Origin of the sequence: Chitinophaga rhizophila (assembly GCF_019492185.1) — a bacterium.
GTDB lineage: Bacteria > Bacteroidota > Bacteroidia > Chitinophagales > Chitinophagaceae > Chitinophaga > Chitinophaga rhizophila.
On the sequence record NZ_JAICCF010000004.1, the window covers coordinates 922,741 to 980,411 of the forward strand.

Annotated in this window: 49 protein-coding genes and 2 tRNA genes (2 of these 51 only partly in view); 26 read left to right on the forward strand and 25 right to left on the reverse strand. The window is 45.6% G+C overall.

Annotated elements, in window-relative coordinates; genetic code table 11:
- The 4 genes in view from K1Y79_RS23210 to K1Y79_RS23225 are tightly spaced (at most 27 nt apart) and all read right to left on the reverse strand, a layout consistent with a single transcriptional unit that may run on beyond the window.
- Positions 1-767, reverse strand: the start of a protein-coding gene (locus K1Y79_RS23210; protein WP_220252585.1) for a DUF6443 domain-containing protein. 6,400 nt of this gene lie to the left of the window's left edge; the window shows 767 of its 7,167 coding nt (coding positions 1-767); its start codon is at positions 765-767; the stop codon falls past the left edge of the window.
- 13 nt (positions 768-780) lie between these two features.
- The gene (locus K1Y79_RS23215; RefSeq protein ID WP_220252586.1) at positions 781-4,032 is read right to left on the reverse strand and encodes a hypothetical protein; all 3,252 of its coding nucleotides are present in this window, start codon (positions 4,030-4,032) and stop codon (positions 781-783) included.
- A 24-nt stretch (positions 4,033-4,056) separates the two neighbouring features.
- On the reverse strand, positions 4,057-5,211 hold the full coding sequence (locus K1Y79_RS23220; protein ID WP_220252587.1) for a hypothetical protein: 1,155 nt from the start codon (positions 5,209-5,211) through the stop codon (positions 4,057-4,059).
- Positions 5,212-5,238: 27 nt separating this feature from the next.
- Entirely contained in the window at positions 5,239-6,660 is a 1,422-nt protein-coding gene (locus K1Y79_RS23225) for a hypothetical protein (RefSeq protein WP_220252588.1), read from the reverse strand.
- 525 nt (positions 6,661-7,185) lie between these two features.
- Between K1Y79_RS23225 and K1Y79_RS23230 the strand changes: the two genes are divergently transcribed.
- Positions 7,186-8,484 carry a hypothetical protein gene (locus K1Y79_RS23230; RefSeq protein ID WP_220252589.1) on the forward strand — a complete coding sequence of 433 codons (1,299 nt, stop codon included), beginning with the start codon at positions 7,186-7,188 and terminating at the stop codon, positions 8,482-8,484.
- A 287-nt stretch (positions 8,485-8,771) separates the two neighbouring features.
- Complete coding sequence (locus K1Y79_RS23235) at positions 8,772-9,113, forward strand: hypothetical protein (RefSeq protein WP_220252590.1); 342 nt, start codon at positions 8,772-8,774, stop codon at positions 9,111-9,113.
- A gap of 53 nt (positions 9,114-9,166) precedes the next feature.
- On the opposite strand, the gene K1Y79_RS23240 is transcribed toward K1Y79_RS23235, so the two are convergent.
- Entirely contained in the window at positions 9,167-9,589 is a 423-nt protein-coding gene (locus K1Y79_RS23240; protein WP_220252591.1) for a helix-turn-helix domain-containing protein, read from the reverse strand.
- 289 nt (positions 9,590-9,878) lie between these two features.
- Between K1Y79_RS23240 and K1Y79_RS23245 the strand changes: the two genes are divergently transcribed.
- On the forward strand, positions 9,879-10,295 hold the full coding sequence (locus tag K1Y79_RS23245) for an RNA polymerase sigma factor (protein ID WP_220252592.1): 417 nt from the start codon (positions 9,879-9,881) through the stop codon (positions 10,293-10,295).
- Positions 10,296-10,633: 338 nt separating this feature from the next.
- Positions 10,634-11,020 carry a hypothetical protein gene (locus K1Y79_RS23250; protein ID WP_220252593.1) on the forward strand — a complete coding sequence of 129 codons (387 nt, stop codon included), beginning with the start codon at positions 10,634-10,636 and terminating at the stop codon, positions 11,018-11,020.
- Positions 11,021-11,386: 366 nt separating this feature from the next.
- On the opposite strand, the gene K1Y79_RS23255 is transcribed toward K1Y79_RS23250, so the two are convergent.
- Complete coding sequence (locus K1Y79_RS23255; RefSeq protein ID WP_220252594.1) at positions 11,387-11,878, reverse strand: hypothetical protein; 492 nt, start codon at positions 11,876-11,878, stop codon at positions 11,387-11,389.
- 97 nt (positions 11,879-11,975) lie between these two features.
- On the opposite strand from K1Y79_RS23255, the gene K1Y79_RS23260 reads away from it, so the two are divergent.
- Positions 11,976-12,209 (forward strand): helix-turn-helix domain-containing protein, encoded by a 234-nt coding sequence (locus K1Y79_RS23260; RefSeq protein WP_220252595.1) that lies wholly within the window; start codon positions 11,976-11,978, stop codon positions 12,207-12,209.
- Positions 12,210-12,420: 211 nt separating this feature from the next.
- On the opposite strand, the gene K1Y79_RS23265 is transcribed toward K1Y79_RS23260, so the two are convergent.
- Positions 12,421-12,771: an SOS response-associated peptidase family protein gene (locus K1Y79_RS23265; protein ID WP_220252807.1), complete on the reverse strand. Its 351-nt coding sequence runs from the start codon at positions 12,769-12,771 to the stop codon at positions 12,421-12,423.
- Between the two features lie 77 nt (positions 12,772-12,848).
- Here K1Y79_RS23265 and K1Y79_RS23270 point away from each other — a divergent pair, with 77 nt between their 5' ends.
- The gene (locus tag K1Y79_RS23270; protein WP_220252596.1) at positions 12,849-13,049 is read left to right on the forward strand and encodes a hypothetical protein; all 201 of its coding nucleotides are present in this window, start codon (positions 12,849-12,851) and stop codon (positions 13,047-13,049) included.
- Between the two features lie 483 nt (positions 13,050-13,532).
- Here the strand turns inward: K1Y79_RS23270 and K1Y79_RS23275 are convergent, their stop codons facing one another.
- Together K1Y79_RS23275 and K1Y79_RS23280 are read right to left on the reverse strand one after the other, a co-directional pair.
- Positions 13,533-14,888, reverse strand: a complete 1,356-nt coding sequence (locus tag K1Y79_RS23275) for a site-specific integrase (protein ID WP_220252597.1) — start codon at positions 14,886-14,888, stop codon at positions 13,533-13,535.
- A gap of 292 nt (positions 14,889-15,180) precedes the next feature.
- Positions 15,181-15,253 (reverse strand) — tRNA-Lys (locus K1Y79_RS23280).
- Between the two features lie 157 nt (positions 15,254-15,410).
- On the opposite strand from K1Y79_RS23280, the gene K1Y79_RS23285 reads away from it, so the two are divergent.
- The 3 genes from K1Y79_RS23285 to K1Y79_RS23295 all read left to right on the forward strand — a co-directional run bounded on the left by K1Y79_RS23285 (position 15,411) and on the right by K1Y79_RS23295 (position 20,715).
- The gene (locus K1Y79_RS23285) at positions 15,411-16,211 is read left to right on the forward strand and encodes an SDR family oxidoreductase (RefSeq protein WP_220252598.1); all 801 of its coding nucleotides are present in this window, start codon (positions 15,411-15,413) and stop codon (positions 16,209-16,211) included.
- A 266-nt stretch (positions 16,212-16,477) separates the two neighbouring features.
- On the forward strand, positions 16,478-17,299 hold the full coding sequence (locus K1Y79_RS23290; RefSeq protein WP_220252599.1) for an SAM hydrolase/SAM-dependent halogenase family protein: 822 nt from the start codon (positions 16,478-16,480) through the stop codon (positions 17,297-17,299).
- A gap of 191 nt (positions 17,300-17,490) precedes the next feature.
- Positions 17,491-20,715, forward strand: a complete 3,225-nt coding sequence (locus tag K1Y79_RS23295; RefSeq protein ID WP_220252600.1) for a glycosyltransferase family 117 protein — start codon at positions 17,491-17,493, stop codon at positions 20,713-20,715.
- A 146-nt stretch (positions 20,716-20,861) separates the two neighbouring features.
- Here the strand turns inward: K1Y79_RS23295 and K1Y79_RS23300 are convergent, their stop codons facing one another.
- Entirely contained in the window at positions 20,862-21,617 is a 756-nt protein-coding gene (locus K1Y79_RS23300) for a DUF2310 family Zn-ribbon-containing protein (protein ID WP_220252601.1), read from the reverse strand.
- 165 nt (positions 21,618-21,782) lie between these two features.
- Between K1Y79_RS23300 and pgk the strand changes: the two genes are divergently transcribed.
- Positions 21,783-21,914 carry a phosphoglycerate kinase gene (gene pgk, locus K1Y79_RS23305; RefSeq protein WP_236059782.1) on the forward strand — a complete coding sequence of 44 codons (132 nt, stop codon included), beginning with the start codon at positions 21,783-21,785 and terminating at the stop codon, positions 21,912-21,914.
- 66 nt (positions 21,915-21,980) lie between these two features.
- Here pgk and K1Y79_RS23310 read toward each other — a convergent pair whose 3' ends face one another.
- Positions 21,981-22,832 (reverse strand): sugar phosphate isomerase/epimerase family protein, encoded by an 852-nt coding sequence (locus tag K1Y79_RS23310; protein ID WP_220252602.1) that lies wholly within the window; start codon positions 22,830-22,832, stop codon positions 21,981-21,983.
- Between the two features lie 896 nt (positions 22,833-23,728).
- Between K1Y79_RS23310 and K1Y79_RS23315 the strand changes: the two genes are divergently transcribed.
- The 3 genes from K1Y79_RS23315 (at position 23,729) to K1Y79_RS23325 (ending at position 27,838) form a co-directional block, all read left to right on the forward strand.
- Positions 23,729-24,829 carry a vWA domain-containing protein gene (locus tag K1Y79_RS23315; RefSeq protein WP_220252603.1) on the forward strand — a complete coding sequence of 367 codons (1,101 nt, stop codon included), beginning with the start codon at positions 23,729-23,731 and terminating at the stop codon, positions 24,827-24,829.
- A gap of 49 nt (positions 24,830-24,878) precedes the next feature.
- Positions 24,879-26,381, forward strand: a complete 1,503-nt coding sequence (locus K1Y79_RS23320) for a sigma 54-interacting transcriptional regulator (protein WP_220252604.1) — start codon at positions 24,879-24,881, stop codon at positions 26,379-26,381.
- Between the two features lie 152 nt (positions 26,382-26,533).
- Positions 26,534-27,838 (forward strand): Gfo/Idh/MocA family protein, encoded by a 1,305-nt coding sequence (locus K1Y79_RS23325; protein WP_220252605.1) that lies wholly within the window; start codon positions 26,534-26,536, stop codon positions 27,836-27,838.
- Between the two features lie 66 nt (positions 27,839-27,904).
- Here the strand turns inward: K1Y79_RS23325 and K1Y79_RS23330 are convergent, their stop codons facing one another.
- The 3 genes from K1Y79_RS23330 to K1Y79_RS23340 all read right to left on the reverse strand — a co-directional run bounded on the left by K1Y79_RS23330 (position 27,905) and on the right by K1Y79_RS23340 (position 30,567).
- Positions 27,905-28,393 carry an ankyrin repeat domain-containing protein gene (locus K1Y79_RS23330; RefSeq protein ID WP_220252606.1) on the reverse strand — a complete coding sequence of 163 codons (489 nt, stop codon included), beginning with the start codon at positions 28,391-28,393 and terminating at the stop codon, positions 27,905-27,907.
- A gap of 202 nt (positions 28,394-28,595) precedes the next feature.
- Positions 28,596-29,504, reverse strand: a complete 909-nt coding sequence (locus K1Y79_RS23335) for a metallophosphoesterase family protein (RefSeq protein WP_220252607.1) — start codon at positions 29,502-29,504, stop codon at positions 28,596-28,598.
- Between the two features lie 556 nt (positions 29,505-30,060).
- Positions 30,061-30,567 carry a GNAT family N-acetyltransferase gene (locus K1Y79_RS23340; RefSeq protein WP_220252608.1) on the reverse strand — a complete coding sequence of 169 codons (507 nt, stop codon included), beginning with the start codon at positions 30,565-30,567 and terminating at the stop codon, positions 30,061-30,063.
- 707 nt (positions 30,568-31,274) lie between these two features.
- Between K1Y79_RS23340 and K1Y79_RS23345 the strand changes: the two genes are divergently transcribed.
- From K1Y79_RS23345 to K1Y79_RS23360, 4 genes are all read left to right on the forward strand, one after another.
- Positions 31,275-31,988: an enhanced serine sensitivity protein SseB C-terminal domain-containing protein gene (locus K1Y79_RS23345; protein ID WP_220252609.1), complete on the forward strand. Its 714-nt coding sequence runs from the start codon at positions 31,275-31,277 to the stop codon at positions 31,986-31,988.
- A gap of 103 nt (positions 31,989-32,091) precedes the next feature.
- Positions 32,092-32,697: a DUF416 family protein gene (locus tag K1Y79_RS23350; RefSeq protein WP_220252610.1), complete on the forward strand. Its 606-nt coding sequence runs from the start codon at positions 32,092-32,094 to the stop codon at positions 32,695-32,697.
- A gap of 15 nt (positions 32,698-32,712) precedes the next feature.
- Positions 32,713-33,438, forward strand: a complete 726-nt coding sequence (locus K1Y79_RS23355) for a DUF92 domain-containing protein (RefSeq protein WP_220252611.1) — start codon at positions 32,713-32,715, stop codon at positions 33,436-33,438.
- Between the two features lie 83 nt (positions 33,439-33,521).
- Positions 33,522-34,097 carry a GNAT family N-acetyltransferase gene (locus K1Y79_RS23360; RefSeq protein ID WP_220252612.1) on the forward strand — a complete coding sequence of 192 codons (576 nt, stop codon included), beginning with the start codon at positions 33,522-33,524 and terminating at the stop codon, positions 34,095-34,097.
- Between the two features lie 68 nt (positions 34,098-34,165).
- Here K1Y79_RS23360 and K1Y79_RS23365 read toward each other — a convergent pair whose 3' ends face one another.
- Positions 34,166-36,730, reverse strand: a complete 2,565-nt coding sequence (locus K1Y79_RS23365; protein ID WP_220252613.1) for a BamA/TamA family outer membrane protein — start codon at positions 36,728-36,730, stop codon at positions 34,166-34,168.
- Positions 36,731-36,905: 175 nt separating this feature from the next.
- Positions 36,906-37,886, reverse strand: a complete 981-nt coding sequence (locus K1Y79_RS23370; RefSeq protein ID WP_220252614.1) for a purple acid phosphatase family protein — start codon at positions 37,884-37,886, stop codon at positions 36,906-36,908.
- Positions 37,887-38,460: 574 nt separating this feature from the next.
- On the opposite strand from K1Y79_RS23370, the gene K1Y79_RS23375 reads away from it, so the two are divergent.
- Positions 38,461-39,000 carry a hypothetical protein gene (locus K1Y79_RS23375; RefSeq protein WP_220252615.1) on the forward strand — a complete coding sequence of 180 codons (540 nt, stop codon included), beginning with the start codon at positions 38,461-38,463 and terminating at the stop codon, positions 38,998-39,000.
- Positions 39,001-39,167: 167 nt separating this feature from the next.
- Here K1Y79_RS23375 and K1Y79_RS23380 read toward each other — a convergent pair.
- Positions 39,168-39,238, reverse strand: a tRNA-Cys gene (locus K1Y79_RS23380).
- Between the two features lie 103 nt (positions 39,239-39,341).
- On the opposite strand from K1Y79_RS23380, the gene K1Y79_RS23385 reads away from it, so the two are divergent.
- From K1Y79_RS23385 to K1Y79_RS23400, 4 genes are all read left to right on the forward strand, one after another.
- Complete coding sequence (locus K1Y79_RS23385) at positions 39,342-40,217, forward strand: nucleoside phosphorylase (protein WP_220252616.1); 876 nt, start codon at positions 39,342-39,344, stop codon at positions 40,215-40,217.
- Between the two features lie 112 nt (positions 40,218-40,329).
- Entirely contained in the window at positions 40,330-41,115 is a 786-nt protein-coding gene (gene dapF, locus K1Y79_RS23390; RefSeq protein WP_220252617.1) for a diaminopimelate epimerase, read from the forward strand.
- A 27-nt stretch (positions 41,116-41,142) separates the two neighbouring features.
- Entirely contained in the window at positions 41,143-42,081 is a 939-nt protein-coding gene (locus tag K1Y79_RS23395; protein ID WP_220252618.1) for a magnesium transporter CorA family protein, read from the forward strand.
- 100 nt (positions 42,082-42,181) lie between these two features.
- Positions 42,182-42,631, forward strand: a complete 450-nt coding sequence (locus K1Y79_RS23400; RefSeq protein ID WP_220252619.1) for an NUDIX domain-containing protein — start codon at positions 42,182-42,184, stop codon at positions 42,629-42,631.
- Here the strand turns inward: K1Y79_RS23400 and K1Y79_RS23405 are convergent, their stop codons facing one another.
- Positions 42,632-43,429: a queuosine precursor transporter gene (locus K1Y79_RS23405; RefSeq protein WP_220252620.1), complete on the reverse strand. Its 798-nt coding sequence runs from the start codon at positions 43,427-43,429 to the stop codon at positions 42,632-42,634.
- Entirely contained in the window at positions 43,429-43,710 is a 282-nt protein-coding gene (locus tag K1Y79_RS23410) for a hypothetical protein (RefSeq protein ID WP_220252621.1), read from the reverse strand. Before K1Y79_RS23410 ends, K1Y79_RS23405 begins: the two co-directional genes overlap by 1 nt.
- A gap of 76 nt (positions 43,711-43,786) precedes the next feature.
- Here K1Y79_RS23410 and K1Y79_RS23415 point away from each other — a divergent pair, with 76 nt between their 5' ends.
- Positions 43,787-44,713, forward strand: coding sequence for a glycosyltransferase (locus tag K1Y79_RS23415; RefSeq protein WP_220252622.1), 927 nt, complete (start codon positions 43,787-43,789; stop codon positions 44,711-44,713).
- Positions 44,714-44,871: 158 nt separating this feature from the next.
- Here K1Y79_RS23415 and K1Y79_RS23420 read toward each other — a convergent pair whose 3' ends face one another.
- The gene (locus K1Y79_RS23420) at positions 44,872-45,876 is read right to left on the reverse strand and encodes a glycosyltransferase family 2 protein (protein ID WP_220252623.1); all 1,005 of its coding nucleotides are present in this window, start codon (positions 45,874-45,876) and stop codon (positions 44,872-44,874) included.
- A gap of 118 nt (positions 45,877-45,994) precedes the next feature.
- Here K1Y79_RS23420 and K1Y79_RS23425 point away from each other — a divergent pair, with 118 nt between their 5' ends.
- Positions 45,995-47,497, forward strand: coding sequence for a lipopolysaccharide biosynthesis protein (locus K1Y79_RS23425; RefSeq protein ID WP_220252624.1), 1,503 nt, complete (start codon positions 45,995-45,997; stop codon positions 47,495-47,497).
- Positions 47,498-47,676: 179 nt separating this feature from the next.
- On the opposite strand, the gene K1Y79_RS23430 is transcribed toward K1Y79_RS23425, so the two are convergent.
- Genes K1Y79_RS23430 through K1Y79_RS23445 form a run of 4 tightly spaced genes read right to left on the reverse strand, consistent with a single transcriptional unit; the run spans position 47,677 to position 51,584 of the window.
- Positions 47,677-48,618 carry a glycosyltransferase family 2 protein gene (locus K1Y79_RS23430; protein ID WP_220252625.1) on the reverse strand — a complete coding sequence of 314 codons (942 nt, stop codon included), beginning with the start codon at positions 48,616-48,618 and terminating at the stop codon, positions 47,677-47,679.
- A gap of 1 nt (position 48,619) precedes the next feature.
- Complete coding sequence (gene wecB, locus K1Y79_RS23435; protein ID WP_220252626.1) at positions 48,620-49,735, reverse strand: non-hydrolyzing UDP-N-acetylglucosamine 2-epimerase; 1,116 nt, start codon at positions 49,733-49,735, stop codon at positions 48,620-48,622.
- Positions 49,736-49,745: 10 nt separating this feature from the next.
- Positions 49,746-50,882, reverse strand: coding sequence for a glycosyltransferase (locus K1Y79_RS23440; protein ID WP_220252627.1), 1,137 nt, complete (start codon positions 50,880-50,882; stop codon positions 49,746-49,748).
- Between the two features lie 54 nt (positions 50,883-50,936).
- Complete coding sequence (locus K1Y79_RS23445) at positions 50,937-51,584, reverse strand: C40 family peptidase (RefSeq protein WP_220252628.1); 648 nt, start codon at positions 51,582-51,584, stop codon at positions 50,937-50,939.
- 206 nt (positions 51,585-51,790) lie between these two features.
- Here K1Y79_RS23445 and dnaE point away from each other — a divergent pair, with 206 nt between their 5' ends.
- Together dnaE and trxA are read left to right on the forward strand one after the other, a co-directional pair.
- Complete coding sequence (dnaE, locus tag K1Y79_RS23450; protein ID WP_317197501.1) at positions 51,791-55,453, forward strand: DNA polymerase III subunit alpha; 3,663 nt, start codon at positions 51,791-51,793, stop codon at positions 55,451-55,453.
- Positions 55,454-55,623: 170 nt separating this feature from the next.
- Complete coding sequence (gene trxA / locus K1Y79_RS23455; protein WP_220252629.1) at positions 55,624-55,941, forward strand: thioredoxin; 318 nt, start codon at positions 55,624-55,626, stop codon at positions 55,939-55,941.
- 1,512 nt (positions 55,942-57,453) lie between these two features.
- Here trxA and K1Y79_RS23460 read toward each other — a convergent pair.
- Positions 57,454-57,671, reverse strand: partial view of a T9SS type B sorting domain-containing protein gene (locus K1Y79_RS23460; protein ID WP_220252630.1) — the final stretch only. Its footprint extends 2,461 nt past the window's final position; only the last 218 of its 2,679 coding nucleotides appear in the window; its start codon lies beyond the right edge, outside the window; it ends in the stop codon at positions 57,454-57,456.

A 57,671-nucleotide genomic window follows, 5' to 3' on the forward strand; every position in this document is an offset into this window, starting at 1 on the left:
GCGCCACCTGTACCGCCACTTGCAGCGGAAACTGAGATGAGGGTACCAGGGCTGGCATTGTAGGCGATAGAACCACTCACAGGACTGCTGATGTCGCCCGCATCCAACGCTGCGGTAACTTGTACCGTGACTGGATCAGATAATAAGGAGTTGCCATTGGCGGATACCTCCCTGCGGTATTCTGTAGTCTCGGTTACGGCACCGGGGCTGTAGGATGCGCCGGTAGCGCCAGCGATGTCGGTCCAGCTGCCACTGGAAATCCTGCGCTGCCACTGATAGGTAAAACCGGAGCATTCAGGTGCGGTTTCAATAGGTGCCAAGGCAGCAGCTGTGCTGCCCTGCACGATCTGTTGTGTGCCACCAACGTTGATCTGATCGCTATTAAGCACCACAGGCGAAAACGTAGTATACGAACCACCGTTCACGGTAAGGGAGATCTGTGTAGAACTGGCATCCAATGTGTAGGTCACGATGATGTTCTGCACCGGGGTACCACTTTTGCAACTACTGCTGCTGCCCTGTATTTCGCCTCCGTTGACACACCATTGCGAAGCATCGGTGATGTAGGTGCCAGATGAATAAAAGGACACCGGAAAACCAGGCAATATGCAGGTAGGGCCTTCTATGCTGACCGCACGCATACCGATATGGCTGGTCAACGGAAAAGGAAAGTTAAATCCGGATGCAGGCGGTGCGGCATAGCCGGGCTGGATGATGAACTGGATGGCCACGATAAGCAGCAAGAGCCAGCGGTATATCTTGTTCATAGAAAGGCGTTAATTATTTTTTGTACTGGTACTCGATGGTCTTCAGAATGTTGTTGAACTCCCTGACCAGCTTGAACCTGTTGAAAAGATCGTATTCGTAGCGCATCAGGTTACCAGCATCATCTGCGGTCGCAGTAACGCCGATACCAGGAACGACCGAGCGGATACCCATGCGGGAACCGAATGGACACAAGCGCAACTCATCAATCCAACCAGTACCGGAAAGCGTGAGGCTGGCGATGCCAGTTACTTTATGTTCGTAATACGTCCATTGTCCAAAGCTCTGGCCTTTGAGCGGGTAGCCGCTTTGGGTGCCATTGAGGGTGTAAGGATTGCTATTCTTGGTCCAATAGGATATCCGGTAGACCTGTGAGGCACTGAGTGCCGGGAAGGTGATGTTACCGCTGGTCTGGCCCAAGTGGTAAGCCCTTTCGCCAGTAGGCGCGCTGGCATCTGCGGTGGTGGCACCGGTATAACTGAAATTGCCTTTGCTGCCCGTTTCAAAGGATGTGTAAGCCATCTCTGAAAGGTTGGCGTTGACAGCGATAGCCACGATCTCATCGTCTGCATGATCCCAAAGCTGGGCAGTCGGCCCGGCCTTCTTTTCGGTATACTGGGTCAATGCCCCAGTGGTACTGTAATTGTTGTATACCGTCTGATCCTGGTAACGGCTGTCGCTGATTAGGTTACCACCGGCTATAGCAGAAGCCGTAAAATTGGTAACCGGTCGGTCGATCGCCAGACGCTTCTCCGCATTTTTTACGATGTCTTTATTGCCGTTGACCAGTTTATACGTCGTTAGATCGGCCCCAGTGTACTTCTTCAGGGTAGTGCCTTTGTCTACACGGTATGCTGCCGTTTCGATGACCTCCGTTTGCATGTTGCGGGACAACATGCTGTCCAATGCAGCATTGCCGGTACTACTGCCAGACAGATAATCTGCCGCATACTTTTTAGTCTGAAACAGGGTATCACCCTCGCTGCTGATCTGGTAAGTCCGGGTAACCTGCATGTGTTTCTGATTGTTGTATTCGTAGGCCTCCACGGTACGATAGTACCTATTGGCATCGCCATCGTCATAGCTCAGGTTTACTTTACTGGTCAGCAGGTTATCACCGGAAAGGATGGAGTAGTACGCAACTCTGTAGGAATTAACATCATGATTGAGCAGCAGACTGCCCTGCAGAATGGGTCCACCATCATCTATCGCTCCTTCGTTGGTCACCGTCTTGGTAGCGACTATACCGGCATTTTGGTAGATTTTCTCATCAAATGCCTGATAGTACAATTGCTCCGCTTCTTTCAACACATAGCTGTTGCCTACGCGTTTATAGATCGTTTTGCTGAGTGGTTTGCCTCGTTTGAAAAAGTAGCTGGTCTTTACTGGTTTGGCGTAAGATGCCGCAACCAACGGATCTGCGATATCATCAAATACCACTACGGTCTTGCCAGAAGCGCCTAAGCTGTCGATGTATTCCGTGACCTCGGTGTAGACGACTATAGCGCCGTCCCAACCCACAATATCGGTACTTGGATTGGCTGTGATGGTACGGGATGTTTTCGTAGCGATAACCGGAAAGTCAAACGAAGTCGGCTGAAAATATCGATGGTTGCGGTAGGCGATGAAATAGGAATTGTTCAGTTGAAAGTTTTTGGTGCCAGCGCCATTTTCGTTCTTACCGTATTTGTAAAAGCGGGTCAGGCGCGTATTGCCAATGGGGTCATAGGCCTTGATGCTTTTGATCCTCAAGCCACCCGCGAGTTTCATTGCCCCATTTTCCAGGTAACGATTGGATTCGTATTCGTAATCGTTATACCCGCCTGTAGGCAGATACAGCCGTTTCAACACAGATGCCTGGGCTTTTACTGAATCCACTTCTCTGCCGACCGGATTGTCACTGCCCACGGTGATCTGGCTGCCACTTCCGCCTACGCCGGGCTGGTAATTTAAGAGCATTTGCGGGATTAGGCTGCTGTTGCTCCTCCCATTGAAATATCCCCACAGGTCTTTACTCTTTTCATTGCGTGCAGGCAGCATCTGTGGGTCGTACTGCATTTTATAGCTATACACCCTTTGCTCGTTTTTATCTCTGACCTGCACAGAGTCCAGTCTTAACCTTCGCGATGAAGAATCGTTACCTTTCATGAAGTAACTCTGATAGAGCTGGTAACTCTCCTGCAATTGATAAGCGCCCGTGCCGGGATTCCTGTTGTAAAATTTGATACTGGACAGCGATTTGGCGCTGTGCGTTCCACCAGGCCTAAAGTCTCTACGGCCAGCTGAAGATGGGCTGATGACCATCTTGCCATTTTTGAACAAAACCTCGCTCAATAAATATTCGGTAGTGACAGAGGAATGCCCGCTGCTGGTAAAAGATTTCTGCGGATTTGCTGAGTAAGGATTGCGGCTAGGTTCACCTGGTGTCATGATCACCCCTTTATTGTCCACATTGTCGTCAATGACCCATGTTTCTGCTATATCTTCCTGGGCTATGGAACTCTGCATCGTATAGTTAAAATAGATGGTGTCGCGCTTATCTGGCGAGATCATTTTTTCCAAAATCCAGGCTGTCGTATTCTCGAAGCTGACCCCACCATTGCTACCACTGCTTACCTCCCGATAGTTGTCGCCAAAGATGCAGGTGACGCCTTCGGCATTGACAATGCTGAACCATAATTTGTTGGTAAGCGGATCGAAATATTTATTGATCCTGACCGGAGCAAAAGGGATGGTCGCAGGCTGCATGTTGTTGCTGCGGTCAAAGAAAAACCGACCCGATTGGCCTGGAACTTCATAACTGAAGATATCTGGTTCGGCATCGAAAGTGCCTTTAGCAATATCATCAATCAACAACAGTTGCGAATCGACAGCCGAGTTTAGACTAGGTGGCAGGAATTGACGCAGGTAACCCGTACTGGTTTCATCGGCACGGTTGCCCACGATGGCACGGGTTATCTTATAAGTACATTTAAAATCCCAGCCCATGCCTACCCAACCAGGCACTTCGTTCAGCTTATTGCCCCCGGCATGATAGCTGAAGCTAAGGGGCATTTCCAAGTCACCGGATTTGATGGTTTTGACAGGGATACTAATATCTGGCACACCGGTATGATAGGCCACTTCAAAGGTGGTAAACTTTTGGAATTGGGTGGTGTTTGGCCCGGCGCTGATGGTTTTAGGTAGCAGGCTATTGTTGGTTTGCGTGTAGCTTTGCCGGGCAAAGATGCCCAGCATTCCCGCCAGCCAATATTGAAGCATTTTCATCGTAACATGTTTTGGGGTTTAACATTAAGGACGTGCTGCCTTCAGTTCCGCCACGGCTTTCTTCAGCACTTCTATCTCCGCGTTCAATTGCAGGATGTACAGGGCCTGTTCCTCCAGCGTTTTAACCAGGGCTTTTTGCGTTTCACCCAGGTTGATGCCACTGGCTGCTACTTCTGAAGCGGCGGGAATGTGCGGCAGGTGACGCTCCTTCTGAATATAGGCCTGTAGTTCAGCTAATGATGGCAATTGATAGTCGCTGCCAAATACATAATCCGGCCAATTGCCAAAGAGCTTCACAACAGCCTTGGTAAAAACCGCATCACCATTTACCGCTAGTTTATAACCCTTGGTGTCGGATGTGCCGATGCCCACATTACCGCCTAGAAAGCCATTGCCGGTGATGCGCAGGTTTCCAGGTTGATCAGCAGCCTGCTGATTCAATATGGTAGCCTCGCTGTAGTCACTCATATCGTAAGAAGAACAGGTAGCCAGCTGCCAGATGAGCGGATTCTCTGCTGTAGCTGCCGTGCCGCTCACGTAGATGTAGCCACCATTGGAAAAAGTTCCGCTAGATCCACAAGCAATTTCAACGGCGTAGTCTTCCCATCTACCCGTACCCTCATTATTGGTGAGCCAGACCCGGTTACCGCCGGTACCTACGGAGTTGGAGCCATGTTGGAAGGAATAACCAATGGGCAGCTTCGCCCGAAATACCTGTACAAAAGTTTTGTTGGACGCAAATGCGATGGGTTGCTGAAAGCCGCCTAAGCCGGGTGAGGCAGCACCCGTATGACTGACCTCTATGCAATAGCCAGAGCCGTTGGGCAGGTTGGCTTGCGTAATGCGCGAATGCGTTACCGCGCCATTGGCACTGTTGTTATAAACGGTGATGTTGTTGGTCCCTGTTTCAAATTGCTCATCAATGTGCAGTTTTCTACCCGTGCGGTATCCAGGTAAGGTCGTATTGTAACCACCACGTTCAATGGTCGTGTAACCCGGAATAAACCTGAGGCTTTTGCCTACCGAGATGTAATTGGCATTGAAGGTGCCATTCACATCGAGATTGAAGGTTGGTGTGCTGGTGTTGATACCCACGTTTCCAGAGGCAGGGAATGTGTTTTGGCCATAGGAAAGACCTGCACTCAGTGTGAGTGCTGTAAGCATTACTCTCGTTTTCATTGTATTGTTTATTTGTTGATGGGGATGTTATTTGGTGTAGCCGAAGCGAATGATGATGGGGTTTTGAACGGGCTGCTGCTGTTTGGCCATGAAGTCGTACAGGAGCTGCACATTGCCTTTCAGCTTGGCGTTGATCTTGTACTTCTTGCTTAAACCTAACAAGATGCTGGGCTTCCAGCGGTTCCAGCTCTTTAACTCCTCAGCATTGCGGATGGTGCTGATGTAATTGGCTTCAGCACCTCCATTGATGAAGAATGAACCTTTCAGCTTCATGTCTATAAAACTACGAATGCCAACCGACTGGTGCGAAAAGCGGATATGTTCCCAACCTGTTCCCATGCCGAAGGTATAGGCCAGGCCAAGGCCGGCACTGCTCTTGGGATTGAATTTATAGGCCGCTTGTAGGGCGACTTCAGTATTGGAAGGAAAATGTTGGGAGGTCTTGCGGAACTGCAAGTTGCCACCCAGTTCCAGGCGACGAAGGAATGTTTTCCGTTTCATCGGATTTGGCTTAAAATCTGGCATATCCGCACTGCTGTTCAGATCAGGGAGCTTGTTCTTATACTGGTCAAATTGTTGCTTCGCCTGATCCATCAGCTGCGACACCGCCTGCTTGGCCTGCGGGCTGTTGCCCATTTGCCGCCTGATGGTTTCTTCTACCGCGCTGCGCGTCTGCAAACCATCGATCTGTGCTTCGCCATTACTGTCCCGCATGCTAAATAAGCTGGCCAACTGTGAATGCCGTTGCAGAAATTGCTGGTAGGGCTTTGATTTTGAAAGGATCTCCAATGCTTTTCGTTCAGCTTTCTTTTTGTCACCGATCAGTGATTTGTACTCATTGAACTGCTGCGTGTAATAATACACCTCTTTATTCAATGGTTTCAGGTCGTCTGAAAGGCCTGCAAACTGCGATAACTGAGCTTTTAGAACCTCTTTCTGCTCGCTGATATAGCGCTCGATCTGTGTGGCATCCTGGATGGATTGTTGTAGGGAATGCACACTTCCGATGGCAGCTTGAAGCTGCTTTCCGCCCTGCGTCAGCAAGGCTTTGTTTTCTTCAAGAAACTTCAGCGAACTGCTGATGGTGTCTAGCGAAGGGATGAAGGGCTTCAGCCCAGCTGGCAGTTGAAGTTTACGCATCTTCAATGCTTGCTTGAGTGCCGTGAGGCTATCCAGATTGCTACGAAAAATGCGCTCTGCCTGCGCGGGATTGATACGCTGGACCTTTCGGTACAGTTGCTCTTGTTGCTTCAGTAATACAGACAGCGTTTTTTCTGTACTGCCATTGATACACGCAGATACTTTCGCAGACTTCTGTTCAATGCTGCTTAGGTACTTACGAGGTAATGGGGATAACAGGCTATCATTGGCACCGGGCGATAGTTTGCCCTGTGCGCTGACTGCAAAGGCAGGCACAATGCATAGCCAGATGAAGTAAAATTGCTTCATTTGCTATAGATTGAAATATGTTAGGAATTGATCGATTGACCTATATGAATCGACTAGGGAGACAGGTGGGGTGTTTTGCTTTCAGGTATTGAGATTTAATTGTTAAAACTGTAAGTCAGGCAGTTCTTACGCGATGAAGGTAATACAGCTTTTTGAAAAAGGGGTTAATGCGATGTTAATGAAATTAAATTTTTATTTTGATTGTTGCTGCAACTGATTTTGAGAATATACAAAAAGTAAAGAATCAAAATTTCCATCTTGTTAACCTCGTATTAACGGTTTTGTATTTTCAAATTGGGCTAACTTCGGCGCAAATTCTCAGCACAGCCAGCCTGGGAATTAGAGATTAAATTTTCGTATATGGGACAACGTTTTACCCTCATGTGGTGATGCCGCATGTAAGTTGAATTTTTTATATCTGGTCTGCTAAAGAAAGCTGAGGTTTTTTATTGCTAAAGACAAATTTGTGGGGCTTTTACGGGTTTACTTCGGCCTGTAGAATCGCTATACCCATAACCTTAAATGATGATGAAAGAACTTCCTGTAGTACAGAAAGGCGCATTGGTATGCTGCTGCCTGCTGTACACATTGTTTATCTTTTGCTATCCAATAGCCTCATATGGTTCGTTGGAGAGGCGTAGCTTATTTGCGCTATTGCTGTTTTGCGACCTCGTCGTCGGCTTGTTTACCTGGTGGCAGTTGCACTATGTAGGACTACGTGTTCACAAAGTCCAGTTTATTTCAATGGTCTTTATCATTGTTGCCCTTTGTATGCCTGTTGTCCTTCCGGCGATCTGCAACCCGGATAATGAGACGCTCATCGCTGCATTTTGCGCTATGATAGGGGCATATGTGTTCAATTTCTATCTAGGTGGGGGCCTGAGGGACTTCTTCTGGTTTATTCACATCATTGCTTTGGCGCAGATAGTATTCGGATATGTTCAATTGATCACAGATTTGCGAAGCGATAAACTGGAGGTGGTGGTGAGCGGTTTTTGGGATAGCACAGACGAATTTATCGGATATCTCTTAGTCACTTATCCAATATTTCTTTCTTCCTTATGTATAGAAAGGACGTTTAGGTTTAAGAATAGGCAGCAGTTGGTTGAACATAGTGCAAAGCTGCTGATCATCCTTATATCGGTGAGTCTATTGATTGGTGTTTTGCTGTACATGATTGCCACCAAAACCCAGGTACTGCTTTTTCTGTTACAATTGGTATTCTTCATTCATTTGTTTTTAGTCAGAAGAATAATGAAGCTATCGAGGAAAGTAATACGCAAGGAAGCAAAAATCAGCAGGTTTGTTTTTGGAGGGCTGCTGACTATCGCAGGCGCGTTGATCATCCATTCGGGCGGACCAAAAGTGGAGAACGAGATTGTCATGCAAGGCATCATTGAAAAGCCCTATTTTGGTTATGGTATTGGTACGTTCCCAATTCATTATCCTGACTGGGAGGCTGCATTTTGTAACGAGAACGGTGAAGTAGCTTCAGTAAACAAACGACATCCTCAATTGATCGGTAATGAGTATGTAATGATAATCGCGGAGATAGGGACTGTGGGCATGTTTATGTTGATGTTTGGCCTGATTCTCGTTTTGCAGCAGGTGAAAAATTATTGGCGGATCGAGTTTGTGGTGATGATGAAAACAACTTTGATCAGTGGTTTGATTGCTGCCTCTCAAACGCACTTATTTCATATGCCAGCGACACTGATGATATTTTTTTCTATCATTTTCATGTTCGTGTACGATGGAAGACAGACAAATTCACTTGATTTGAAAGCAGCTTTTCAGAAGATCTTCACGCGATTTTACTTTTGACTAGGGAAAGGTGGAATACCTGGCAGGCAGCCGGGGAGTTCTGCCGGGGAGCGCAAAAGGCGCTCCCTATTTTAGGAAGACCAATGCTCAATAATCTTGATTAACTTTTTATACTACGCTAAATAGCAAGCTGCGAATTGTGGCTAATTGTCAGGGACGGCCCAAAAGGTAAGATGCATACAGGGCCGGGACAGAGGACCATACTTAAATGATATGGGGAACGTGAGGGAATGCGTTCCCCCCTCTGTCTCATTTGGAGAAATCGATACCTAAAATAATATAACAATATGAACAAGTTAGCTATTGACCATTTTAAGAAAAAAAAGCCAAGCCCTGCACAAATGGAATATGCCTACCAGATTCTTGGTATTTTGCTAGCCAAAAAATCTGGATTCAGGGTGGATAGACGTTATACTGTGAAAGAATTGGCAACAACAATCCGTGTGGTTTACGCCATCAATGTACAATATGATGAAGCTATAGGGACTTGCTATGTGGGGGATTTTGCGTTGAATTTGAAACTCAATTTGTTGAACCAATTGGTGAATCTGTCTGACAAAGGCCCTTTCCTATTCAGTTATTGCAACAGTAAAGGAATAGTACGGGTGTTGAAAAAGGTGGCCATGTAAGCATAGGCATGGCTTGTAAAAGACGCCGTTAAACGTGTCACGGCGCAAATGCACTAGCCGATCAAAGGAACGCGTCTGCGTTCCTTTTTGATTTGATGGTACCAGAAACAAAGCAATTTTTGAAGCATCCGCAGGACATGTTTTTGTCGCGCTTCAAGCGTTCGGCTGGGTAGTTCTTGATATACGCTTTGGTAAACAGTATCAAAATGCTTAGGACTGCGGTATCCTAATTCCTCTTGTAAGTCCTGGATGCTCTGGCCATTCAGTATTTTCTTCCTGGCGTAGCTCATGGTGACACGAAGTTTCAGCTGATAGATGGAGATGCCGTAGACTTTTGTGAAATAGAAGTTTAAAGCGTTTTTAGGGATACCATGAATTTGAGCCATAGCTTGTACAGATTGGCCAGGTTGAAGATTGCTGCAAATGTCTGCATGAACGCGTTCTACAATCTCTTGGTAACGTTTAGAGAACTGCATAACAGTTATAAATTTACAGGGCTTATGGTTGTGTACTTCCTTTCTTCGATCTGAATCCTTAGTGAATTTGCCTGAAGGCAAACCGGTAACCAATGAATACGCTGAGGTAAAGTTGCAATGTATAGACTGACTTACTGCCGCAGTGAGGTAAAATCATTCGCAACGGTTAGGGGAAAACTGATCAATAACCTACCATCTTTTTGACATTAAAATAATTTGTAATTACATTTGGTAGACAAGTATCCCTGTTGCCGTAACTAACTATCTATGAAAAAAACTGATGGGATCAATGCAATCTCTTTCTGACAGTGAATTGGCACAACGGATTTCCGAAGGATATGATACCGCTGTTGAAGCAGTTGACGTTAGATACGCAGCCCTATTGATTCAACATGCTTTTAAGATGTTGCAAGATGAACATGCTGCAGAAGATGTGGTACACGACATCTTTTCCAATCTCCTGGCAGGTGGAAGTCAGCTGGAAATAAAAGGCGCACTGGATGCCTATCTTTATTGTGCTGCGCGAAATGGGGTGCTGATGTCATTTCGGAAAAGCAAAAACCAACAGAAATATATGGTTACCGCATCCCTTGAGAAAAGCATTTGTACAGCAGCGCTTGCATCGGTTAATAGGCGCTCTATCTTGGCTCTGGCTTTGGCCGCTGCTTCTAAAAACAGTTTGTGTAAAACCGGTTTTAACACTTAATCCGCAGGATTTACCCGATAAGCTTCAACTGCAAATTGACTATGGCTTATTGTGAAATAACCTGTGTAATTTATATGATCTGCTTTGGTCTAATCATTCTTTAAGGAATGAAATCAATCACCGGATGTGACCAAAAAGTCCAATCTTTTCTGTTTGCTTTTGCCTATAATTTTTCGCAGATTTGCATCAAAATTAGTTTAGTGTTACTTTAATAAAGTGGGTGCCGACATCATGGCATCCACTTTTTTGTATGGTTATTTCTGACCGTTTTGCTTTTTGCCTGCAACGTTTTTAGTCATTCATTTTCAAAGGTTATCTAAACCTTTTGACCTATCCCTATGAAAACTGAAAACCCCTATCTGTTTGAAAGACTCGATTATTTGATTACGTTTGAACTGAACCCTGGCGTTTCGGTATATGATCCGATTACCGATGATAAAGCTGAAGCTACCACCGAGCTATTTAAAACAGAGGTGCTACGGGCGGAGCGTGAGTTTAGAAAGCAATTTTTTAGTGAAACCAACATGGATGCTGTGGCCTCAATGGTGTCAAAACACTATGATGCAGTGGTGTTGATGATGCATAAAGTGTATGACTATTTGTATCCGTTGGGCGATGGCCAACAGCAATTGCTAAGTTGTTGCGCATGGCCCACGTGCTGCTCCGGGAATTACGGAGCTTTATGGATACCAATTTTTCCAGATTTATTACGGCTGATCAGCTAATGCCCATTACTGAGCTAAATTTGCTGTAAAAGTTGCAGGATGATGCGAATACGGATGCGGCTTGTGAGGTAGTGAAGGAGACTCTGGATGAGTTTTGTGCGCGGGTAGAACGCCAGGAGCCTTTACGCATTAAGGACGCGGATTACTGCCGCATGATTGTGGCAGATATCGAGCAATACCGTGGCCAGGACTCGGCACTGTCTGCGTGTCCATCGCTACATGAGCTGTTGTTGTTCTGGAATGAAATAAGGATTTGAGCGCTAACAGTGTGCGCATCAAAAGCTATCAGGCTGAGGATAGGGATAAAGAAATATTGATTGATGCCCTGATGGGGATCATTGATAAACTCAAGGAATATTAGCGGGCTTAATTGAGTCCGTGCTGCTGCCTAAATTTCGCTACTCTAGCTTCTGCGCTGATAGTCGGGTCCGAATTGAACATTTGGTAGGTGATTTCGCCATTTGGGCCTATGCAGGGGCTGGCTTCGATGTCTCTCTGGATGTTGAGCACTTCGTGTTTGTTAATAAATCCTGGCTTTAGGGGTAAAAGGATGTGCGGCCTGATGATGATGGGTATGTTTGATCTCATGGTTGCTTCCTTCGTGCTGGCTTCAAGTACCGTAAGGGCTATTTCGGATAGTTTGGCCTCTTTTTTTAAAATGGTGGGTTGCGCCGTGATCAGTAGCTTTACGGCTTTTTGGAATGGGATAGAATTTTTTGCTTCATTAGTGATGAGATGATAAATGTGCCGAAACTGGTTTTTGGCTGTCTGTAGGTCGGTGTAGGTAATGATATCGAAGTTTGGCTCAATGATGAGGTATTCCTTTCCGTTGATAGTGGCTGCAATGAGGTAAAGCATGAGCGTTGGGATTTGAGTGTAAAATACTCCATTATGATGAAATACCCAACTATAGTTGGGTGGCAGTATCCGGGAGATTGTATTTTTTCGCCTTCGTATGGCGGAAATTTCAGCAATAGACAGATATGTTATTGATCGGGTGAGGGAACGCCGTATGGAATTGAATATTAGCCAGGCTGAGTTGTCTTTTAGGCTCGGCAAATCTGACAAGTATATTTCACGCTTTGAGTCTTACTCTAGCGGTAAGCATTATAACATTGAAATCCTGAATGAGATTGCAAAAGTGTTGGATTGTTCTCCACGGGATTTCTGGCCGGAAAAGGCCTTGTAATTTTGCCGACTACTGTTAACCTATCTACTATCAGTTAATGTGTTTATCATCAATCTTTTAAGATGTAATTTCGTCTGACTATCTGCTAGGAGGCTTCTGCATTCGCGGATCAAAAAGACTATTTAGACTGATTGGTCGGTCGTTAACCAATGGCGGCAAGTCGGGCCATGTCCAGGCGGCGTCTTTGTTTTGACCATCTGGCCGTGCCTTTTTACCAGTAAGGGGATGCACGGTGTAGTATATTCAGTTCTTCGGCTGGTAGCCGGTAGTGAATGATTTCCTTAAAATCACCCAAGGTTCCTTTAGGAGAAATCCATTGCTTGGCCATTTCCAAGCTTACAAATAGCGGCATACGGTGCTTATTGTCGCCATGGTTGTGGATGTGACAAATGGTTTCGTTGGCTTCGCTGGTGATCATCGCGAAGCCTGATGCTCTGCGTTTCTCTCTATTGGGCAATAGCTTCTCATAAGTCTGATAGATGCCGGGTATAAAAAAGTATTCGTTATCTGGCTGTTTATTGGTGCCGATGCCATAAGGAACGGGGGTATCCCAGGTTTCGATATGCCGGTGTTCGTACTTTTATCATCCTTTGCGACATTAATCTTCAGAAAATGAGTGGTTAGGAACTTAGGCAGCACATGCTGGAAGATGGTGTGATAAAAGCCTTGGAAACGCCGTTCTTGTTGATAACTACGAGTGAGCGAAATGATTTTGTACAAGAGGCAACAGAACTATTTGTTCAGGGTTATTTCATTAAACACCCTAGCTATGCTAAAATGGCTGCCGATATTCAATTGATTTGTGATTATTGGGCCTTGACCTGGCATACATTGGTGTAAGTTGATCAGCTGTATTTGGCGTATTTCCCTATCTGCCCACTCCCTATCTTCCTGTATAGGTGAGATGAATGTTTTATTACACTACATAGTGCGGTGGACTTATTCTTTGGGAGAAATGCCCAAAGAGAAACGGGATTGAAATTGTAGTTACTTTGAAGGTGTGGGTATGGTTTGTACTCCTTTCTGGTCTTTTCCATTAACAGATTCTTCCCCCAAAGGCGTGTGGGTTATTGTTCTTTACAAAGCAGGTAATGGTCTTATAATGTTGTTCTAAAGGGGTGATGTATGGACAGCTGTACTGATTGATCTTATAGACAGTGGTTAGATCATGCGAAGTAACAATATCCCCAATAATTTGTTGAGAACTTGGGTTATCGCGAGTTTGGAATGAGGATGTGAAGGGATTGTCTGCCTAGACAATCCCTATATGGCCGAAATTTTTAACTTATTTAAATTTATTAGTTTTGCTATAAGATAAGGGCATTATACCGCTTCCTTCAATCTTTGTTCTAATCTATCCATCGTAATGTCTACAGCCATTTGAATGATTTTTACTAAACGTACATTAGCCGGATCATTTGACATATCTCCTAAAGCCTTCAAGCTCTGGTCATAGATATCAGGATGTAGCCTTTGAGATAGTTTTTCCATGTCCTCCATAACCTTCTCTTCATCAACAATTGAGTACCTTTCTGTTTCCTTAATAGAGGCATGCGCGAGCAGAATCTTCACAGTTTCCATTGGCACGCCATTCTTTAACGTTACAGTAGTAGCAAAGGTATGACGGGCGATATGAAATGTAAGGTTTAGTTCGATCTCACATAGTGCTCCAATTTCTTTTAGATAATCGTTGATCTTCTGGTTCGATGGGATAGGAAAAAGCTTACCGTTTTCAATACAGCTTGCGTCTTTCCAATATTTCTCGACTATCGATAAGGCCACAGGAAGCAAAGGAAGTCGTGTTGGGGCATCTGTCTTTTGCCTATCGAGCATGATCCATTTCTTCCCGTCCATTCCATCAACCAAATCCGATCGCCTTAGATTTTTGATATCAATATAGGCCAGTCCTGTATAGCAGGAGAAAACAAACCAGTCTCTGACTTTATCTAGTCTTTCGCTCTTGAAGACTTTATCCATGACCGCTTTGAGCTGAGCCTTGTTAATCGCCTTTTTCTTCCCATCTTTTCTCGTGAGTTTGAATCCTGCGAATGGATCTTTTAATAGGTAGCCCCGGGTAACAGCATTTAGTATGATTTTTTTAAAATTGGATAGAGCCTTTACAGAAGTATTTTGTGCGCACTTTGCAGTAATTCGCATGTAATTGTAAAAATCCTCTATAAAAGCATAGTTGAGTTCGCGTAATTGTATATCGTCTCTACCAAATTTTTGCTCAATGAAATTTGTGGTGTGGCTAAATGCTTGTCGGTATTTGTCTAAAGTTCCTGAGGCATATTCACCCTCTTCGACCAGCTTTTCCATCGTCTCATTGTGTGCCTTAAATAGCTCAAGCGCGCCCTTGCATTCATCAGCCTCCCCTCTCATATAGGCCAGGATGGCGGCAGCGGTAATTCTCTTGTTAGTATTGATTAGGCGATTCTTGGCCATCGTGGCCTGCACTCTCAGTGAATCAATGTACTCGTTTAGGGCTTTCGCATCAGCGCGTGGACCGACTGCCCTCCTCTTGTTCATGTCCCAACGCTCCTTGTCCCAGACCTCGTGGGTTGAAAAGGTTTCCTCCTCTCCGTCAACGGTGATACGGAGATAGAGATAGGTCCTTGGATTCTTTGCTCTTGGGTCTGTCCGTAGAAACGGATAAAATGCATAACTACTTTCAATCATGACTTCTGTCTTTAAGTGAAACAAATGTCGGATTAGAGTTCCTACAGATCAAGATGTACACATAATGAACAGGTTGATTTTCAAGTAATTACAAAGGTATCCGTGTGTAATTTTTTTGAAAATGTGTATACACATGGTTTACACTTTGAGACTTTTTGCAAATTTGAAAATTTTGAAGTTTGATAGGGAAAACAAAAAAGCTTGCACAAAGCATGTGCAAGCTTAATCTTTTTACCATATTGCGTTTTAGCGCGATTCTGGTAGTTTTTGTCAACCTAAATTTTTTCGGTTGTGATCCCGCTGGGACTCGAACCCAGGACCCATACATTAAAAGTGTATTGCTCTACCAACTGAGCTACGGAATCGTCCCTTTTGTAATCGGGATTGCAAAGGTATACAAATATTTCATCTCACAAAGTTTTTGACAACCTTTTTTCAACCATTTTTACAAAAAGTCACAATTGACAAAAAGAAACATCATATATTATTTCCTCCTATTTTTGCATCTGAAAAAAATTTCTAATGCAAAATAAGGTTGTAGTCATCACAGGGGGTACTTCTGGTATTGGTAAGGCACTAGCCATAGCTTCCCTGAAGGCGGGGGCGCAGGTGGCAGTATGTGGCAGAAAAGCTGACACGCTCTCAGCACTGGAAAAAGAACTCGCTAATGATCACTTGCATACATATATAGCTGACGTCAGCAAGGAAGATGACTGTAAACGTTTTATCGACCAGGTTGTAGCTACACTCGGAAAGATTGATATTCTTATTAACAATGCAGGAATATCAATGCGTGCGCTTTTCCGCGACGCGGATCTTACAGTATTAAAGCAGCTGATGGATATTAACTTCTGGGGTACGGTTTATTGCACAAAATACGCTTTACCGTCACTGCTGGCGAACAAAGGGACTGTAGTAGGTGTATCTTCTATAGCGGGTTACCGCGGACTTCCAGGACGTACCGGATACTCTGCCTCTAAATTTGCCATGCAAGGTTTCCTGGAAGCACTACGTACTGAGAATCTGCATACAGGCATTAACGTAATGTGGGTAAGTCCTGGTTTCACCGCATCGAACATACGTAATACCGCTCTAAATGAAGACGGACGCGCACAGGCTGAAACGCCCCTTGATGAAGGTAAATTGATGAGCGCTGAAACAGTAGCAGATGAAATACTCAAAGCAGTGGCAAAACGGAAACGCACGTTGGTGCTTACCGGACAAGGCAAATTGACAGTTATGCTCAGTAAACTTTTCCCCGGCCTGCTTGACGGCTTAGTGTACAATCATTTTAGGAAAGAACCAGGATCTCCTCTTAAGTGATTACCTGTAAGCCGTTCATCGTCAATGATTGATTACAAGCGAATTAGCATGAATGGCTTACTGTTTCTACCACTGTTAAGGTCACAATTAGATCACTTATCACACGCCCCAAAACCCCAATTACAGCCTGTTTATAGTTATTCACATCTTAACAAGTTATTGACAAATTCAGTACAGCAACATATATATTTTATATTTCTTTGCAGACAAAACGCCGCTAATAGCCCAATGGCATCCTTTTTGGGAAATTGGTATTCTTTGATAACATGTCCATAATTACACTGACATCCGACATCGGCTTGCAGGACTACCTGGTAGGCGCCATTAAAGGGCAGCTGTGGCAACACTGTCCTGGTGTCCCCGTTATGGACATCACTCATCAGATATCACCATTCAATTTACCCCAGGCTACATATATATGTAAGAGTGCCTTCACTTACTTCCCTCCACGTACCTTCCACATTGTACTGATCAATCTCTTTGATCGTAAAGCCGACCATGTACTTTTAGCTGAGCATAATGGACAATATATCGCCTGTGCTGATAATGGGCTGATTACCATGATTGCTGGAGGCTCGCCTGAGAAGGTGGTGAAACTTCAGCTTTACAAAGACCGTCCATTAGATACGTTCACTATCCTGGAAAGATTCGCGGAAGCCTACCGCGATTTACAGAACGGACGTTCACTGACGGATATCGGCGAACCAGCCAGCGAATTTGTCATCAAATATAACCTCCAGCCAATGACCGGTCAGGATTATATTGACGGTCAGATCATTCATATAGACAATTTTGAGAACGTCGTAGTGAATATCACCCGCCAGCAGTTTGAAGAAAGCCGGCAAGGCAGACCATTCTCTATCTTCTTCCGTCGGGATGAATCAATCACGCAACTCAGTGAAACATATGCTGATGTGCCTGAAGGACATAAATTAGCCCTGTTTAACGCAGCCGGCTATCTGGAAATCGCCATTAATAAAGGTAATGCAGCCGGACTCTTTGGTCTGCAGGGCTTTACCCGCGATCAGCTGATCTCCGGTTACCAGAAACTGGCCTTTTACCAGACTATCCGCATTATCTTCGGCTAAATCCAGCCGGACCGGCATCCCCTACCCTTCCCCGAACACTTATCCCTTTGTTAATCAATCCCTTTACTATTACGCTTTTCAGCTGCTGTATCTGCAAAAATTTTCTCTTATTAAAGAAAAAGTTAAAACTGTTATCGCTAATTATCATAATTTGCCACTTTTTCTATTTTTGTCGGACCTAAAACATCCTTATGAATTTTAAAAGGACCAACAACATCGTCGGTTGGGTTATCTGTATCATTGCCTGCACTGTCTATATTATGACGATGGAGGCCACCGGCAGTCTGTGGGATTGCGGCGAGTTCATTTCAAGTGCCTATAAGGTACAGGTTCCGCACCCTCCCGGTGCTCCTTTATTTGTGCTGTTAGGTAGATTGTTTACCATTCCGCTGGAGCCTTCCCAGGCTGCCCTGGGCGTTAACTTGATGTCCGCCCTATCCAGTGGTTTTACAATTTTGTTCCTCTTCTGGACTATTACACACTTTGCACGTCGCCTGATGGTGAAGAACGTGGCTGAGATCACCCGCGAACAAATGATCGCTATTATGGGCGCTGGTATCGTTGGCGCATTGGCTTATACCTTCTCCGATTCCTTCTGGTTCTCTGCTGTGGAAGGTGAAGTATACGCAATGTCCTCCCTCTTTACCGCTATCGTATTCTGGGCAATCCTGAAATGGGAACATGAATCAGACGAAGCTTACGCTGACCGCTGGATTGTTTTCATCGCTTTCATGATGGGCCTCTCTATCGGTGTCCACTTGCTCAACCTCCTCACCATCCCGGCCATCGTAATGGTGTACTACTTCAAACGTTACAAGGTGACTACTAAAGGAACCATCTGGGCGTTTATCATCGGTTGTGCGATCACTGGTCTGGTGCAGAAATTTGTGATTCAGGATACTATTAAGGCTTCAGGTCTGATGGACGTGTTCTTCGTAAACTCCCTCGGTCTGCCTTTCTACAGTGGTTTTGCCTTCTATTTCATCGCCCTGGCAGGTATTCTGCTGTACGGTCTGAAGAATCCGAAATTTGGTATATACGCTCCGCTGATCCTCGTTGCTTCCGTTATTATCATTCCGGTATTTAACGACAGCACCGGCACAGGCGTAAAAATATTGAAGGTATTGATTGCTGTTGCGATCGTATTTGTACCTTATACTATCAGGCAATTTGATGTAAAGGTTGACTCAGCGAACTTTACACACTTTACCAAAGTAACTATCTACTCCATCATCTTCCTCTTGCTAGGTTACTCTACTTACATCACTACCATGATCCGCTCTACCGCGAATCCTTCTGTAGATATGTATAATGTAGATAATCCGATTTCCCTGGTAGGTTACCTCGGTCGTGAACAGTATGGTGATTTCCCGCTGATTTATGGTCAGGTGTTTACTGCTCGTCCTACCGGTTACGAAGATGTAGGTAATATCTATGCACGTGGTGCAGATAAATATGTCATCGCTGGCAAAAAGCAGGTACCAGTTTATGCTGCAGAAGATAAGATGCTGTTCCCACGTGTATGGGATGCAAGCAATGACCAGGGCCATGCTGATTACTACCGTGACTGGCTCGGACTTGATGCTAATCAGCGTCCAAGCTTTAAAGACAATGTGAGCTTCTTTGTATCATATCAGGTTTACTTTATGTACTTCCGCTATTTCATGTGGAACTTCTCCGGTAAACAAAATGATACACAGGGTTACGGTAACAAACGTGACGGTAACTGGATCACTGGTATCCCTTTCCTGGATAATGTGATGTATGGCGACCAGTCAATGATGCCAGACAGCCTGAAAAACAACAAAGGACACAATACGCTGTTCCTGCTGCCATTCGTTTTGGGCGTCATCGGATTCTTCTACCAATATAATAATCACCGCAAGGATACGCTGGTAGCTGCCCTCCTGTTCTTCTTCACCGGTTTTGCTATTGTGCTTTACCTGAATCAGGCGGGTAACCAGCCACGTGAGCGTGACTACGCCTATGTAGGCTCTTTCTACGCTTTTGCTATCTGGATTGGTCTCGGCGTTCTCTCAGTAACTGAGTTCCTGAAAAAGAAGACCAAATCAGCTATCTCCGCTCCGCTGGCTACCATTGTGTGCCTGCTGGCTGTACCTGTCCTGATGGGCTTCCAGGAGTGGGATGATCATAGCCGTTCTACAAAAACAATCGCACGCGATATCGCTTCTGACTACCTGAACTCCTGCGCAGAAAATGCGATACTGTTTACGGTAGGTGATAATGATACTTATCCCCTGTGGTACGCACAGGAAGTAGAAGGTATCCGTCCGGATGTACGTGTAATCAACCTGAGCCTCCTGGGTGTTGACTGGTATATTGATCAGCAGCGCCATATGGTAAACAAAAGCCAGGGTGTGCCCATGTCCTGGTCCGCGGATAAATACCAGGGTGAAAACCGAAACTACATCCAGTACTACGATGGTGGTAACTTCCCTCAGGATAAGTTCTATAACCTGAAAGAAGTAATGGCATTTATGGGCTCTGACGATCCTCGTGTGAAACTGTCTACAACAGACGGTTCACAGATCAACTATCTGCCTGCCAAGAAGCTGTTCGTTCCGGTAAACGTTGCTGAAGTGATCAAAAACGGTACTGTCGATATCCATGACAGCTCCCGCATCATGCCACAGCTGCCATTCCAGGTAAATAAAAACTACCTGTTGAAGAATGACCTCGCTGTATATGATATCATCGCTGCCAACGACTGGAAACGTCCTATCTACTTCACCAGCCCTACCGACCTGGGTCTGAACGATTACCTGCGTCCGGATGGTCTAACCTACCGCCTGGTACCGCTGAAGAGGAAAGATAATAATGATCCTATGGGCGCTGATGAGAATGTGAACATCCCTGTTATGTACAAGAACCTGATGGAGAAATTCTCCTTCGGTGGTGCTAATGTACCAGGTACATACTTTGATGAGCCTAACCGTAAACTGCTGCAATATCTGCGTGGCGCTTATACCAAACTGGGTACCGCTATGGCCCTGGAAGGTGAAAAAGATTCCGCACTGGCAGTACTTAACAAGAGCGATAAGAATCTGCTGCAGGATAACTTCCCTTACGCAATGACCACACCTGGGCAAATGCACAACTACAGCTCTATGCAGACTGTATATGCATACTATCTTGCCGGCGATGCGAAGAAAGCAGACCAGATCGCGCAGATGATCATCAAAGACTGTACACAACAGTTACAGTACTACCGTAGCCTGCCTCCGGGTAAAATGAATGGCCTGCACCGCGATATGCAGTTGGCAGAACAGTTCATCACCCTGCTGCAACGTATGAAGGAAGACTTCACACATCCTGAACGCCGTCAGCAGCTGGAGCAACCTGGTGCTATCGAAATCGATAGCCAGGAACAGACAACAGACGGATTACCACAATAATAACCGACAACGGTTTAAATATAACGGGGCTGTATCATTACGATACAGCCCCGTTTTTATTTGTTTACTGCCGGAACAGGCAATTCTTCGTTCAACAACCGATACTGCTGGCAATACAAAGGTGCTGCATCCTGATTCAGCGTCTTTTAACCTTTCACTTTCTCCGACACCAATCTGCAAGGATCACACCTGAGATCGAATTTCTCCAGCATCTTATGCGTCAGTTGCCATTCTCTACCACAAGAGGGGCAAGAATGCTCCATCTCCCTACGGTCGTAGTTAAACAGGTAGTAGTAACTCGGCTTTCCTGTCAGTTGTTCCAGCCGGTCACAGATGCCCCGCCCCTGCATCGTCAGCGGACTGCCAATATCTGTAAGGTAGTTATGAAAGGGACGCTCTCCCATGGAACCACGGAACCATAATCCGTCAATACCTTCGTAATCCTTCGACCAGGAATTGATATCTTCATAGCTCCGGTGCCTGGTATAAGTATATGGTAGCGCATACAGCGGTATAGGGGCAAAGTTATCTCCTGATCTTACAGGAGAAGAGCCTCCCCAATACAGTATAAATGAACTTGCAGCAATGCTATCAGCTGCCGATTCTGCTCCCAGTTGCTCGCCCGAATACCTATAAGTAATAGTCACCCCATAACGATCCATAAGAACAGCTATCCATTGATTGACATAATCGCTGTTATAACGCTCATCCAGCGAATCTTTGGTGAGACACTGTACGTGAAGAGAGACATGATCATCCTGGAATAGAAATACGTCGTTCCTCGATACCAGCTGGCCATTAGCGCGTAGAGAACGGATGAAGAAACCTGCATCATGCAGGAATGCTTCCTTTTCTGCTTGCGGCCAGTCGGCCTTTTGAAACAGAATCTGATAAATAAACATAGGATATAGTTATTTCATAATAGGATATAATAAATATACTAAATACTTCCAGTATAAAAAATGATCTCTAGCATATGTCTAAGTACTGATAATTAATGACATAGCTATTTATTGACGCAGTAGGTCTGCTAATATTCCAGCTGACAACGCAAAACAACTTGCATAATGAGTCAATTCTCCGACTTCAATTTCAGCGGCATTAAAGCTGTAGTGCGCGTAGATTTCAACGTGCCGCTTAATGATAAATTTGAGATCACTGATGATACTCGCATGACCAGTGTGCGTATTACCATGTAGACCAGGGGGTATAATAAAAAAACTCCCGCTTTCGCGGGAGCTTTTTCATCAAACATTATTGCACTATTATAATTTGTTGACCTCATCCCACCAGAACTTCACACTCTCCTTCACATCGGGCACACTGTTGTCCCAATTGTATTCATACTCTACTGAAAACATGCCTTTGAAGTTCTGAGACTTGAGTTCTGCTAATACCGCCGGCATATTACATACACCATTCCCCCAGATCACATCATGTGCTTTTGGTGATTTCTCATTCAGGTCCTTAAAATGCAGATGCAGCACATGCCCTTTCAGCTTTTTGATACAGTCTACGGGTTCCATACCTGACCTTACCCAATGGCCAATATCAGCGCATGCACCCATGTACTTACTACGGCCCTGAATTGCCAGCAATACGCTATCCGGATGCCAGTAATGACTTGGTTTCGGATGATCGTGGATAGCTACTTTGATCTTGTATTTATTACAGAGATCTGAGATTAGATCCCAATGGTCTCTTTTAGGTTCAGCTGTGATTACCTGGATGCCCATAGCTTTGGCAAATTTGAACACCTGCTCCCATTCCAGGCCACTGGCAGGAGATAATACACCATAAGCTACCAGTTTCTTATTCTTCTCTTTGAACATGGCCTTCACCTCATCCTGCTTAGCGGCATCCATCCTCCAGTCGAATTTGCCTTCAATGCCATTACCGATTGACTGTCCGTTGTAACACTCTACATATTGTACACCCACACTGTCCATTTTGTCCAGTGCCTGCGCCAGTGTGAAACGGTTAAATGTATAGGCCTGCGCGCCCAGTTTCCAGCCCAGCTTGTCTGCCTTTCCCTGCGCAAAACTCAACGTGGACGTCATCGTTGTACCCGCCAATATTCCGGCCAGTAACAGAACGCTGCTCAATTTTTTAATCATCTGCTAATGTTTTAATTTGTTTATTCAGTAAAGACCTTTGCGAAAATTAACAGCTTTCCCTGAAGAAAGCAAACAATACTGTTCAACCGGTACCTACGGGTTACAAATACGGCCGGCATCCTACAAATTAAGATTTTTGCCAATAATCCAATATGTAATATAAACAATCCGCTATCAAAGAAGGCGGAAATCGTACTTCACACTCACATGCCATCGTCATACAGCTTCGACCAGCGTAGGTATGGCAACGAAACACTACTATTTTCGGGGCATTATCAAAAGCGTGTTGTTGGGGCGGAATGATCACACGGGCTAGGCTGTGGGAGCAGTAAGGGTTAAGATATTAGCATCTAGTCACATATTAACTAAGCGCCAAAGCGCGTTGAATGAAGCATCCCTAAAGGTATTGAAAAGGTTAATTCAGGCGACGGTTAAGAGACAAGTGCCGGTTTATATCTCATTCAATGACCATACAATACAGCTTATAGCAAATAGTGTTGACGAGAACCTACATATTATGCTAACTTACCGGTATGTATCTCCTATATTATCCAGCTGAGTAACTCCCTATCCAAAGGCCATAAACAGGCGTAATTCTGCCTGAGGGTCCACTATAATCTTTGGTCACGCTGCGTCAGATAATAGCGTTAAATAGCCCTCATTTAACACACCGCTATACCTCAATGAATGGGTAACTAAAATAGAAAAAGTACATGCTTTTTAACATCCAGAATCAGGTAACAGTGTTAAGAAATAAACATCCCTTCATATATTACTTTCCATCGCATACATAACCGGCTATTGCATATTCATATTACTGAAAGCAACGAGGTGAAATTGCCGCCCATGGAGTATGCATGTACTTCATACCACTAAATTGCCTAATTTTAAATATTATGAGAGGCATACATTTTTCCAAATTTGAACCCGATGAGCAGCAGGGAAAATCGCCCTTTGAGAAGTTACTGGATGTGTTCACCCAATTGCTGACTTACACCAGCGGCGATGTCAGTGAAGCACTACAATGGCTGACCGAACTGGACAAAGAGTACCAACTTACCAATGAAGAATATGGCATCGGAGACTTTATACAGGAGTTAAAAGAAAAAGGATATATCCGGGAGAACGAAGAAAACGGGAGTATCCAGATAACCGGCAAAACAGAACAAAACATCCGGAAGCGGGCACTTGAGGAAATATTCGGTAAACTGAAGAAGTCCAGCAATGTCGGTAACCATAACACCCGTAAATCTGGTCAGGGTGACGAACTGAATGCCGACAGCCGCCCTTATCAATTCGGAGATGCACTGGAACAGATTGATATGACAGCATCCATCCGGAATGCACAGATCAATCACGGCATAGACAGCTTCTCCATCCATCAGGATGACCTGGAGATACAGGAGACTGACTTTAAAACCCAGACCTCCACGGCCTTGATGATCGATATCTCTCACTCGATGATCCTTTACGGTGAAGACCGTATCACTCCTGCAAAGAAAGTAGCCATGGCGCTCAGTGAACTGATCACCACCCGCTACCCTAAAGATACCCTTGACATCATTGTATTTGGTAATGACGCCTGGCAGATAGAAATCAAAGATCTCCCCTATCTGCAGGTCGGTCCGTTTCATACCAATACCGTCGCCGGACTGGAACTGGCAATGGATATTCTCAGGCGCAGGCGCAATCCCAACAAGCAGATCTTTATGATCACTGATGGTAAGCCTACCTGCCTCAAAAACGGGAAAGAGTATTATAAGAACAGCTTCGGCCTGGACAGGAAAATCCTGAACCGTACGCTTAACCTTGCCGCCCAGTGCAAGAAACTGAAGATTCCAATCACAACCTTCATGGTAGCGACAGACCCGTGGTTGCAAAAGTTCGTAACTGAGTTTACCGAAACCAACAACGGAAAAGCCTTCTTCTCAGGTCTCGATAAACTGGGACAATTTCTCTTCTTCGACTTTGAGAATGGCAAAAGAAAGATGCTCTAATTTGGCATCATATAATCATATCATTGACAGACAATCCATTAAATACAATATGAATATTAACATAAGCACGTTTGGTGAGTTAAAGAAGAGTGGATATAAACCTAAATCCGTTAAAGAAGAGATCAGACAAAACCTGATCCGCAAACTGCAAAATAAAGAAACTGCATTCCCAGGTATCATCGGTTACGAAGACACCGTAATCCCCGATACAGAAAGAGCCCTCCTCTCCAGGCATAACATCCTGTTCCTCGGCCTCCGCGGACAAGCAAAAACGCGTATGGCCAGGCAGATGGTATCCCTGCTGGATGAATACATACCTATCGTGGAAGGCTCTGAGGTAAATGACAGCCCTTACGAGCCACTTTCCCGTTATGCCCGTGATATCGTTGCAGAAAAAGGCGATGCCACTCCTATTGCATGGGTACACCGTGACCAGCGTTACAGTGAGAAACTTGCTACGCCGGATGTCTCTGTAGCTGACCTGGTAGGTGATATAGATCCTATTAAGGCTGCTAATATGAAGCTAAACTACGCTGATGAGCGTGTGATCCACTTTGGTATCATACCCCGCTCTAACAGAGGTATATTCGTTATCAATGAACTACCCGACCTTCAGGCACGTATCCAGGTATCCCTGTTTAATATACTACAGGAAGGAGATATCCAGATACGAGGCTTTAAGGTGCGTATGCCACTGGATATACTATTCGTATTTACTGCCAATCCTGAAGACTATACTAACCGTGGCTCGATTGTTACGCCACTGAAAGACCGTATAGAAAGCCAGATCATCACCCACTATCCAAAAAGCATAGAAAACTCCCTGCTTATTACAGAACAGGAAGCTAACGTACATGATGATCAGCAGAACGTGCATATCAGTGATATGATCAAACGCCTTATTGAACAGGTAGCTTTTGAAGCACGTAACAGCGAATATGTTGATAAAAAAAGCGGTGTATCTGCCCGTCTGACTATTGCTGCATATGAAAACGCAGTAAGTGCCGGCGAGCGTAGGGCAATCATCAATAAAGAGAAGTCTACCTACGTTCGTATTGCTGACCTGCAGGGTATTATACCTGCAATCACCGGTAAGATAGAGCTGGTATATGAAGGAGAACAGGAAGGACCGTTACAGGTAGCGGTGAACCTGCTGGACAAAGCCATCCGCAGCGTATTCTCACAATACTTCCCTAACCCTGACTCCTTTAAGAAACGTAAGCAGAATCCTGCGGCTGCTGAAAACCCTTACCGGGCTGTCATACAGTGGTTTGATAAAGGTAATGCCGTACAGCTACTGCAGGATGTGAATGATAAGCAATACGAGACCTCCCTCTCAAAAGTGGACGGCCTGAAAGAGCTGATCAAGAGCAAATTCCCGCAGGCTAACAACAAAGAACAATTACTCCTCATGGAGTTTGTTTTACATGGCCTTGCCTCCTACTCCCTGATCAGCAAAAAGGTGGTAGAAAATGAAACCCGCTTCAGCGATCTGCTGGGTACTATGATGAATTTCGGTACAAGCACAGAGGAAGAAAGCGAAGACTTTTAAAAACATACTGCGCAGATAAGCAAACGCGGAATATTGGACGATAAATACTCAAATTGCTGTTGCATCTTACAGCTGAAGTAGCTATCTTTCAGTATTCCGCGTTTTGCATTATGCTGCCGCGTTTATTGAAAACAACAATATCATTTACAGTTATGAACAACTCAAGAAGACACTTCATCCGTTCCGCCTCAGCGCTGATGGCAGGTGCCGGTTTAGTCAGTGCATTGCCCTCTTCTCTGCGCGCAGTTGCCCCCAGCGATAAAATCAATATTGCAGCCATTGGTATCAATGGTATGGGTTGGTCAGACCTGACGGCCATTCTGAAAAACCCCTATGCGCAATGTGTAGCGCTTTGTGACGTTGACAAAAATGTGCTGGACAAAAAAGCAGCAGAATTACTGGAAAAGAAAAACCAGAAAGCCAAAACATACAGCGATTACCGTAAACTCCTTGAAGATAAGTCCATTGATGCCGTTATCATCGGTACGCCTGACCACTGGCATTGCCTGCAAATGACCGACGCCGTATCCGCCGGAAAAGACGTCTACGTAGAAAAACCCATCGGGAACTCCATTGGAGAGATCAATGCGATGGTGGCCGCCCAGGAACGTACCAAACGGGTAGTACAGGTAGGACAATGGCAACGTAGTCAGCAACATTTCAAAGATGCTATCGCCTTTGTACACTCCGGTAAGCTGGGTCAGGTCAGACTGGTTAAAGCCTGGGCTTATATGGGCTGGATGCACTCTATCCCAAAGCAGCCCGATGGCGTACCTCCTGCCGGTGTAGACTATGCGGCCTGGCTGGGACCTGCTGAAAAGAAACCTTTCAATCCCAACCGCTTCCATTTCAACTTCCGCTGGTACTGGGATTATGCCGGTGGTCTGATGACTGACTGGGGCGTACACCTGTTAGACTACGCGCTGCTGGGTATGAAAGCACAACATCCTAAATCTGTGATGGCTGCAGGCGGTAAATTTGCCTATCCGGACGATGCCTGCGAAACACCTGATACACTCACAACTGTTTACCAGTTTGACGGTTTTAATATACAATGGGAACATGCTACCGGTATAGATGGTGGACCTTACAACCGTACTCACGGTATTGCCTTCATCGGTAATAATGGCACGCTGGTACTGGATCGCTCGGGATGGGAAGTAATTCCTGAGAAAGGAAAGATGGAAGCTGTTCCGTTCACCAAATCTGTTGATAACGGACTGGACAAACATGCTGTCAACTTCCTGGAAGTAATTAAGTCACGTAAACTGGAGGACCTTAATACGCCTATACAGGCTGGCGCACACGTAGCCGCTGTAGCCCAGTTAGGGAATATTGCCTATAAAACCGGCAAAAAACTAAATTGGGATGGTGTAAAAGGGAAGTTTGATGATAATGCTGCCAACAAATACCTGGCTGCTGAGTATCACAATGGGTACAAGATTCCAAAAATCTGAGCTAATTAAAAAGGGCTGTCAGTTTACCTGACGCCCTTTTTCCATTTATCAACCAACATTATAGCCTTATCTAACCATCGCTGCAGAGTCAAGCATCTCTACCGCTTCAACATTACCCTGCTGTGCTGCGAGATCCGCTGCGGTCAATCCTCTTATTTCACGTATACGCTTGTCTGCACCGGCATCCAGTAATAATTTCACCAGGTTATTCCTGCCAAACATAGCTGCAAACATCAAGGCTGTACCACCATTTCCATGCTGCAGGTTCAGGTCCGCACCGTTACTGATCAGCAAGTTTGCTATCTCCGGATACCCTTTAAAGCTCACACCCATCAGCGATGTATTACCTCCATAATCTGACGCATTCACGTCTGCGCCTGCGTCAAGCAATACAGCAGCTGCCTCTTTCTGACCATTATAGGTGGCAATGATCAGTGGCGTATAACCACGACTATCACGCACATTCAGATCTTCCAGCTTGTGAAGATTCTCGCGGAGAAAAGTAACATTACCGGTTCTGGCTGCATTAAAAACTTCGTCTATCAGATTAGTCATATGTCTGCGGGTTCAAGTAGTTCAAACTAACGGATCGGGTACAACATCACAGATGTCATCTCTGCATATCCCTCCGGATTACATATCTATGTTCCCAACATTAATGCCGTATACTATATGCCTTGCCAGTACCTGATGAATGAGGTACCATATCCCCCTAATGTGGATATGCTTGCCAACCTGTGGACCTCCACCATCACCGCTACTGGTAGTTGACATAACGCTCCGTAAAACTACCATCAGCAAATAACTCAACCAGACCGTAACCTGGGCCTGTCTCCCTGTTATTTCCCTCCCACCATGCACCACTTACAGCTCCGTTGCAGAGGTAGGTCACATTATTATAGACTACTTTATCCCTGAGATGTATGTGTCCGCTTAAACACAGCCTCACATTAGGATGTTGGTAGAACAACCGTATAATATCTGCCGTGTCTGTATGCATATCCCCGCCCAGCATTTCCCAGCGGTTAACAATATTATCCTGTACCATTAATGTAGCAGTCAATATCGGTATATGTGATAAGACACAAACGGGCATTTCTTTAGCGGTCGTCCGAAGCTCTTCTGTAAGCCATTTCATCTGCGCTTCGCCGAGTTTACCAATATACCAGGTATTATCAATGTCAAGATGGACACTATCCAGCACAATGAATTTCCACCCTCCTTTGACGAAGCTATAATAAGGCGCATCCAGCTTCAGCTGATCCATGGCGTACTGTTTACCATATACCGCCTGGCCTTTATTCTGCTCGCTCCACCAGATATCATGATTCCCGAGGGCATAGTGTACCGGCAGGCTACATTCTTCTTTCATAATACTGTGCAGAAGTTGCCATTGTGCGTCAATGGCAGACAGGTTTTCTTTATTCATATCAAATACAATATCTCCGCCGTTCAGTATGAAATCCACCTTGGGCGATTGCGATTGTATATGATGCAGGCATTTACGGAAATGGTCGGGCGCTCCTGCCTTGTTATGCAGGTGTACATCTGTGATATGTGCTACGCGCAGCACGGGCTTCCTGCCGCCAGCAGCCATCGCAGGTAAGGAAATTGCGGGAGCCAGTAGCAGTCCGCCGAACTTTTTGAATAATGATCTTCTTAGCATAATACTGATTTAATACTTGACTGTCCGGGTCTGGTTACCAGGACTACAGTCAGCATTTCATCTGCTAAATTTGCGTATTCTGCAGGGAATAGATAGCCCTTGGGAAGATTTAACAATATCTTCTTCTGGATACCAGATCTACCAGTAAAAAATATGGAGGAACAAGTTGAACCAGGGATATATATCTTCAGCATTACGCTTCATTACATACGATCACAGGCACCAGCTACAACTGTTACAAGATGTTATACCTGGTAGTTGATCAGCAAGCGGCTTGGGATAGCACTATGGAGCGTAACGCCTTCTGATTACAACATAGCCGTCGGCAATATGATAAAGTCACTTTCGGGGTGCGCCAGCCGTTTTTACAGTAAAGGCAATAGGCATACAATATCAGTCACAAGCCGGGCATGAAGAAAAATGAACGGTAATAGAGTAACAAACCGCGTAATCTTACCATAAAATGCACCCCAGATGATTTAACATCTTTCAGCACAGATTATAGTTACTAAATGCTGGTCCCTACCAGCGCCAATGTAATATGTCGATTCCGTGCCTAAATCGCTGTTTCGGCACTTTCACTTGCCCTTTCCAGCATCATAGATAGGTACACTGCGTCACTGATTGGGTTGTCATAATACGCCGCGATAGGCTGAAAACCCAGACTGGTGTACAGCTCAATAGCAGGACGCATATGAGCCAGCGTATCCAGCAACATACGTTTGTAACCCAGGTCCCTGCCTGCTTCCACTGCGCGTACCGCCAGCGCTCTGCCAACGCCATGCCCTTTGAAAGCATCACGTACAAACAACCTTTTCATTTCGCAGGTGGAGTTCTCAAATGATCTTACACCAACACATCCTGCCGGTTGTCCGTCTACCAACGCCATGAACAATGCACCTTCCGGAGCTACATAATACGGCTCAGGCAAGCTGATTAACTCCTCTTCAAAACGTTGAAAGCTAAGGTCAACACTCAACCAGTTGGCATACTCGCGGAACAACCCTTTCACTTGTTCCAGGGATTTCTGATCACCTACTTTTACTTCTACAATTTCCAACATACCTCTTTATTTATTTTTATAGAAAACACAAAAGCCTCCTGAGCATCAGAAGGCTATTAATTCCGGGTCCATTGACCACTACTGTAAACGATATAATTATTAAATTAACTCATTGTCAGCTTCTCAATATCACATATCAGCCTTACTGCTCACCTCCCTCTACAATTAGGGGGGGTAACAAATATAACAAAATTTGGTCAAAAAAAACAGTGCCGGCGGAAATACTTTAACTACTATTTTTCAACGGTATATATTGACTGCTATTCCGCTACCAGCAACAGTTCTGTCTCCTATCCCCAACGATTCCTATACCTGCCGTTGCACTTAGAGAACTCACTTATCAACCCTGAACGGCTACAGGCTGATGCATAGAAAATATATCAATAAATGTGCCTATATGCGTGCTGGTGATCGGCCATCCCACCAGTCGTATATCCCCCACTGCCAACACCTATATGCATACGCCAAATCACAGCCTGCAATATCCCTCCCACCTATCCTGGTCAGTACCCCCATTATGCTCCCCTTACCAGCCTTACGTCCATCCATGTCGCCATCATACCTCACCCCATCACCCCTCCACACATAAATAAAAACACCTTTATCATGGTAATGCATTAATTAATATTATATTTGTATACGATATGTTCGTACCTATGACTAAGGGCATCATCAATGCCGGCTGACTATTCTAAATCCCTATCCATATGAAAATATTTGAACGCTTCAGGAAAAAAACTGATACAACAACGACCGATATGCTCGATATACCAACTGACCTCGCAGAGGAATTATTACCTGCCGGCAGTAACTTCATAGACGACCTGGTAAGCTACTTTACCGCTACTCCTGAAATAACAGCGGCCTTCTTCGGCTTCGCCTACGATCAGGCTACAAGAAAACATCTGCTGGTACTGGCTATAGACCATATGGGAGATGAAGAAGCTGTACAACAGCTAACCTGGATGATCAAATCGACCTACATGAGCGATACAGAGATCTACTATGCCTCCCGCCATACCAACCAGGACCTCGTCGAATACATCCGCCAGCATAATGCGCCCTTCTTCTCCAAAGGCAATCCTCAACTACTACAGCAACAAATCATGAAACAATGGTTTGACGAGCCAACCTACCGACAGGAGCTCATCGATACCTTACAGACTTATGAACTCTTTACACTTGCTCATAAAGTAGAGAACAGCAAAGACCTGATGCTGGCTACCTACAAACGCGAAGAAGACGACTTCATACCACTGTTCTCCCTGCCGGAAATGATTGGCAGAAGCGGCATGATTAACGTACCGGATGACCGTGTATTGGTGAAAATGACCCTCAGGCGGATACTGGGCGGTATCAATCCCGGACAGCTATTCATTCTCAACCCTTCTACGCCATTCGAGGTAACCATGAAAATATAGCTGTTTTACATCACCGGTTTTATTGTCTTATCTTGCAGCTGCTATTACAGCCTGACGGACGCTCATTTCCGGCCGGCAATCTCTAAAATAGTAGCAGCAAGACATGATAGATAATCTCGAAGAACTACTCTCTAAACTTACACCAAACGATATCTCCCGTTTTAGCCTGGCAGGCGCTGAAACCTTATGGCTCTCCTTCAGGAAGATCTATGAAGATGAATTTGAAGGCGATGCCTCTAAAACTGCTGAAGTATTTGACAAAGCATGGCTACTGGTATCCGGTCAGCTGAAAGATACCACCGTAGAACAACTGGAAATCATTGCCAAAGAACAGATCCCTGATCTGGACAATTACATGGACATCTTCGATTCCGCCTGGCGTACTACCCTGGCCTCCGGTGCACAGAATGCCGCTACCTGTACGTGGCTCGCTATCTGCGGACTGGCAGTGGAACCCCTGGGCAGCGCCCTTGATACAACTGATATCATCCGCAACACACTCGATATACTCATCAGTACCCAGATCAACCAGGAGAAAGGTGATGACTATTTCCCTGAACAGGAAGAAATCGAAGCTCACCCATTGTACCAGGTTGAGATCAACAGGCAGCGTGAAGCTATTGCTGCTCTGAAGAATGGTAAACAGGCCAGCTTCAGACAAGACTTTGTACAACTGATTCAGCTGAACAAATTAGGTATTGAAGCGTAAAACAATTATCACCCTATGGACCTGTTGAAACCCGGCATGGGATTGTTTGCCGTTACCTTCCTCCTGTTCCTCGTCTTTCTGGTCATCCTGTATGTGATGTATAAAAAGCTGACGCCTGCCGCCAATATAGCGGCTCTCGTCGTAGGCGGACTGGTAGTAGTAGGCACCGGCACGAACGGCGTGATACTGCTATTCACCTACTTTGCACTGGCAGTACAGGCTACTTCACACCATAAGGAACTGAAAAGCAGGCTTACTGTTGACGGGCGTCACCCCCAGAAACGTGATGCCGCCCAGGTAATTGCCAATGGCGGTATTGTAGCTATAATGGCCGGCCTTGCCTGGTACGACAAGACAAATGCTGCCTTGTACCACCTCATGCTGGCTGCTGCACTAGCTGCTGCACTGGCAGATACCTGGTCTTCAGAACTGGGTATCATCTATGGGCGTCGTCACTATAACATACTGACTTTTACAAAAGAAGAAAGAGGCCTGGACGGGGTAGTCAGCATAGAAGGTACCCTTATCGGCGCTGCGGGTGCCCTTATCATTGCCCTGATCTATGCCGGTTTCACTCAACAAGCCATGATTGTGCTGGTCGCCGGCATATTCGGCAACCTGGCCGATTCTGTACTTGGCGCTACCCTGGAACGCAGACATATAATCGGTAATAACACTGTGAACTTCCTGAATACGCTACTGGCAGCCCTTCTGGCGATGTTACTGCACTATTGCATATAAATTGACGGGGATAAGACGCACTTTTATCCCCGTTTTTTCTTATATTCATTTCATTAGTAGCATCACTAAAACGATGAAATACCATGCCCCGCGTTATTGAATATCATGATACTGTTATCTCCAGATTCCCGACAATACGTACGCCCCACCTGGAACTGATCCAGATTACCGAAGCGCACGCGGATGACCTCTTAAAGCTTTTCGGAGACCAGCAGGTCACCCGGTACTATAACCTCTCCCCATTTGAATGTACCAATGACTCTCATAAACTGATTGATCATTTCAGAAAACGCTTTGAAGCCGGTACCGCCATCCGTTGGGGGATACGCTTAAATGAAAGTAATGAGATCATCGGTACTGCCGGATTCAATAACTTTACCCGGAAGCACCGGGCCAATATCGGCTGTGAACTGCAACATGCTTACTGGAACAGGGGTATCACCACAGAAGCCATGCATGCGATCATCAGCTATGGCTTCCATGCATTGGATATCAACCGTATGGAGGCCGAAGTGATGGAAGGCAATGAACCATCTATCCACCTGCTGAACAAGATAGGATTCAAACAGGAAGGTACATTGCGGCAATGGATGTACTGGAATAACAAACATTATGACATGCTCATGTTCTCCCTTCTGCGTTCCGATGCACATGCCTGAGTTTTGTTCCCATATAGCCTGCTACACACGCAACGCCGGGCAATTTACGCTATCTGACCATGCTCCTGTCAGAACCTGAATCCTGCGGTAATATACGGCAGCGCGCCTTCTTCTGAGAAGCCGATGGCTGCCTGTATCAGGAACAGTTCCACCGGCACAATATACACACCGCCTCCATAACCGTCATGCCATCTGTGAGACCGCTCTCCTGGCATCCACACCCTACCCAGATCATTGAACCCAATCAGCCCGACAGTACCGGGTAACAGGTATGATGTGAAGTCAAACAACTTCAGCCGTAACTCAAAATTATGGTAAACCGCTGTCCTGCCTATAAATCGATTGGTATGAAAACCACGCAGTATCTGTGTACCACCGATGGCCATCATCTGAAAATAAGCGGGATCTCCGATGGTAGTACCTGCTGCAAACCGGTTGGCCATGACCAACGTGGAATCGCCAATCAACGGCACAAAAAAGCTGAAATCTGTAGTCACCCTACCATACCGCTTGTGATCACGGTTCGTCTGCTGCATACCTGTAAGTTCGGTATGCCAGTGAATGCCTTTCCTGGGCATCATTCTACCCACCCGGGTATCTGCTTCAAACGCGGCTACAAGCCCGGCATACAGCCTGTCATCAAACACGCGGGCTGCAGGAAACGCTGCATCATACTCACCCAGAAAACGGTGCTTGTTGTTCACAGCCCTGCTGGTGTAATACTGGGCCGCAATACCCCCACTAACCGTGAAGCCCTTTCCTACGCTCCTGTACAGCCTCACATCGCCGTTTACCAGGTCATACCGGTTACGGTAATACGCAATTTCCTTATCATCATTCACAAAGACTGATTCATTACCCAGGCCAAAGAAGTTACTCAGGTTCTGCGGACCGCGTGACAGTATACTGATGCGCAGGTCATTTTTGCCAATCAGTTGCTTATAATCAGCAAGATACTGCAACAGAAAGGCTTCCCGGCCCGTTACATAACTCAGTATTAACTGGTGCTGCTGGGCATAGGGCGTCTTACGGAAGCCCTGCTTTTCAAGCATAGTATTGACACGCAGCATGAAGCCCTGATCCGGATTATACTGAATAGAAGGCAATGGTCCAAAGCGATCAAACATAAAGGCGCGCCTGTTGTAAGTATTGACCAGGGAATCAGTATCTGTTCTGATCTTTGCACTGCCTCGGGGCGGGATCCTGTTATCCTGGTCCGAGCGGTCATATATGTACAGCCTGCCTTTGCCTGGCACATCCCTACCTACAATAAAGCTGTCCACACCATCCCCTCCTATCATCCTTATCCGGATTGGTGAAGCGGCTGCCCCGGATACGGCAAAGACATCACGCCCGTCCATCCCATATAGCCGTACCTCTTTAGTCACGGCAGGATCAAAGTCACGCTGGTATATAACCCCATCCAGTGTACCTTCCTTCTTCATCTTACTAATGGTAACAGTAACATGCCCATCCGGCAAACGCCGGATATCAAAATACTCGTGTTTATCTGATGCCGGCACATCTGTATAGATAGATAGGAACTGGTAATAACTGATGGCCTCCTTTTCCAGCTCGTTCCTTCGGGCAATGAATGCGCGGATGATCTTTTCTCCGGATAACCGGAAGATAGTATCAGGCATAAGGCTGACAGACTGACGGATCAGACTGTCGGTCAAAGTAGCCTGCACATACTGTATCTGCTCCCGCCAGTCTGCCTCACTGAGGCTGTTCAGGAAGTAACGGTCAAAGAATCGGGCATTGTAATTAAAGCCTTTGATATCGCGTATATGCTCGTGATAACCCTGGAATTTAGACTTCAGCCACTGATGTGAGATAATCCAGGGAAACAGTCCGGTGGTGTTGTAATACACCTGATCCCTGTCACGGGGCACGGGTGTATACTCTATCCGTTTATCCTGCTTTACACGTTCCCATCGCCACTGATCCTCATGCCTGTCCCAGTCACCCAGCAGCATGTCCAGCAAACGGGCCCTCAATACTATCCGCTGATCTACATGCGCGTCGTTATCCTCTTCCAGTTTATGCTGTGTCTTTTCGGTATTATCAGTACGGACAGCCTCTACAGGCTCGCGCTCTTCAAAAAGGAATACGGCATTGGCAAAGTCTTTCCGGTATTCTCCTAATGCGGGATCATCAGGTACATATACAATGCGGGGGTTAGCATGGGGAATACCCAGGGCTGCTGCCAGGGGAGGCACTGTCAGCGATGAGTAAGGATGTGCGGTAACTACCTGGTCCTGGAGGATGTCTCTGGCAATAGTAGCCCGTAGATTAGGAGGTAAGCCCCGCTCAGGGTATTTCTGCAGGGTACGCAACACCCATTCTTTGCCGGCCTTATCTTTCAGCCGTAATGACTTGGTTTGCAGGCCTCCGCCTTGTTGTTCTATGACCAGGCCGCCTTTTTCTTTATCAAGATAAAAGACTTCCATTCTGACTGGTGCAGCCCATAATTTACGATAGCTTTCGCCGAACAATGTACGGTGAAAACGGCCTACGCTGTCATAGGCTGGTGCAATGGCGATGGTAATACTGTCAGCTGCGGGCGTTTGTGCCTGCACCGTGGACATAGCAAATAGCACCAGGAAGGCGAATAATATATGGAGGCGCATGGAGTTATTTTGAAAATCAGGCATAATAAAGATACAGTGTTCCATTGACCCAAACAGGCATAAGGGAACGAATGTTTTTGCGGGCAGGCTTCACTTTGTGATGATAACCGCTGATACAAACGAAAATGCTGCAGGCGGCCATTTGCCATCTGCAGCATTTATCAAGGAGGAGTGCTTATTTTTTTATAGCCGTTTTGTACAGCATTTTGCCTTCGTGATTGATCACCTGCACATTAATCTCCTCACTATTTATAGAGAAGTACATAAATCCATAATCTGCCGCCTGGAATTTGCTGTAGGAAAGTCCATCTTTAACCGGGGTAACTTCCGATCCTGCTCCCGATATCAGATGATGCGTATAACCATTGGTTTTGAGATGCTGCATGGAATGATCATGGCCGGCAAGGTATACATCTACCTTCTGCTTTTCAAGCGTTTCTTCCAGGGCTTTTCTGATACGAAGGGTATCATAATTGGTGGTTCTCGGGCCAGCAGTATACATAGGGTGATGGCCTACCACAATTTTCCATTTTACCTCCGGACCAGCATCTGCCAACGTTTTGTTGATCCATTCCAGCTGTTTTTCAGGTTGCTGTCCGGCTACATGAGGCCCATATTCCGGGTTATCATAAAATTCAGGGATCATGGGGTTGGTATCAATAAAAAGAAATAACACCTTACCCTGTTTTCCAATAGATACTTCCTTTGAATAATACCTGGCAGGCATCTTCCAGCGGCGGCTTATCTTACTGTAACGTACCTGCGCGTCAGGGTCTGATTTGTAGTCATGATTCCCGAGTATAGGGTACCAGTCCCATTGCAGAGAGAAGTCAGTATATACGTTTTCAAACGAGTAGTGAAACAGCGGGTCATGTTCACTGATAACACCGGAAGGATAAAAGTTATCGCCGGTGGAGATAATGAACTGATTAGGGTGTTTGGTTGCCCAGTCGCCCATCTGACGGGCTACCTGTACCTGATGGTCAGCACCATTGCGTCCCCAGTCGCCGATAGCCAGAAAGTTTAAGGGGTAATCTTTTTCAGCGAGATCTCCGAATACATCTGTGGTATCTTCGCTATACGCAGGCAATGCAGCAAGCATTGTGCTACCCATTAATCCGAGTGCAGTCTGCCTGAAAAATGTCCTTCTCTTCATACTAAACATTCATTTTAATAACCTACTCCGGTGTAGTGTGTACCAGCTTTTGACTGTTTTTTTGCTGCGAATCAGACATAAGGCACAGTTAACGTCATCGCATATACTATTTCCAGCTGCTAAGTGGCGATCAGACATTTTTTAGTTTATAACTGAAGCAGTTTGCCTGGAGCATTACGAGATAACTGCGCCAGGCGCTACAGAGGGATCATTACATATCAATAGTGTTCACTGCATTCAATTCGCTGTTCCTTTCCCGCATACATAGATTTAACCACTCATAGCTGGCACATCAAACAGGAGCTGTAAAGAGGGCAAATGTAAAAAAAGACAGCAAGCTTGTGTATTAAGGTAATATTACTTCTTACCGGCCAGCCGCGACCCGGTCTGTCCCTTTTTTGTAGTCTGCTGATCTTCGATACGATCGGTCCACTAATAGTACATATCTAGGGCACTTGTATATCCCGGGGATATTGAGGTGACCTTGAAATGTACTGTTAATGTACCGTTAGTGTAAATACCACAGCAGTATCATGCAGTAACTTAGTGACTGTAACATTTAAAATTGGCATTTATGGCTATTGTGAAAGATAATATCCTCCTGCAGCTGGTGAGAGGTTCGATTGGCAGGCTGGTAACGATTTACGAGCGGAACGGTCAGATTATCATGGCCAAAAAACGCGTACCATCGAATGTAAAGCCCACTGCCAGGCAGTTAGAGGCCCGCTATAAAATGAAGGTAGCGGCAGCCTGTGCACAGCGGCTACTGGCAGATCCTGCGGTGAAGGCGTATTACGCCTCTCTGGCGGGACCCGGACAGAACGCTTATAACATGGCTGTGAAAGATGCCTATCATTCTCCGGAGATCCAGCAAATCCGGTTGGAAGAGAACGAGGTGGTGGTAACAGCGAAGGACCAGTTCCGCGTGGCGGAAGTAACTGTGCAGGTGACGGATGCGGAAGGTAACACCATCGAGAGCGGATCAGCAAGCGCAAGCCGTAACGGAGTAGACTGGCGGTATCAGGTGATGGCGCTGCCCAAGGGCGGAAAGATCATTGTGATAGCGGAAGATCTGCCGGGGAAAAAGACTGTCAGGGAAGTCACGATTACATAGCTGGTGATATGAGCGTCCGTTTAAATGTAACTACAGCATATCCCTATCGGCACACTTCCCCCAAAAATTCAAGTTCATCTTACTTACCTGCACGGCTCTACGGATGAGCTGCCGGCGGGACAAATTTGCTATAAACAAAAAAGGATTACATTGCTGTAATCCTTTTGAGGTTTCGAGCGGATTCGAACCGCTGTAGGAGCTTTTGCAGAGCTCAGCCTAGCCACTCGGCCACGAAACCCTTTGTGTTTGTTTTTTTTCGTGTCCCATTCATTTGATGGGATTGCAAAAGTAGTAAATTTTAGATATTTGCCAAATATATTTTAAAAAAATATCAAAATAAGATGAATACACGTATCGCAGAATCTGAACTGATACTGAACAGCCGGGGGGCTGTGTACCACCTGGATCTTAAGCCTGATGAGCTTTCTGACACGATCATCACCGTCGGAGATCCGGACCGCGTACCTGAAGTTAGCAAACATTTCGATACCATAGAAGTAAAACGTCAGCACCGGGAATTTGTAAGCCATACCGGCTTTATCGGTAAAAAAAGACTGACAGTCGTATCGACAGGTATTGGAACAGACAATATTGACATTGTGCTGAATGAACTGGATGCGCTGGCGAATATTGATTTTACGACCCGCATGGTGAAAGCGGACCTGACCCGGCTCCAGATTATCCGTTTGGGTACTTCAGGTGCATTGCAGGGAAATGTCCCTGTGGATAGTTATGTGGTATCTTCTCATGGCGTCGGACTGGACAACCTGCTGCCCTGGTACGAGTTTGAAAACACGCCGGAAGAGCAATCGCTCCTGGAAGCATTTCATCAGCAGGTGGCCCTTCGCCCGGGTAGTGCAAATCCTTATCTGATCAGTGCCTCCTCTGAACTGGCAGGGAAATTCACTGACGGATACATCAGTGGTATCACAGTAACCTGCCCCGGCTTCTATGCTCCGCAGGGCCGTGCTTTGAGAGGTCCGCTCTCCCATCCACAGTTACTGGAACACCTGACTGCCTTCAAACATGGCCATCACTATATCTCTAACTTCGAGATGGAAACCGCAGGCATCTATGGCCTGGGCCGTGTGCTGGGGCATGACTGCCTGTCTATCAGCGCGATAGTGGCAAACAGGATTGGTCAGGAGTTCACGAAGGACGGCGCAGCAGCAGTAGCAGGGCTGATTAAAAAGTCACTGGACATTATCAGCAGGTAATAAATAGCAATTAAGAATGAGGCATCAGGCGTTGGTAAGACCCCGAAAGCGAGGTGTAACCAACTCCTGATTCCCCATTACAAATTCTTAATTTTTCTTACATTTGTTATCTATGTCAGACATTCATTTCTACAAATATCAGGGTACGGGCAACGACTTCGTCATCATGGATAACCGGGACGGCCAATACAATTTCCTTACAGAAGAACAGGTACATTTTCTTTGCGACAGACGTTTCGGTATCGGAGCGGATGGACTAATGCTGTTAAACAAGCAGGAAGGATACGACTTCGGTATGAAATACTACAACGCAGATGGACGCGAAAGCAGCATGTGCGGTAATGGTGGACGTTGTCTGGTAGCCTTTGCCCGTAAGATGGGACTGACTAATGAGCAACTGACATTCCTGGCTGTGGATGGCCCGCATGAAGCAACGCTGACAGGTGATGACTGGGTCAACCTGAAAATGCAGGACGTAAACGGCGTGGAGATTGGTTCACTGCACTCCTATCTGAATACTGGTTCCCCACACTTTGTGCGGTTTGTAGAAGATGTAAAAGCGATTGACGTATATAACGAAGGAAAGCAGATTCGCTATAACGACCGTTTTGCAAAAGAAGGCACCAACGTAAACTTCGTACAATCTCTCGAAAAAGGCATCTTCGTGCGTACCTATGAACGCGGCGTGGAAGATGAGACTTACTCCTGCGGTACTGGCGTAACGGCTGCAGCACTGATGACTGCAGGCCCTGAACAGAAGGAATATATTGTGCCTGTACAGACGCTGGGTGGTAAACTGGAAGTGCGATTTACCCGTACTGGAGAAAGATCCTATAACAATATCTGGCTTTGCGGCCCGGCCACCCTCGTATTCCAGGGAAATATCACATTACCATAACTTTAATTGTTCTACCTTTGCGCCCGGATGATTCAGTACTTCAAAAATATAGACTCGCGCACGGTAGAAATTTCAACTCCGGAGAACGGAGCATGGGTGAATATCACTCCTCCGCTCAAACAAGCTGAATTTGCCCAGCTCTCAGAAGAGCTGGATATTCCGCTGGACTTCCTTACCGATTCACTTGATATTGATGAGAAGTCCCGCTATGAGCTGGAAGATAACGTGAAACTCATTGTTATCAAGACGCCTACGGAGAACAACTCTATTAACGAGAGCGATGCCTATTACATTACGATACCTATTGTCATCATCCTTACGCATAATCAGATACTCACTGTCAACTCTTTTGACAATGCAGCAATCAACCGCTTCCTGAATACGTTCCATAACCGTCATCCGGAGAAAAGGAATATGATGGTGCTGAAGATTTTTGAGAAGGTAACCATGAACTTCCTGGATTACCTGAAAGAGATCAACCAGCGGAGGAATATCCTGGAGCAAAAGTTATACGACAGTAACCGTAACGAAGAGCTGCTGTATATCATGCGTATTCAGAAAAGCCTGGTATACTTCCTGACAGCGTTACGCAGCAATGAGTTATTGCTGATGAAGCTGGAGCGTACGAACTTCCTGGGGCTGAATGAAGACGAGAAAGAGTTCCTGCATGACCTGATTGTAGACACTTCCCAGGCGCTTGAGATGGCCAATGTGTATACCAACATCCTTAGTAGCTCAATGGATGCTTTCGCAAGCATCATCTCTAATAATCTTAACCTCGTAATGAAACGTCTTACGTCCATTACCATCGTACTCACCTTTCCCGTATTGGTGGCGAGTATTTACGGTATGAACGTAGAGATCCCTTTCGCCCACTCTACACATGCCTTCTATATCCCTGTCATACTTTCCATTGTAATATCTGTGATCATGAGCTGGTATTTCATGAAAAAGAAATGGTTCTAGTCTGCCGGTAATGTTTCTGGTTGAAATGAATGACGGCCAGGCTGCAATATTTACTGTGATCACTGTATCTTAGCTGCGGATCACTAAATCTTTATTGCTGATGAAGCTCTTCAATGTCCGTGTTTATGGTATAATGATTAATGAGCACAAACAGGTGCTTGTGAGTGATGAGTTTATCCGCGGGGGGTATTTTACTAAGTTCCCGGGTGGCGGACTAGAGTTTGGAGAAGGAACGCTGCAATGTGTAATACGGGAGTTCCAGGAAGAGCTGGGATTAACGATTGAAGTGATTGAGCATATTTATACTACTGATTTCTTTCAGGTGTCTGCGTTTGACAACCGTTCCCAGATCATCTCTATCTATTATCTTGTAAAGCCGGTATCTGCAATGAACTTCCCGCTGCTGGACAAGCCTTTCGCCTTTGAAATTCCTGAGGGAGCATACCAGGTAGAGGGCGCGAGATGGGTCAACTGGGAAGAGTTTTCCGCCGAAGCAGTCACCCTTCCCATTGATAAAGTTGTAGCAGACCTGGTCAAAGTGCGTTACTGATTATTCATTGATTAATACTGCATCTTCTTGTCCCATGGCAGCTGCTTTCATGCGTGTGCTGGTATCTTTCCCGAGGTAATGATCTATCCTTTGCTCTGCGAAATAGATAACAGGCGTCAGCAGGATAGCCACTGTAAACTTGTATATATAGTTTACTACACATACGGCCAGTACCAGTTGCCAGCTCCACCCCTTACCCAGCTTGAAGGCGATGAATAGTACGATGAAGCTGTCTACCAGCTGTGATATCAGCGTAGATCCTGTAGCCCTCAGCCACATGTGTTTACCACCAGTAGCCTTCTTAATCCGGTGAAATACTGTCACATCTACGATCTGACTGACGAGGAAGGCTACAATACTACCGAGGATGATCCACATGCCTTGTCCGAAGATACCATTGAATGCTTTGGTCATATCGGGGATGCCGTCCTGTACACCAGAGCTGATCCAGAAATCAGCCGGAGGTACGCCCATGGCCACGTAGAACATCACGAAGGCGTAAGCAATCAGTGATACTGCGATGTAAGAGATGCGTTTTACTGCCTTGGGGCCGTAATATTCATTGACGATATCCGTCATTACAAACTCCAGCGGCCATAATATAACGCCGCAGGTAAGATTAAAGGATAAGCCGCTTTGACCAAACACTGTGAAGGAATGTACGGGAAGTCCGAACAGTTTCTCCAGCGAAAAGATCTTTCCGCCTATACATTCTGCGATCAGCGCATTGGCCACGAAGAATGAGCAGAAGAAGATGAAAAGTTTAGTTGGTCTGTCTTTTATTATGTTGTTGATCATCAGAACATGAAATAAAACTGGATAAGTAAAAATATAACGTTGATAATAAATACATATGGAGGAAGTGCTGCCCGGGTGATTTTACGACGCCATAGGGCGATACCGGCAAGCAGCAGCAGGAGCAGATTCAGCGGAAAGGCGACCATGATACCCATGGGTAGTATATACTTAAGCAGTTCAGGTGCCTGCCCCTTGTAGTCTATATAGTAAGATGCCTCCGCTACCAGGAAACAGATATTGCAGATAAATGCCACCTTTAAAAAGAATCGTAACCGCCCCATTATTGAAATTTCGGATAAATTACAGTTATTTTGCTTTCCCTGGTCAGAATTTTAAACAAAAAGGACAGTATCAATCATGGAAACAGCGATATCAGTAGTCATTTGCTCATATAACAGAGAAGCCTATATTATAGAGGCAATTGATAGTCTGTACAAACAGGACATTGATAAACAACGCTATGAAGTGATTGTGGTGGACAACAACAGTAAGGATAATACGGCGGAGAAGGTGAAGGCTTATATAGCCGCCCATCCTGATATGCAGGTAGCTTACTACCTGGAGACGCGGCAGGGTGCCTCTTATGCGCGCAATACTGGTGCTGAGAAATCGAAGGGTCAACTGATATGCTGCATGGATGATGACGCCGTTGCCATGCCCGGATATCTGCAGAACATTATTACCTTCTTTGAACAACACCCGGATGCTACCGGTCTAGGGGGACGCATTATTCCCCGCTATATACCTTCAGAGCCTAAATGGATGTCGCATTATGTATCGTCTCTGGTGGGCAACTTTGACTACAGTCCGGTAGCCAAACCTTTTGAAAACGGCCGTTATCCGCTGGAATCAAACATGATTGTACGCCGGGAAGACTTCTTTGCAGTAGGTGGTTTCAATACCAGTCTGCCGGGCGTAAAGGGTACGCTGCGTGTGGGAGGCGAAGGCAAAGAGTTCTTTTATAAACTGATTGAGCGAGGCGGTATCATTTACTATGACCCGGCAGTGATTGTACATCATGTGGTTGAAGTCAAAAAACTGACATCTGAATACATGTACAGGGTAGCCTCCGGTATTGGCCGGGGCGAGAAGGTACGGATGAAGGTCAAAGGCGGAACTGCAGTACACAAGAAGAGCCTGGAGTACCTGTTTAAGCTTGGCGCATCAGTGCTGATAGGTGGCTATTACCTGTTGCAGGGTAAACCGGCTAAGACATGGCCGGTGATCCAGTTCAGAATAGATGTGCTGAAGGGGTATTGGGAGCCGGTACATGTACAGGACTAGGTATACTGAAAGGATACTGTAAGCCGGTACATGTACAGGACTAGGTATACTGAAAGGATACTGTAAGCCGGCATATGTACAGGAGTAGGTATACTGAAAGGATATTACAGGCCCGTACATGTACAGGACTAAGTCCCGTAGATGAATGGAGCATTGTATTATAATACCTTATAGAAGTGCGGTTTATTACGCAGGATAACCGGCGTTAACCGCCAGAGGTGGCACACGTTCTTCGTTAGTCCCCATACCTGCGGCATATATCGGAATGGGTTCCGGCCTTTAAACAGGTTTTCAAAGATACTACCGACGAAAAATACCGGTATAGCGAAGGTATAATTCAGCAGCAGGATGAAATACCATAGTGCGCCAAATTGTTTCCTTACTCTTACATGATTGGACAACATCAGCTGCAATCCTTTGCGGTCATACAGTCCGTAGTACCCTTTTTCGTCAGAGTCAAAGGCGTCGCCGGTAGTTTCGCCCTGTAAATGAATGATATTGATATCGCCGTAGATGGCAAGTTGCCCGTGTTTACGCAGGCGGCTGCACCATTCTACTTCTTCCGCATAAAGAAAGAAATCCTCATCCATATATCCGGCTTTCTCTATGGAGCTCCGCTTCACCATGAGATAAGCACCACTGATCCAGTCTACAGGGTGTTCTGTAGAGGCTTCCTGCACATTGGGGACTTTCGTTTTCAACTGGTAGCCTATCCAGCGGATTACCTTTCCCCAATAGGGTAAAGGCAGCAGGTGATTCAGCCCGCCCTTCATGAAATAGTTGCCCGATATTTGCAGGGTACGGTCGGCATTGAGCTGTTGTACGCCGCAGGCAATGAGATTGCTTTGTGAAAAGCGTTGCACACAGCGGTCCAGTGCATGATCAAGTATGAGCGTATCGGGGTTAAGTAATAACAGGTGCTCCCCTTTGGCGATGCGGAGCCCAGCGTTATTGGCGCGGGAAAAACCGGCGTTGTAACCTACCTGTAGAAACTGCACAAACGGATAAGCAGACAGGATTTGCTGTTCGCTGTCATCCCCGGAAGCATTGTCTACAACGATCACCTCGTAACTGATGGTTTTTGTCTGCGCCACAATAGTGCTGATACAATCCAGAATGAGGCGGCTGCTTTTATAATTTACAATGATGATCGATAAGTCCATGCTTGATTTTATGCAATAAGTCTGCCGGGGCAGATGATTAAAAATGGTGTAACACCATCAGAAATCGCAAATTAATAAATACCTTTAGCTTTACAAGAACTGTTATTTTTAAAGAAATATGAGTGAACTGCGGAAAAAGAGTATTGTTTCAATCGTCTGGACATATGTTGGTTTTATTTTCGGAGCTATAAACGTATTCCTATCTGCAAGGTACCTCCTGCCGGAACATAATGGTCTAACCCGCGTACTTCTGGAAATGGGCGTGTTGTTTTCAGCTATCGCTACATTCGGCGTACCTACCCTACTCACGAAGTTCTACCCATACTATAGCGACCGCATGGACCGCAGGAACTCAGACCTGCTGACACTGGGGCTGGTCATAACAACTGTTGGTTTTCTATTGCTGGTAGCAGGTACATTTTTCCTGAAGCCTTTTATCAGCAGGAAGTTTTCAGGTAAATCGCCGCTCCTGGTGGACTACTATTACCTGGTAATACCCGTTACGTTCTTTCTCACCTACCTTACCGTACTTGAAGCACATGCCTGGAACCTGTTTAAGACAGTCGTCTCCAACTTCTTTAAAGAGGTAGCATTTAGGGTTGCTAACCTCATATTGCTTGCAGTATATATGATGGGGTGGATTGAACTGAGAACGTTCTTTATTTCCTTCAGCTTTTTATATGGTTTCTCCTTCTTCGGATTGCTGATCTATATGATATCTATCGGAGAGCTGAATATTACCTTCAAAATCAGCAAGCTGACCAAACGGTTATGGACGAAAATGCTGCCTTATGTGATATTTATGCTGGCCGGAAATATTGTGCTGGTGTTCAAAGACAGCTTCGACGGACTGGCCATCTCGAGTATGCATGGACTGGAATATGCGGCGGTATTCTCGTTGGTCAACTATATGGTCACCTCCATAGGTGTACCGCAACGTAGTGTAGTAAGTATTGCATTTCCGGTGATAGCCAGAGCCTGGAAAGACAAGAATATGTCTAAACTGGCGGATGTATATACCAAGACATCCATTACCCTGCTACTGGTATCTTCCTTCCTGTTCGGACTAGTATGGATCAACTTTGATGACGCACTGAACTTCCTCAAGCTACCTGAGATCTATAAGATTGGTAAACCAGCGATGTTGCTCCTGGCAATGGCGAAGATAATAGAACTAGGTACAGGGGCCAGCGGACAAATCATCATCTCTTCCCGTAAGTGGAAGTTTGAGATGTACTGTAATATCTTATTGCTGATAGCAGCCGTACCGGTTAACTACTTCATGATCAGGAAGTATAACATATGGGGCGCGGGCGCAGCTAACCTGATATTGGTTACGGTCTTCAATGGTATCAGGTTTATCTACCTGTGGTACCACTACAAGCTACAGCCTTTCAATAGGAAGACCCTTTATGGCATTGCGCTGCCTATATTACTGGTATTGATAACCACCACACTCATCAACTTCTCTATTCCCTTGTTGAATATCATCCTGCGGACGATTATCTTCTCAGTAGGCTTTGTTACAGCCACACTCCTGCTGCAGATCTCGGAAGATGCAACAGGTGTGTTTCAGACTGTAAAAAAGAGATTGGGAATAGTCAAACCGGATACGGAGTAAGGCTTATTTTCCATCTTTCCCACCGGAAAGCATGATCTGAATGCATCCTGCGGACGATTATCTTCTCAGTAGGCTTTGTTACAGCCACACTCCTGCTGCAGATCTCGGAAGATGCAACAGGTGTGTTTCAGACTGTAAAAAAGAGATTGGGAATGGTCAAATTAGATACTGAGTGAGGCTTATTTACCATCTTTCCCACCGGAAAGCATGATCTTAAGCAGTGCAAATGCGAAGGAAAATGGTATGACAATCGCACCTTTAGCCTTCCTGAAAGTGATATATGCCAGGGCAATGAATGCCTGTTTGGGCGACATCCTGTACAATTTCTGCAGGTAGAACTTCATCTTCGGCTGATTCTCTTTGAATATTGCGTAGAATACAGCAAACTTCCTGTAATACAGCATCTCATCTCTTTTGCTGATATGCTGTACTAGTGTTGGCAATTGCTTCTCTACCACAATCTTCTGTAAGTCCTGGACAGCAGTGGACATTGTCCCCGTCAGCGATGCAGCATGTACCCTGTAATAATAGACATTGTACTCCGGCAGATAGTAGAATTTACTATGCATGAAGGCACGCAGGAAGAAGTCGTAATCTTCAATCATAAAGGCAGAGACATTGTAGCCTTTATTGCGGAGATGTACTTCTTTCTTGTACAGGAAACAAGCGCCGCAACCCTCCCATGTAATAATGCTTTGATTGATATCATTGAAGCGCATGATACCCACCTCCCTGTTGTCATCATCGATCTGGATGTAATCGCAGTAGACAAGATCTACTTCAGGTTTTTCCTGCATAATCTTCACCATACGTTCCAGTGCATCCGGAGCATAGTAGTTATCATCAGAGGTCCAGGTGAAGTAAGCGCCCTTTCCTTCATCAAAACCAGTGTTCAGTGAAGCGGGCAGGCGTTTATTAACAGTATTATTGATAAGGCGTACACGTGCATCTTTGGCTACATATTCAGCAGCAATAACAGCGGTGTTATCAGTTGAACAGTCATTGACTATGAGCAGCTCAAAGTTGGTATAAGTCTGAGCCAGGCAGCTGTCCAGTGACTGACGCAGATAACGGGAGCCGTTGTATGTAGGTAAAACAATCGTGACCAGTGGTCCGTTCATATTATAGTACTTTGTATAAAATATCAATGATCTGAGCAGCACTGGTACCGTCGCCATATGGATTCACGGCCTGCGCCATCTGCTCATATAGCTTATCATCATCCATCAGGGCGATGCTATTGTCCACAATAGCCTGACGACTGGTACCCACAAGTTTAGCAGTACCTGCATCTATACCTTCAGTACGTTCAGTTACTTCACGCATAACCAGCACCGGCTTACCAAGTGCGGGAGCTTCTTCCTGTATCCCACCGGAGTCAGTCAGCACGAGGTAGCTCTGTTTCATGAGCCACACCAGGTAAGGGTAGTCCAGCGGTTCAATAAGGTGAACCCCAGGCACACCCGTAAGCAGCCGTTGTACAGGTTCCTGCACCTGTGGATTGAGGTGTACCGGGTATACAATCTGCACTTTACCTTCATAGCGAAGAGCCAGATCGCGGATAGCCATACAGATTTCTTCAAATGGTTGTCCGAAGCTCTCGCGACGGTGACCTGTTACCAGTATTGTTCTTTTCGCAGGATCGAGGAAGCTGAAGTACTCTTTGTAGACGGCGGCGTCTTCAATGATATCGGCAGTCATGAGTAGTGCATCGATCACAGTATTACCCGTGACGTATACATTCTCCCGGATATTTTCGGCAAACAGGTTTTCCTGTGAATTGAGGGTTGGTGCGAAATGAAAGTCAGCCAGGTTACCAGTCATCTTCCTGTTCATTTCTTCAGGGAAAGGAGAATACTTGTTCCCGCTACGCAGCCCTGCTTCAATATGTGCAATTTTGATCTTCTTATAGTAGGCCGCAAGCGCTCCGGTGAATGCGGAAGTAGTATCCCCTTGTACTACCAGTACGTCAGGTTTTTCTCTTTCCAGTACTTCATCTATTCTTTTCAGGCCATCCGCAGTGATATCAAAAAGGGTCTGGCCGGGTTTCATGAGCGCCAGGTCCTCATGCGGAGTTACACCAAAAAAGTCCAGTACCTGTGCCAGCATTTGTCTGTGCTGACCGGTTACACATACATATGGCTGCCATTTGTCTGGTTGCTGTTCGCATGCTTTGATCAGGGGGATCATTTTAATGGCTTCGGGTCTGGTACCAAAGAGGAAAAATATCTTCTTCAAGTGTCGCTCTTTATGAATTTAGTAATAGGTTTAATATCGTTTTTCCTGGTGCGGGGTTATAAAGTTTCATAGCCGTAGCATTTGCTGCCAGGCCCATTTGCTGCCAATCAGCACGTTGCTCCCAGGCTCTTTCCATAGCGTCCGCTATAGACTGTACGGTAGCGCCGGGACTGATAAAGCCTTCTACACCTTCGTTCACCCACTCTCTGTGTCCGCCCACATCTGTCAGTACAGCAGGGCGTCCGCACACCATAGCCTCCACTACAGCAAGCGGCATGCCTTCCTGCCGGGATGGCATTAGCAGCAGGCTGTTTTTTTTCCACACAGCATTAATGTCGTTTACTTTACCATGGAAAGTTACGCGGTCGGTTAACCCGTAGAAGGCAGTAAGCTTTTTCAGATAGCCTTCATCCAGACCGGCACCGTAAATATTAAGATGCCAGTTGCGGGAGCGCCATTGTTCACGGTGCAATGCGCCTAACACAAGGTCCTGTCCTTTATGATCAGTAACGAGTATCCCTACCATGGCAAAGTGCATAGTATCTTCCTGTGGAAAGGGCTGTACGCCGATATTGCTAAGATTTACAGGGTTTCTGATGACCATTGCATTGTCAATGGGAGAACAGAGATGCCTTCGGGCAATTTCCAGGTTACCTTCTGATACAAAGAGGACTTTCTTTGCGCGTTGGTAAGCAGCGTTGATCACATCGTATCTTACACTGCCGAAACCACGTACATCATGATTGAGATTGCAATTGATGAACAAGGCAGCTGGCGTTTTATCCAGTGCTTTCAGTAACAATACGTCATCCGCAATAGAATAGGAAGTACCCACATAAAAGATTACATCGGGACGCTCTTTGAATAGGCGGTGAAACGGGTTTTGCAGCTTATTAGCTAGTAAGATTAACCCTTTGCGGAAAATACGTTGCAGGAAAGGGATGCCAGGTTGTACAAATCCACGGCGGTAAAAAAGTTTTGCTCCAAGTTCCAGCAGCCTGACAGTTTTAGGATGTGGCGGACCACATTTCAGGGCAGAGATATAGACTTCATGCCCACCCTGTAACGCTACTGCCGCCATATCAGCCCATAGCTCTTCACTACCGCCCCATGGCTCTTTAATAATGGATACAATACCTATCTTCATGGATTATCGCCGGATTTCGATCGTAAAAATAATTCCGGGCGAAGATATAGCTAATTATTCTACCCTGCCGCCGCCTACGTAATACTTTTTCCAGTAACTTTCATTGAGGTCACTGATCATCACACCGGAACTGGTAGAGGCATGTACAAATTTATCATTCACAAGGTATACCCCTACGTGAGACACTGATTTGCCATTGGTCTTGAAGAATACCAGGTCGCCCTCCTTCATCTGGGAGTTGCTTACCTTTCTTGACTTATCATACAACTGGGCAGAGCTGCCACCGGAGGAGAGCCTGAATACCTGTACCAGCAGACTATTGGCAAAACCAGAGCAATCAACTCCGTTTTTGTTTTTGCCTCCATATACATAAGGCGTACCCCACCAGTCTTCAATGAAGCGGAATAAATCCGTATTAAGTACCGATTCTACACGTACATCCAGTAATTGTGCATATTTAAATTGCCAGAGAGCAGCATTTTCCAGGTTTGAGCTGCCGGCAGTGAAATTCTTAATCTTCGCAGATCCTGTATTGGCTACATTGCTGGAAAGAGCCGCCCGGGAAATCACCATCCCTTCAATAAAGGGAGAATTACTGCTACTGCCGGACTTACCGGCCGATTTCTTAGTAGTATTACAGGATACTGCCCCCAGTGCACACAACAATACCATTACCCATTGGACCTCCTTCCTTACTTTCATAAGCCTCTCAGATTAAATAAATTTAAGCTAAGTTACTAATAATAATTGTTTTTAAAGTGTTTTACCCCCTGCCAGGGAAAGGCCCGACCATCAAGCAACAACAACAACTAATCGTATAGTCAGACGTTAGAATGAACGCATACATATGTCTTAAACACAGACGTTGTGGATAAATTTAACAATTCTGTGTTCCTAAATTGGGCGAAGTGTCGGATTTTTGCGGAATGATCTTTTCCCACTTACACGTTCATACACAATATTCGCTGCTGGACGGCGCGGCAGATATCAAATCATTGTACAAGAAAGCCATGGCCAGCAACCAGCCGGCACTGGCCATTACGGACCATGGTAACATGTTTGGCGTATTCCAGTTTGTGGCAGAAGCCTACAATAACAGGCTCAATCCCGAAGACCCGAAGGACAAGCGCCTGAAGGTTAAGCCAATCGTAGGCTGTGAGTTCTATGTGGTGGAAAACCGCTTTAAACGTGCTTTTACCCGTGAGGAGAAAGACATCCGTAACCACCAGGTGCTGCTGGCAAAGAATGAGGAAGGATACCGAAACCTCATTAAGCTATGCTCCCTCGGGTATATGGAAGGGCTGTATGGTAAGTATCCCCGCATTGACAAAGAACTGATTCTACAATATCATAAAGGGCTGATCGCAACGACTTGTTGTCTTGGCGCTTCAGTACCGAGAACCATCCTCAAGAAAGGAGAAGAAGCCGGAGAAGACGAATTTAAATGGTGGCTGGACATCTTCGGAGAGGATTATTATGTTGAATTACAGCGACATGGCATTCCTGAGCAGGAGAAAGTGAATGAATCCCTCATCAAATTTGCCAGCAAACACAACGTAAAGATCATTGCCTCCAATGACTCCCACTACGTTGACCAGGCAGATGCGAACGCACACGATATCCTACTGTGTATCAATACCGGAGAAAAGAAGAGCACTCCTACCATGAAGGACTTCTCTGATGATGACGTCTCAATCAAGAATAAGCGCTTTGCATTCTACAATGATCAGTTCTACTTCAAGACTACTGAAGAGATGAGCGCGCTTTTCCATGACCTGCCGCAGGCTATTGATAACACGAACGAGATTGTTGATAAAGTGGAGCTGCTGGACCTGAAAAGGGATATCCTGCTCCCAAACTTCCCGATACCAGCCCCCTTCCTGACACAGGACCAGTACCTACGTCACCTGACTATGGAAGGTGCACATAAGAAGTATACAGAAGTAACCGCCGAAGTAGAAGAGCGATTGAACTTTGAACTCAATGTAATCGAGAACATGGGGTTCGCAGGTTATTTCCTTATCGTATCTGACTTCATCAAAGCTGGACGTGATCTTGGCGTATTTATAGGCCCTGGCCGTGGTTCTGCTGCCGGTTCAGCGGTAGCCTATTGCATTGGCATTACCAATATAGATCCGATTAAATATAATCTGCTGTTCGAGCGTTTCCTCAACCCGGAGCGTAAGAGCATGCCCGATATTGATACGGACTTCGATGATGAAGGCCGTCAAAAAGTTATTGACTACGTTGTACAGAAGTATGGTAAGAACCAGGTAGCCCAAATCATTACCTATGGCACCATGGCTGCCAAAATGAGTATCAAGGACGTAGCCCGCGTAATGGATCTGCCCCTGGCAGAATCAAATATGCTGGCTAAAATGGTTCCTGACAAGCCAGGTATACAGCTCGACCGTATCTTCAATGCGCCTATCGACGATGGTGAAAAGAGTCTCGCGGAAAAAGAAGGCCTCGGACCAGAAGACCTGGAAAATGTAAAGCGCCTTCGTGAACTGATCAAAGGTCAGGACCTGCAAGGTGAAGTATTGCGGGAGGCATGTGTACTAGAAGGATCAGTACGTAACACCGGCATCCACGCGGCAGGCATCATCATTGCGCCGAAAGACCTGTATGATCTTATACCGGTATCTACCGCCAAGGACTCTGACCTGCTGGTTACACAGTTTGAAGGTAGTATCATCGAAAATGCCGGTGTAATTAAGATGGACTTCCTGGGTCTGAAGACCCTTACCATTATAAAAGGAGCCCTGGAACTCATCAGGATTAATCATGGTATAGACATTAGCATAGACGACATCCCGCTGGATGACATTAAGACATATGAATTGTACCAGAAAGGGGAAACCAATGCTACCTTCCAGTTTGAGTCTGCAGGTATGCAGAAATACCTGCGCGAGCTAAAGCCTGACCGATTTGACGATCTTATTGCGATGAACGCCTTGTACCGTCCGGGACCACTGGAGTACATTCCTTTGTTCATTCGTCGTAAACACGGCATGGAGGAAACAGTGTATGACCTCGCTGAGATGGAGGAATACCTGAATGATACTTATGGTATTACGGTGTACCAGGAACAGGTAATGCTACTGAGCCAGAAATTGGCCAACTTTTCCAAAGGTGATGCGGACGTACTCCGTAAAGCCATGGGTAAGAAGCAGAAGGCGGTTCTGGATAAGATGAAGAAGCAGTTCATGGAAGGATGTGCTACCAATGGCCACGACCTGAAGATCTGTGATAAAGTATGGACTGACTGGGAGGCATTTGCATCTTACGCATTCAATAAATCCCACTCTACCTGTTATGCATTCGTAGCTTATCAGACCGCTTATCTGAAAGCGCACTACCCTGCTGAATACATGGCTGCAGTACTGAATAACGCCAGTAATATTGAAAAGATTACCTTCTTCATGGAAGAAGCTAAACGCATGGGTATAGACGTATTACCTCCTGATGTAAATGAATCTTTCAAAGGCTTCGCTGTGAATAAACAAGGGCAGATCCGGTTCGGTCTGGCCGGTTTGAAAGGCGTAGGTGAAGCTGCTGTAGAAAACATCCTGGAGGAAAGACAGAAAGGGGGACCTTATAAGAACATCTTTGAACTAATTAAACGTGTGAATCAGCGTGCGGTGAATAAGAAATCGTTGGAGGCCCTGGCCATGTCAGGCGCATTTGACTGTTTTCCAGAACTACATCGTGCACAGTATTTCCATAAGCCAGAGAACGATACTACCACCGGTCTGGACAAGATAGTCAAGTTCGGGCAACAGGTGTCTGCCGGGGCGGCCACTTCTATGAGCAGTCTGTTCGGAGCAGAAGATATGCCTGATATTGAGCCACCTAAAATCCCTCCTTGCGACCCTTGGCCACTGATCCTCAAGCTGAACAACGAGCGTGAGGTAACTGGTATTTATATCTCCGGGCACCCATTGGATGACTACCGCTTTGAGTCTAAGTACTATAACATGAATACGGTTCAGGACCTGGTTGAATACCAGGCAGACCTGCAGGCTCCCGGTAATGCGAAAGCGGGAAGGGAACGAAACTTCAGACTGGCTGTCTATGTGACCGGCGCTCAGGAGCGTATATCCCGGAATAACCGCCAGTTTGGCATCATGACTATTGAAGACTATACAGGTAAGTTCGAGTTTGCCCTGTGGAGTGAAGACTTTATTCGTTTCGCTCCATACCTCAAGACAGGCTTGTGTTTGTTCATTAACGGCGGCTTTAAAGCCAAGCGATTTAATGATGCAGAGTATGAGTTTAAGGTAAATGGTATCCAACTACTGCAGGAGGTCAAAAAGACACATACCAAGAAAGTAACCATGGTCACAATGCCCAAATTCATTACCCGTAACCTGGTGGACTTCCTGGTGGACAACATCAATAAGTACCCGGGTACAAGCGAATTGTTTCTGCAACTGATTGATCGTGATGACAACATGCAAGTTAAACTGCATACGTTCAATAAGCATATAGAGATGAATGATGAGCTGGCGCATTACCTTTCCAAACAGCCTGACGTCGATATCTATATAGATACAATCAATAAGTAGGGGTAGTAAAATGCCCTAATTTGCATGAGCAAGCGGCGCACGTTTACAAACAAATACCGGCTGTCAAAAAAGCAGTAAATTACATCCGGTTCAAATATTGAATGAATATATTTGCATTTATAAATTTATTGCAGAACTTTGATTTACTATAATTCATAAATTTAAATATCATGGCATTAGAATTCACAGATTCAAACTTCCAGACAGAAGTATTGGACTCCGATAAATTGAGTGTGATAGATTTCTGGGCAGAGTGGTGTGGTCCTTGTCGCGCTATCGGTCCGGTTATTGAAGAACTGTCAAAAGACTATGCTGGCAAAGTAAACGTTGGTAAAGTTAACGTTGACCAGAATCCTCAGCTGTCTATCAACTACGGTATCACGAGTATTCCTGCTATCCTGTTCATCAAAGGTGGCCAGGTTGTAGACAAACAGGTTGGTGCTGCGCCTAAATCCGTTCTTGAAAAGAAAATTCAGTCTAACCTTTAATAGGTTTAAAACTTTTCATAAAGAAAGCCGGTCCGTTTATTCGGGCCGGCTTTGTCATTTAAAGCAGTTAGCTACACCGCACCTCTCGTGTCTGCGCATACACCGGGGATGCTTTTGCTTATAGAACTATTTCACGAAGTCAATCCCTCAATATTCATCTGCAATTATCGCCTGGCAGTCGCCTAGCACTTGTTATCAAAGCACTAATAACGGGTAACAACTGCCTTAGACATGTCATTACATGCAGCCATCATATAAACCATATAACTCACAATTTGTGCTTCCAGTCCGAAGAAACGGTGATATTCCAAGAATATCTATACACTGGTTGGCTGCAAACAGTCTGTAATTACTACACCTTTATAATTAACCATTTACAGAGCTGCTCTGCTACTATAATAATATTAAGTATGTCGTTCATCATTAGCACCTCGATATCGGAGATCAACCATAGTACTGATACAACTAAACGGCGCTTCTTCCACTTCCAATCCATAATATCATAAGACACAACTTCCGTCACCAATATTACACATGCCGCCGGCAATTATCACTTCCCTACATTCAATTAATTCCCCGTCCTATCCGACACCCAAAGGACGTCAAATCCTTATTTCATCATTAGATCTTCAATATGACCTCAACCGCAGAAGCAAACAGCGCTCCTGTTACTTATATACTATAATATCATAAAACACAGACTTCAGCACAGCTATTACACGGGCCGCCGGCAATTAGCACTTCCCTACATTCAACCCATTGCCCGTCCTATCCGACATTAGAAGGACGTCGAATCCTTATTTCATCAGTAGCTCTTCAATATGACATCACCCACAAAAGCACACAACGCTCCCGTTACTTATATACTGTAATAATATAAGGTTAAGCCTTGACCACCGCTATTACACAGGCCGCCGGCAACTAACACTTCCTTACAGTTAACCAATTCCCAATCCTATCCGACATTAGAAGGACGTCGAATCCTTATTCCATCAGTAGCTCTTCAATATGACATCACCCACAAAAGCACACAACGCTCCCGTTACTTATATACTGTAATAATATAAGGTTAAGCCCTGATCACCGCTAGTACTCAGGCCGCCGGCAACTACCACTTCCCTACATTCAACCAATTCCGCGTCCTACCCAACACTGGAAGGACGTCAAATAGCTCTTCCACCAATAGTCCGTCAATAGGATACATGCACCGTACGTCTAGCATAAACGACCGTCACCGCCTCCACGCTAACACCTTAATAATATAAAACACGGCCTCCATCACCAGCGGACAAAATATAATAGCCAATCGGCAATAGCCATCATTCCGTCTGGCTCCACAAAGCAACAACAGTCGTCCGTTAGCATTGTAGAAAGGGCTCTTCATATAACATAGAAAACTACCACCCGATAGTGACACCAATACCTTTACCATACCATCATTAAAACAAGCTGCCCGGAAGAATAATACCTTCCGGGCAGCTTGTTTAATATATATACTTCATTCAGGACTCGCTACCTTACTAGTGTAAGCGCTCCTTTCTGCTCACGTGTCGTGCCGGAATCCTCGAGGAAGGTGTAAGTAATCTGGTACACATAATTACCTGCAGGCTGCTGCTTCTCAGTGAAGGTACCATCCCATCCCTGGCGTAAGTCGCTGGTTCTGAATATCAACTCACCCCAGCGGTTATAGATATGCATATTAAACGTGGCCAGCCCCTGCCCTTTTACCC

What these genes read in the sequence shown, in the direction of transcription:
- K1Y79_RS23260 (WP_220252595.1), top strand. Translation starts at nt 11,976, where the DNA reads ATGGCGGAAATTTCAGCAATAGACAGATATGTTATTGATCGGGTGAGG.
- K1Y79_RS23365 (WP_220252613.1), bottom strand. Translation starts at nt 36,730, where the DNA reads ATGCGCCTCCATATATTATTCGCCTTCCTGGTGCTATTTGCTATGTCC.
- pgk (WP_236059782.1), top strand. Translation starts at nt 21,783, where the DNA reads ATGAGTCAATTCTCCGACTTCAATTTCAGCGGCATTAAAGCTGTAGTG.
- K1Y79_RS23430 (WP_220252625.1), bottom strand. Translation starts at nt 48,618, where the DNA reads ATGAACGGACCACTGGTCACGATTGTTTTACCTACATACAACGGCTCC.
- K1Y79_RS23285 (WP_220252598.1), top strand. Translation starts at nt 15,411, where the DNA reads ATGCAAAATAAGGTTGTAGTCATCACAGGGGGTACTTCTGGTATTGGT.
- K1Y79_RS23290 (WP_220252599.1), top strand. Translation starts at nt 16,478, where the DNA reads ATGTCCATAATTACACTGACATCCGACATCGGCTTGCAGGACTACCTG.
- K1Y79_RS23270 (WP_220252596.1), top strand. Translation starts at nt 12,849, where the DNA reads ATGCTGGAAGATGGTGTGATAAAAGCCTTGGAAACGCCGTTCTTGTTG.
- K1Y79_RS23225 (WP_220252588.1), bottom strand. Translation starts at nt 6,660, where the DNA reads ATGAAGCAATTTTACTTCATCTGGCTATGCATTGTGCCTGCCTTTGCA.
- K1Y79_RS23235 (WP_220252590.1), top strand. Translation starts at nt 8,772, where the DNA reads ATGAACAAGTTAGCTATTGACCATTTTAAGAAAAAAAAGCCAAGCCCT.
- K1Y79_RS23345 (WP_220252609.1), top strand. Translation starts at nt 31,275, where the DNA reads ATGAAAATATTTGAACGCTTCAGGAAAAAAACTGATACAACAACGACC.
- K1Y79_RS23375 (WP_220252615.1), top strand. Translation starts at nt 38,461, where the DNA reads ATGGCTATTGTGAAAGATAATATCCTCCTGCAGCTGGTGAGAGGTTCG.
- K1Y79_RS23440 (WP_220252627.1), bottom strand. Translation starts at nt 50,882, where the DNA reads ATGAAGATAGGTATTGTATCCATTATTAAAGAGCCATGGGGCGGTAGT.
- K1Y79_RS23255 (WP_220252594.1), bottom strand. Translation starts at nt 11,878, where the DNA reads ATGCTTTACCTCATTGCAGCCACTATCAACGGAAAGGAATACCTCATC.
- K1Y79_RS23410 (WP_220252621.1), bottom strand. Translation starts at nt 43,710, where the DNA reads ATGGGGCGGTTACGATTCTTTTTAAAGGTGGCATTTATCTGCAATATC.
- K1Y79_RS23275 (WP_220252597.1), bottom strand. Translation starts at nt 14,888, where the DNA reads ATGATTGAAAGTAGTTATGCATTTTATCCGTTTCTACGGACAGACCCA.
- K1Y79_RS23220 (WP_220252587.1), bottom strand. Translation starts at nt 5,211, where the DNA reads ATGAAAACGAGAGTAATGCTTACAGCACTCACACTGAGTGCAGGTCTT.
- K1Y79_RS23245 (WP_220252592.1), top strand. Translation starts at nt 9,879, where the DNA reads ATGCAATCTCTTTCTGACAGTGAATTGGCACAACGGATTTCCGAAGGA.
- K1Y79_RS23330 (WP_220252606.1), bottom strand. Translation starts at nt 28,393, where the DNA reads ATGACTAATCTGATAGACGAAGTTTTTAATGCAGCCAGAACCGGTAAT.
- K1Y79_RS23250 (WP_220252593.1), top strand. Translation starts at nt 10,634, where the DNA reads ATGAAAACTGAAAACCCCTATCTGTTTGAAAGACTCGATTATTTGATT.
- K1Y79_RS23320 (WP_220252604.1), top strand. Translation starts at nt 24,879, where the DNA reads ATGAATATTAACATAAGCACGTTTGGTGAGTTAAAGAAGAGTGGATAT.
- trxA (WP_220252629.1), top strand. Translation starts at nt 55,624, where the DNA reads ATGGCATTAGAATTCACAGATTCAAACTTCCAGACAGAAGTATTGGAC.
- K1Y79_RS23295 (WP_220252600.1), top strand. Translation starts at nt 17,491, where the DNA reads ATGAATTTTAAAAGGACCAACAACATCGTCGGTTGGGTTATCTGTATC.
- K1Y79_RS23370 (WP_220252614.1), bottom strand. Translation starts at nt 37,886, where the DNA reads ATGAAGAGAAGGACATTTTTCAGGCAGACTGCACTCGGATTAATGGGT.
- K1Y79_RS23420 (WP_220252623.1), bottom strand. Translation starts at nt 45,876, where the DNA reads ATGGACTTATCGATCATCATTGTAAATTATAAAAGCAGCCGCCTCATT.
- K1Y79_RS23335 (WP_220252607.1), bottom strand. Translation starts at nt 29,504, where the DNA reads ATGCTAAGAAGATCATTATTCAAAAAGTTCGGCGGACTGCTACTGGCT.
- dapF (WP_220252617.1), top strand. Translation starts at nt 40,330, where the DNA reads ATGTCAGACATTCATTTCTACAAATATCAGGGTACGGGCAACGACTTC.
- K1Y79_RS23240 (WP_220252591.1), bottom strand. Translation starts at nt 9,589, where the DNA reads ATGCAGTTCTCTAAACGTTACCAAGAGATTGTAGAACGCGTTCATGCA.
- K1Y79_RS23405 (WP_220252620.1), bottom strand. Translation starts at nt 43,429, where the DNA reads ATGATCAACAACATAATAAAAGACAGACCAACTAAACTTTTCATCTTC.
- K1Y79_RS23355 (WP_220252611.1), top strand. Translation starts at nt 32,713, where the DNA reads ATGGACCTGTTGAAACCCGGCATGGGATTGTTTGCCGTTACCTTCCTC.
- K1Y79_RS23230 (WP_220252589.1), top strand. Translation starts at nt 7,186, where the DNA reads ATGATGAAAGAACTTCCTGTAGTACAGAAAGGCGCATTGGTATGCTGC.
- K1Y79_RS23215 (WP_220252586.1), bottom strand. Translation starts at nt 4,032, where the DNA reads ATGAAAATGCTTCAATATTGGCTGGCGGGAATGCTGGGCATCTTTGCC.
- K1Y79_RS23445 (WP_220252628.1), bottom strand. Translation starts at nt 51,584, where the DNA reads ATGAAAGTAAGGAAGGAGGTCCAATGGGTAATGGTATTGTTGTGTGCA.
- K1Y79_RS23315 (WP_220252603.1), top strand. Translation starts at nt 23,729, where the DNA reads ATGAGAGGCATACATTTTTCCAAATTTGAACCCGATGAGCAGCAGGGA.
- K1Y79_RS23400 (WP_220252619.1), top strand. Translation starts at nt 42,182, where the DNA reads ATGAAGCTCTTCAATGTCCGTGTTTATGGTATAATGATTAATGAGCAC.
- K1Y79_RS23350 (WP_220252610.1), top strand. Translation starts at nt 32,092, where the DNA reads ATGATAGATAATCTCGAAGAACTACTCTCTAAACTTACACCAAACGAT.
- K1Y79_RS23300 (WP_220252601.1), bottom strand. Translation starts at nt 21,617, where the DNA reads ATGTTTATTTATCAGATTCTGTTTCAAAAGGCCGACTGGCCGCAAGCA.
- K1Y79_RS23340 (WP_220252608.1), bottom strand. Translation starts at nt 30,567, where the DNA reads ATGTTGGAAATTGTAGAAGTAAAAGTAGGTGATCAGAAATCCCTGGAA.
- K1Y79_RS23415 (WP_220252622.1), top strand. Translation starts at nt 43,787, where the DNA reads ATGGAAACAGCGATATCAGTAGTCATTTGCTCATATAACAGAGAAGCC.
- K1Y79_RS23325 (WP_220252605.1), top strand. Translation starts at nt 26,534, where the DNA reads ATGAACAACTCAAGAAGACACTTCATCCGTTCCGCCTCAGCGCTGATG.
- K1Y79_RS23310 (WP_220252602.1), bottom strand. Translation starts at nt 22,832, where the DNA reads ATGATTAAAAAATTGAGCAGCGTTCTGTTACTGGCCGGAATATTGGCG.
- K1Y79_RS23360 (WP_220252612.1), top strand. Translation starts at nt 33,522, where the DNA reads ATGCCCCGCGTTATTGAATATCATGATACTGTTATCTCCAGATTCCCG.
- K1Y79_RS23395 (WP_220252618.1), top strand. Translation starts at nt 41,143, where the DNA reads ATGATTCAGTACTTCAAAAATATAGACTCGCGCACGGTAGAAATTTCA.
- K1Y79_RS23385 (WP_220252616.1), top strand. Translation starts at nt 39,342, where the DNA reads ATGAATACACGTATCGCAGAATCTGAACTGATACTGAACAGCCGGGGG.
- K1Y79_RS23425 (WP_220252624.1), top strand. Translation starts at nt 45,995, where the DNA reads ATGAGTGAACTGCGGAAAAAGAGTATTGTTTCAATCGTCTGGACATAT.